The organism is Mucilaginibacter lappiensis (assembly GCF_900155965.1).
Lineage (GTDB): Bacteria > Bacteroidota > Bacteroidia > Sphingobacteriales > Sphingobacteriaceae > Mucilaginibacter > Mucilaginibacter lappiensis.
This window is the reverse complement of record NZ_FTMG01000011.1, coordinates 57672-115342: the sequence shown is the minus strand read 5'-3', so window position 1 is coordinate 115342 and position 57671 is coordinate 57672. Positions and strand designations below refer to the sequence as shown.

44 protein-coding genes and 1 tRNA gene (2 of these 45 cut by a window edge) are annotated in these 57671 nt (G+C 40.6%); 21 read left to right on the top strand and 24 right to left on the bottom strand.

The genetic code is table 11. The features are described from left to right. Nucleotides 1-2489: the 3' portion of a translocation/assembly module TamB domain-containing protein gene (locus BW976_RS19475; protein ID WP_084192277.1), read on the top strand. The gene continues 1960 nt to the left of window position 1, outside the view; only the last 2489 of its 4449 coding nucleotides appear in the window; its start codon lies beyond the left edge, outside the window; it ends in the stop codon at nt 2487-2489. On the opposite strand, the gene BW976_RS19470 is transcribed toward BW976_RS19475, so the two are convergent. The 3 genes from BW976_RS19470 to BW976_RS19460 form a co-directional block, all read right to left on the bottom strand. Further along, on the bottom strand, nt 2486-3691 hold the full coding sequence (locus tag BW976_RS19470) for a bifunctional 3,4-dihydroxy-2-butanone-4-phosphate synthase/GTP cyclohydrolase II (RefSeq protein ID WP_076375548.1): 1206 nt from the start codon (nt 3689-3691) through the stop codon (nt 2486-2488). The two genes, BW976_RS19475 and BW976_RS19470, sit on opposite strands and share 4 nt — an antisense overlap. A 171-nt stretch (nt 3692-3862) precedes the next feature. After that, complete coding sequence (locus BW976_RS19465) at nt 3863-5284, bottom strand: LptF/LptG family permease (RefSeq protein WP_076375738.1); 1422 nt, start codon at nt 5282-5284, stop codon at nt 3863-3865. Nucleotides 5285-5389: 105 nt separating this feature from the next. Further along, on the bottom strand, nt 5390-5770 hold the full coding sequence (locus tag BW976_RS19460) for an START-like domain-containing protein (protein ID WP_076375546.1): 381 nt from the start codon (nt 5768-5770) through the stop codon (nt 5390-5392). 159 nt (nt 5771-5929) lie between these two features. Here BW976_RS19460 and BW976_RS19455 point away from each other — a divergent pair. After that, nucleotides 5930-6003, top strand: a tRNA-Met gene (locus BW976_RS19455). 146 nt (nt 6004-6149) lie between these two features. Here BW976_RS19455 and BW976_RS19450 read toward each other — a convergent pair. From BW976_RS19450 to BW976_RS19425, 6 genes are all read right to left on the bottom strand, one after another. Next, nucleotides 6150-6359, bottom strand: a complete 210-nt coding sequence (locus tag BW976_RS19450) for a hypothetical protein (RefSeq protein WP_076375544.1) — start codon at nt 6357-6359, stop codon at nt 6150-6152. After that, nucleotides 6356-7831 carry a recombinase family protein gene (locus tag BW976_RS19445; protein ID WP_076375542.1) on the bottom strand — a complete coding sequence of 492 codons (1476 nt, stop codon included), beginning with the start codon at nt 7829-7831 and terminating at the stop codon, nt 6356-6358. The genes BW976_RS19450 and BW976_RS19445 overlap by 4 nt, the downstream gene beginning before the upstream one ends. Before the next feature lie 216 nt (nt 7832-8047). Next, nucleotides 8048-8848 (bottom strand): HNH endonuclease, encoded by an 801-nt coding sequence (locus BW976_RS19440; protein WP_076375540.1) that lies wholly within the window; start codon nt 8846-8848, stop codon nt 8048-8050. A gap of 15 nt (nt 8849-8863) precedes the next feature. Next, on the bottom strand, nt 8864-9790 hold the full coding sequence (locus tag BW976_RS19435; RefSeq protein WP_076375538.1) for a carbon-nitrogen hydrolase family protein: 927 nt from the start codon (nt 9788-9790) through the stop codon (nt 8864-8866). Continuing rightward, nucleotides 9787-11034 (bottom strand): hypothetical protein, encoded by a 1248-nt coding sequence (locus BW976_RS19430; protein ID WP_139332356.1) that lies wholly within the window; start codon nt 11032-11034, stop codon nt 9787-9789. The genes BW976_RS19435 and BW976_RS19430 overlap by 4 nt, the downstream gene beginning before the upstream one ends. Nucleotides 11035-11405: 371 nt before the next feature. After that, nucleotides 11406-13049 (bottom strand): RNA-directed DNA polymerase, encoded by a 1644-nt coding sequence (locus BW976_RS19425; protein WP_076375534.1) that lies wholly within the window; start codon nt 13047-13049, stop codon nt 11406-11408. A 171-nt stretch (nt 13050-13220) separates the two neighbouring features. Between BW976_RS19425 and BW976_RS19420 the strand changes: the two genes are divergently transcribed. The 5 genes from BW976_RS19420 (at nt 13221) to BW976_RS19400 (ending at nt 20828) form a co-directional block, all read left to right on the top strand. Further along, the gene (locus BW976_RS19420; RefSeq protein ID WP_076375532.1) at nt 13221-14750 is read left to right on the top strand and encodes a type I restriction-modification system subunit M; all 1530 of its coding nucleotides are present in this window, start codon (nt 13221-13223) and stop codon (nt 14748-14750) included. Further along, nucleotides 14740-15747 carry a PIN domain-containing protein gene (locus tag BW976_RS19415; RefSeq protein WP_076375530.1) on the top strand — a complete coding sequence of 336 codons (1008 nt, stop codon included), beginning with the start codon at nt 14740-14742 and terminating at the stop codon, nt 15745-15747. Before BW976_RS19420 ends, BW976_RS19415 begins: the two co-directional genes overlap by 11 nt. Next, complete coding sequence (locus tag BW976_RS19410) at nt 15744-16889, top strand: restriction endonuclease subunit S (protein WP_076375528.1); 1146 nt, start codon at nt 15744-15746, stop codon at nt 16887-16889. Before BW976_RS19415 ends, BW976_RS19410 begins: the two co-directional genes overlap by 4 nt. Then, complete coding sequence (locus BW976_RS19405) at nt 16886-20020, top strand: type I restriction endonuclease subunit R (protein WP_076375526.1); 3135 nt, start codon at nt 16886-16888, stop codon at nt 20018-20020. The genes BW976_RS19410 and BW976_RS19405 overlap by 4 nt, the downstream gene beginning before the upstream one ends. 406 nt (nt 20021-20426) lie before the next feature. After that, nucleotides 20427-20828: a hypothetical protein gene (locus BW976_RS19400; protein ID WP_076375524.1), complete on the top strand. Its 402-nt coding sequence runs from the start codon at nt 20427-20429 to the stop codon at nt 20826-20828. A gap of 134 nt (nt 20829-20962) precedes the next feature. Here BW976_RS19400 and BW976_RS29485 read toward each other — a convergent pair whose 3' ends face one another. Continuing rightward, nucleotides 20963-21148, bottom strand: a complete 186-nt coding sequence (locus BW976_RS29485) for a hypothetical protein (RefSeq protein WP_076375522.1) — start codon at nt 21146-21148, stop codon at nt 20963-20965. A gap of 63 nt (nt 21149-21211) precedes the next feature. On the opposite strand from BW976_RS29485, the gene BW976_RS19390 reads away from it, so the two are divergent. Together BW976_RS19390 and BW976_RS19385 are read left to right on the top strand one after the other, a co-directional pair. Next, nucleotides 21212-23530 (top strand): YecA family protein, encoded by a 2319-nt coding sequence (locus BW976_RS19390; RefSeq protein WP_076375520.1) that lies wholly within the window; start codon nt 21212-21214, stop codon nt 23528-23530. 188 nt (nt 23531-23718) lie between these two features. Beyond that, the gene (locus BW976_RS19385; RefSeq protein ID WP_076375518.1) at nt 23719-24249 is read left to right on the top strand and encodes a hypothetical protein; all 531 of its coding nucleotides are present in this window, start codon (nt 23719-23721) and stop codon (nt 24247-24249) included. A 980-nt stretch (nt 24250-25229) separates the two neighbouring features. Here BW976_RS19385 and BW976_RS19380 read toward each other — a convergent pair. Beyond that, entirely contained in the window at nt 25230-25991 is a 762-nt protein-coding gene (locus BW976_RS19380; RefSeq protein WP_076375516.1) for a hypothetical protein, read from the bottom strand. A gap of 129 nt (nt 25992-26120) precedes the next feature. Between BW976_RS19380 and BW976_RS19375 the strand changes: the two genes are divergently transcribed. The 3 genes from BW976_RS19375 (at nt 26121) to BW976_RS19365 (ending at nt 31026) form a co-directional block, all read left to right on the top strand. Further along, the gene (locus BW976_RS19375; RefSeq protein ID WP_217696282.1) at nt 26121-28997 is read left to right on the top strand and encodes a DEAD/DEAH box helicase; all 2877 of its coding nucleotides are present in this window, start codon (nt 26121-26123) and stop codon (nt 28995-28997) included. A 422-nt stretch (nt 28998-29419) separates the two neighbouring features. Beyond that, nucleotides 29420-29857 carry a hypothetical protein gene (locus BW976_RS19370; protein ID WP_076375514.1) on the top strand — a complete coding sequence of 146 codons (438 nt, stop codon included), beginning with the start codon at nt 29420-29422 and terminating at the stop codon, nt 29855-29857. 8 nt (nt 29858-29865) lie between these two features. Beyond that, nucleotides 29866-31026: a glutathionylspermidine synthase family protein gene (locus tag BW976_RS19365; RefSeq protein WP_076375512.1), complete on the top strand. Its 1161-nt coding sequence runs from the start codon at nt 29866-29868 to the stop codon at nt 31024-31026. 193 nt (nt 31027-31219) lie between these two features. On the opposite strand, the gene BW976_RS19360 is transcribed toward BW976_RS19365, so the two are convergent. Together BW976_RS19360 and BW976_RS19355 are read right to left on the bottom strand one after the other, a co-directional pair. Continuing rightward, complete coding sequence (locus BW976_RS19360; protein WP_076375510.1) at nt 31220-31930, bottom strand: LytR/AlgR family response regulator transcription factor; 711 nt, start codon at nt 31928-31930, stop codon at nt 31220-31222. After that, on the bottom strand, nt 31927-32940 hold the full coding sequence (locus tag BW976_RS19355; RefSeq protein WP_076375508.1) for a sensor histidine kinase: 1014 nt from the start codon (nt 32938-32940) through the stop codon (nt 31927-31929). Before BW976_RS19355 ends, BW976_RS19360 begins: the two co-directional genes overlap by 4 nt. A 221-nt stretch (nt 32941-33161) precedes the next feature. Here BW976_RS19355 and BW976_RS19350 point away from each other — a divergent pair, with 221 nt between their 5' ends. From BW976_RS19350 to BW976_RS19340, 3 genes are all read left to right on the top strand, one after another. Further along, nucleotides 33162-33677: a DUF2911 domain-containing protein gene (locus BW976_RS19350; protein WP_175614140.1), complete on the top strand. Its 516-nt coding sequence runs from the start codon at nt 33162-33164 to the stop codon at nt 33675-33677. Nucleotides 33678-33796: 119 nt separating this feature from the next. Continuing rightward, nucleotides 33797-34333: a hypothetical protein gene (locus tag BW976_RS19345; RefSeq protein ID WP_139332354.1), complete on the top strand. Its 537-nt coding sequence runs from the start codon at nt 33797-33799 to the stop codon at nt 34331-34333. Between the two features lie 69 nt (nt 34334-34402). Then, on the top strand, nt 34403-36880 hold the full coding sequence (locus BW976_RS19340) for a TonB-dependent receptor (RefSeq protein WP_076375502.1): 2478 nt from the start codon (nt 34403-34405) through the stop codon (nt 36878-36880). 134 nt (nt 36881-37014) lie between these two features. Here BW976_RS19340 and BW976_RS19335 read toward each other — a convergent pair whose 3' ends face one another. From BW976_RS19335 to BW976_RS19325, 3 genes are all read right to left on the bottom strand, one after another. Next, nucleotides 37015-39111: a tetratricopeptide repeat-containing sensor histidine kinase gene (locus BW976_RS19335; protein ID WP_076375500.1), complete on the bottom strand. Its 2097-nt coding sequence runs from the start codon at nt 39109-39111 to the stop codon at nt 37015-37017. Between the two features lie 246 nt (nt 39112-39357). Continuing rightward, complete coding sequence (locus BW976_RS19330; RefSeq protein WP_076375498.1) at nt 39358-41646, bottom strand: glycosyl hydrolase family 95 catalytic domain-containing protein; 2289 nt, start codon at nt 41644-41646, stop codon at nt 39358-39360. An 85-nt stretch (nt 41647-41731) separates the two neighbouring features. Next, complete coding sequence (locus BW976_RS19325) at nt 41732-42460, bottom strand: M17 family peptidase N-terminal domain-containing protein (protein ID WP_076375736.1); 729 nt, start codon at nt 42458-42460, stop codon at nt 41732-41734. 115 nt (nt 42461-42575) lie between these two features. Here BW976_RS19325 and BW976_RS19320 point away from each other — a divergent pair, with 115 nt between their 5' ends. Continuing rightward, the gene (locus BW976_RS19320; RefSeq protein ID WP_076375496.1) at nt 42576-43202 is read left to right on the top strand and encodes a LysE family translocator; all 627 of its coding nucleotides are present in this window, start codon (nt 42576-42578) and stop codon (nt 43200-43202) included. A 556-nt stretch (nt 43203-43758) separates the two neighbouring features. Further along, entirely contained in the window at nt 43759-45312 is a 1554-nt protein-coding gene (locus BW976_RS19315; protein ID WP_076375494.1) for an alginate lyase family protein, read from the top strand. A gap of 366 nt (nt 45313-45678) precedes the next feature. Here BW976_RS19315 and BW976_RS19310 read toward each other — a convergent pair whose 3' ends face one another. The 6 genes from BW976_RS19310 to BW976_RS19285 form a co-directional block, all read right to left on the bottom strand. Beyond that, entirely contained in the window at nt 45679-46317 is a 639-nt protein-coding gene (locus BW976_RS19310; RefSeq protein WP_076375492.1) for a DUF4291 domain-containing protein, read from the bottom strand. Continuing rightward, nucleotides 46314-46796 carry a hypothetical protein gene (locus BW976_RS19305; protein ID WP_076375490.1) on the bottom strand — a complete coding sequence of 161 codons (483 nt, stop codon included), beginning with the start codon at nt 46794-46796 and terminating at the stop codon, nt 46314-46316. The genes BW976_RS19310 and BW976_RS19305 overlap by 4 nt, the downstream gene beginning before the upstream one ends. A gap of 40 nt (nt 46797-46836) precedes the next feature. After that, nucleotides 46837-47874, bottom strand: a complete 1038-nt coding sequence (locus tag BW976_RS19300; RefSeq protein WP_076375734.1) for a DUF6807 domain-containing protein — start codon at nt 47872-47874, stop codon at nt 46837-46839. A gap of 142 nt (nt 47875-48016) precedes the next feature. Next, nucleotides 48017-49372, bottom strand: coding sequence for a Gfo/Idh/MocA family protein (locus BW976_RS19295; RefSeq protein ID WP_076375488.1), 1356 nt, complete (start codon nt 49370-49372; stop codon nt 48017-48019). A 194-nt stretch (nt 49373-49566) separates the two neighbouring features. After that, a complete protein-coding gene (locus tag BW976_RS19290) occupies nt 49567-49911 on the bottom strand; it encodes a darcynin family protein (protein ID WP_076375486.1) in 345 nt (114 codons plus the stop codon). A gap of 127 nt (nt 49912-50038) precedes the next feature. Further along, nucleotides 50039-50917 (bottom strand): OmpA/MotB family protein, encoded by an 879-nt coding sequence (locus tag BW976_RS19285; RefSeq protein WP_076375484.1) that lies wholly within the window; start codon nt 50915-50917, stop codon nt 50039-50041. A gap of 189 nt (nt 50918-51106) precedes the next feature. Between BW976_RS19285 and BW976_RS19280 the strand changes: the two genes are divergently transcribed. Continuing rightward, complete coding sequence (locus BW976_RS19280) at nt 51107-51748, top strand: DUF1349 domain-containing protein (RefSeq protein ID WP_217696281.1); 642 nt, start codon at nt 51107-51109, stop codon at nt 51746-51748. A 331-nt stretch (nt 51749-52079) separates the two neighbouring features. On the opposite strand, the gene BW976_RS19275 is transcribed toward BW976_RS19280, so the two are convergent. Both BW976_RS19275 and BW976_RS19270 read right to left on the bottom strand, forming a co-directional pair. Beyond that, nucleotides 52080-52967 (bottom strand): DUF3078 domain-containing protein, encoded by an 888-nt coding sequence (locus BW976_RS19275; RefSeq protein WP_076375482.1) that lies wholly within the window; start codon nt 52965-52967, stop codon nt 52080-52082. 808 nt (nt 52968-53775) lie between these two features. Then, nucleotides 53776-54726: an NADP-dependent oxidoreductase gene (locus BW976_RS19270; protein ID WP_076375480.1), complete on the bottom strand. Its 951-nt coding sequence runs from the start codon at nt 54724-54726 to the stop codon at nt 53776-53778. 88 nt (nt 54727-54814) lie between these two features. On the opposite strand from BW976_RS19270, the gene BW976_RS19265 reads away from it, so the two are divergent. The 3 genes from BW976_RS19265 to purD all read left to right on the top strand — a co-directional run. Continuing rightward, nucleotides 54815-55696, top strand: coding sequence for an AraC family transcriptional regulator (locus tag BW976_RS19265; RefSeq protein ID WP_076375730.1), 882 nt, complete (start codon nt 54815-54817; stop codon nt 55694-55696). A 159-nt stretch (nt 55697-55855) separates the two neighbouring features. Further along, the gene (locus BW976_RS19260) at nt 55856-56272 is read left to right on the top strand and encodes an acyl-CoA thioesterase (protein WP_076375478.1); all 417 of its coding nucleotides are present in this window, start codon (nt 55856-55858) and stop codon (nt 56270-56272) included. A gap of 306 nt (nt 56273-56578) precedes the next feature. After that, a protein-coding gene (purD, locus tag BW976_RS19255; RefSeq protein WP_076375476.1) for a phosphoribosylamine--glycine ligase crosses the window boundary here: on the top strand, nt 56579-57671 show its 5' portion. 182 nt of this gene lie beyond the right edge of the window; only the first 1093 of its 1275 coding nucleotides appear in the window; it begins with the start codon at nt 56579-56581; the stop codon falls past the right edge of the window.

Here is a 57671-nt window from a genome sequence, read left to right as displayed (position 1 = left end):
TACCTGACCAGGGTACATTAGTGGGGCAATTCGACTCGGAAAAGAAAACGGCTACCTTATCCGGTTATATTAAAACATTTAAATATGGTAAAATCGTATTTCACGATTTCATCATCGATGAAAACACTTCTGAGGATATGCTGGGCCTCAACTTATCGTTAAGGAAGGTTGATCTTACTGATAGTTTGTTTATTAAAGACATCAACATTACTAACTTTTTGAAAAACGACAGCCTCAACTTTAACGTTAAGCTGTCGGATAAAAACGCGGTAAACCAGCTTGACCTTTACGGATTGGTTGAATTTGGAAAGGATACCACAGCCAAACTGAAGCTATTGCCCTCTGATGTTATCCTCGAAAAAGAAAAATGGCATATCCAGGAGCAGGTGCGCATCCGCTTATTGGATGGAAAAACACAGGTATCGGGCTTTGAGTTATCCAATGGCCCCCAAAAGGTACGCATCAATGGATTTATATCTGATAACCCTGCTGATGAATTGAAACTCTCGTTCGAAAAGTTCAATATGCGAACGCTTAACCAGTTGACTAGAACGTCTGGCGTATACTTAAGAGGTGATCTGAATGGTGATGTTAAATTTACCTCTATTACCAAATCACCTGGTGTTGACGCGCATTTGAATATCGATTCGTTAACAATGAACAGGACGCTGATTGGCGATCTGAAACTAGTATCAACTCTGGGTAACGACCGCAAACAGGCCGATGCACAGTTAAGTATTCTAAACCGGGGGCTTAAAACCATAAACATTGGAGGTACCTATTATTTTGGCCACGAGACCGATGATAACCTGGACTTTGATATAAAAATGAACCAAACTGAGGCTATCATCTTTCAACCTTTTATTAAGGATCTGGTATCAAATGTAAAAGGTCATATCTCTACCGATTTAAAACTTACCGGTAAACCATCAAATCCACAACTAAACGGCAGCGTTACATTGGAAAATACCGGGCTTACCGTTAACTACTTAAAAACCGCCTACACAGTTAACAACAAGCTGGACGTAAATAATAGCGTTATTAACGTTAAGGATATGGTATTGAAGGATATTAAAGGTGGTACAGGTACAGCTAATGGTACCGTTGATTTGAATGATCTTTCAAACCCTGATATAGAGGTAGTATTAAAGGCTGCCAATTTGATGGCATTAAATACCACATTTAAAGACAATCACGTTTATTATGGCACCGCTTTTGGCACCGGTACATTTAGCTTTAAGGGCCCGATTGATAATATGAAAATTGATATTACAGCCCGTACAGAAGCCGGCACTGTATTCAATATACCGCTCAACACTTCATCAACAGCCAGCGACTATGACTTTATAAGATTTGTTGGCCATAAAGATACGGCGAAAGCTGTAAATAAAGCCAGGGCCTTTAATGGTGTTACCTTAAATTTTGACCTGAGCGCCGACGAAAAAACGGTTGTTAAAATAACCACTGATTATGGTTTGCTGGAGGGCAGCGGCGTTGCCAATAACCTAAAATTGAATATTAACAGCCTGGGTGATTTTGAAATGTATGGCGACTTTCTGATATCTACGGGTAAATTTGAGTTTACTGCCAAAAACTTCATCAGTAAAAACTTTACGGTAAACCAGGGCGGTACCATCCGGTGGACAGGAAACCCTTCAAACGCCGAAATAAACCTGAAGGCTCTTTATGAGGTACGTACGAGTAAGGCTCCGCTTTATGCTGCCGCGGGCTTACAAACGCCAACCTCGTCACAGCAAACCCTGGTACAGGCCCAGTTGATATTGACTAAATCATTGTTACAACCCAACATTGATTTCGATTTTAACTTCCCTACAGATCCATCGGTAAAAGACGATCTGGCCACCTATCTGGCCGATAATAACAACCGCAGCCAACAGGCTATTAACATTATTGTGCGTCGTAGTTTTTCAGCAAACAATAATAACAACAATTTAATTGCGGGCACTGCTGAACAAATGATAAGTGAGTTTGCTTTCAACAAGCTCAACAACCTGATATCACAATCACACATCAAAAACTTTGATTTTGATTTGAACATCCGTTCGCTTAATGAGGCCAATGCTTCATTAAGGTTTTTTAACAGCAGACTATCATTCAACGGGAGTTTATATAACAATACCGGCTCGAATGATTTGTTCAACAATACCTCCAGTTTGTTTAATGGTAATTTAACCAAAGACTTTGAAGCGCTGTACCAGATCAGGAAAGACGGAAACCTTACAGCACGGTATTCTTACCGGTTACTGAACAACACCACGCTCAATCCCTTAAACAACCTCGATTTTCAATATGTAAACGGATTTGGTTTAGTGTACTCACGTGATTTTGACACCTTCGGCGAGTTTATCAAATATATATTTAAACGTAACCGCAGAGACAGAGCGCCTGTCACACCAACACCAGTAGCTCCACCTGCTACTACAACAGGCGGAACACCGACTACTAAGAAGCCAGATGATGAGGATTAATGATCGCGCATAATAGCGTGATCCATCTTATCTCTTTTAGTACGTAAATATGATTCGTTATGGGGGTTTGATGCTATTTCGATAGGTACGTTCTCTACAACCTCTAAACCATAACCTATAAGGCCCGCACGTTTCTTGGGATTATTGGTCATTAAACGCATTTTGGCGATACCCAGGCTACGCAATATCTGCGCGCCGATACCATAATCGCGCTGATCCATTTTAAAACCTAACTTAATATTGGCTTCTACGGTATCCAGACCATTTTCCTGCAGGTGGTAAGCTTTAAGCTTGTTGATCAAACCAATACCCCGCCCCTCCTGATTCATGTACACCACCACGCCTTTACCTTCGTTACTGATCATCTCCATGGCCTTATGTAACTGCGGGCCGCAATCACAGCGGCAAGAGCCAAAAATATCGCCGGTAACACATGAGCTATGTACACGCACCAAAACCGGTTCATCAGGCTCCCAGGTGCCTTTAATAAGGGCCAGGTGATTTTCGCCGGTATCCAGTTGGGTATAGCCTATCATTTCAAAATCGCCCCATTCAGTTGGCATTTTTACAGATACATCTTTTCTTACCAGGGTTTCAGCATTCAAACGATAAGCTATCAGGTCTTTTATAGATACAATCTTCAGATCGAACTCCTTCGCTATCACCAACAGATCAGGCAGACGGGCCATATCGCCATCCTCTTTCATAATCTCGCATATTACGCCCGCAGGCTCAAACCCTGCCAAAACAGCCAGGTCAATAGCAGCTTCGGTATGCCCGGTTCTGCGCAATACACCACCATCTTTGGCAATCAGCGGAAAAATATGCCCGGGTCTGCCCAAATCCTCCGGTTTTGTAGCCGGATCAATTAGTGCCAGGGAAGTCTTAGACCTGTCTGAAGCAGAGATACCTGTTGTACAGCCGTGGCCTAACAAATCAACAGAAACCGTAAAATTGGTTTCATGCGAGGTGGTGTTGTGGCTTACCATAGGTTCCAGCTCCAGCTCGCGGGCGCGTTGTTGTGTAATAGGCGCGCAAACCAGTCCCCTGCCATAGCGTACCATAAAATTGATGGCTTCGGGGGTGGCATTACGTGCAGCGGTTAAAAAATCACCTTCATTTTCCCGGTCTTCGTCATCAACAACGATGATCATTTTACCGGCTTTTATATCTTCAATTGCTTCTTGTATCGTATTTAGCATTATATGAGTATTTGATAGGGCCTACATAAAAATAACCTAAGCCACAAAATATTTAAAAAGTTAAACAAATTTATGATATATAAAAATGTTTCTGGTCGGTACTGTGTAAAATCCTTTTCAGTAGCAGGGTAAGCGCGCCTACTATAAATGATTACGGAGATTGCGGGCCAATTAGTTGCTTTTACGCTTTATTAATTTATTAAAAAATCTTTTATATAGCTCTACATCAAATATCGCCGAATCGGTAGCAGCTTTGTATGAAAGAAAAAGCCCGATAGGTGTGAGTACGATGATAGCTACCCACATACCAAAAACGACAGATATACTACCCGCCCTTGCTGATTTTTCGCCAATGGTAGAGATAATATAATAGATGAGGAAAAATACAACCGAAATAACTACCGGTAAACCCAGCCCTCCCTTGCGGATGATGGCCCCTAGCGGGGCGCCAATCAGAAATAAGGCCAGGCATGCCGCCGAAAGCGTGAATTTTTTTTGTACTTCCGATGCATAACGCCGTATGTTAAGGGTGTCGTCATTATAACGGTCGGTACGGTTCTTTAATATATCCTTTATAGAACGGATCTCAGAAGATGCGCTTGAAAGGGCTACCACCTGGTCGGCCAATTTCATACTTTTCAGCACCCCTGCTTTATCGGCTGGTATATATTTAACTGCAGGCTTTGCTGGCATGTTAAAAAATTTCATATAGGGTGTAATAAGCCTATAATTCTGCACTATACTACCATCAACCTGGTGTTGTACAGAATCTACATAGAATCTCAACTGCTTCAAATTCATCATTTGCGATGCCGTCTTAAATTCACTTTCATTAGTACGGGTCAGTTTAAGGCCGTCCAGGCTAAATTTTTGTTCTGTTTCCTTAAAGCGGAACCGCGATAAACGCTGCCTATAGTTGTAAGTAGCATTATCAGGGGCCGACTCCTCGTATCTTACACCATCTTTTAACTTCAGCACCAGGAATTTATCGCCCATGGTTCGGAACATAGTACCTTCACGGGCTATAGTAACCGTTGTATTATTGTTATCAGCACTTTTTTGGTATATCATGATACCGTATAATCTTTGCCCGTCGGGATCTTTGCTTTTTACACGGATAGTGTAACCGGTAAAGCTGTTACTAAAAACCATTTGAGGCAATAAATCGGCCGATTTTTGCTTGCGGGCATCATACAGTAATGAAAAATACTTAAGATTGGCTACCGGCAGCATATAGTCTGAAAAAAAGAATGCGGCCATACTCAGAAGAGTTACTACCACTATCATAGGGTACATAGCCCGGCGCAGAGATATACCGGCCGCCTTAATGGCTACCAATTCATAATTTTCGCCGAGGGAGCCGTAGGTCATGATGGTTGACAGCAGTACTGATAAGGGCAGCGCCATTGCCACATTGGTAGCCGAATTATACAGCATCAGTTCGAGAATGGTATACCAGGCAAAACCTTTGCCTATCAAGTCATCGATGTATTTAAATAAAAACAACATCAACAACACAAACATTACGATGAAAAGCGTACTTACAAAAGGTCTTATAAACGATTTAAGGAGTAAAAGATGTATCTTTTTCATTAACGCAATTTGTACAACAGGATATAACGCACCAACTTGCCTGTTAATTTTCATTAACGCACAAATAGCGTTTCACGATACAAAATTAGCTAAAATTAAGTTTCTTTAAGCACCCAATACGCTGATGAGGTATTCGATCTGGTTATCCCATATCAGTTTGCGCTCGGCAATGGCATCTTCGGTTGCAAAATCGGTAACACTGAGCGCAACATCATTAGTTAGCTCATCCTGCAGAATTTCCATTTCAAAATAAAATTGCGGATCGTCATCTACCCATTTAAATCTAACCAGCTTGTTTTCTTTTACGGTAAGCAACTTTGCTTTCTGGGCATCGTTATCCCAGGTAAATGTATAAACCTGGTCCTTGATGTTCACATCATCAGCAAACCATTGCGCTAATCCATTGGGCTCACTCAGAAAGGAAAACAGTATACGTGGAGACGATTTTATCTCATATTCAATGGTAAATTTCTTTTTTTCGGACATTGGGGTTTATACTTGTAAGCTCTAAAAGCTGTAAATGTTAACATTTTTTCTAAAGAAAACGAATTTCTGCTATATTTGCAAACCTTTTTAAGGAAGGCCGCTGATTTATTAAGGGCCACTCTTTACAAAACCATTATAAAAGAGCAAGATACACAAAAAGGCGGGGTAGCTCAGATGGTTAGAGCGTAGGATTCATAACCCTAAGGTCGGCAGTTCGATCCTGCTCCCCGCTACATAAGGAAACACCCCATTGGGGTTGTTTCCTTTTTTTATGCCAATAAAATCCTGTGGTCCAAACTGTTACCGCCTGACCGATTCGTGTTCGACAATTACTAAAAAACTCCTTAGACTTTTATCCAAAATAGTCTAAAAAGCAGCTTTAAGGCTCTATTATGGTCGATTTTAATGAGTTCGACCTCTCCTTTGGGTTATGGGCATTTTCTACTTCCTCTTTTTTGCTATAATTCTTGGCTATCAGATAAAGAAAATCCAAGATGACACTAGCCTCGCTATCATCCACCTCAATGCCATTTTTGGCCAAAACGGAAATTGCACGTTTGACCGAAACCTTTCTTTCTATGAAGTTCATTCCTTTGACTTGCTCTTTATGTTCAATACCAATATTTTTGACAATGCATCGGTAAGACCCAACGAAATCTCGCCCGTTTGAAAGTTCACCTCATTCGGCGGAATAAGCTTGATCAGATGCCTTTTATCTGCGGTGTCCAGACTGGCATACCCCCTAAAGGGCTCTACCAAGGCTCCATGCTCTAATTGACGCTGTATATCAATATTGTTCAGCTTATCGATATTATCGCCCAGCTCTTTTTTCAGACATGCGGAAGTTGCCAGAAACTCTTTTTTGAATTCACTGTAATCATCAAACTTCAATATATCTTCCACAAATAGCTTTCGGGCCTTAGAAAGTGCCGATTGCTGCCGAGCAAGTTGCCTTAATAGCTGTCTCCTTTCACTGACGCATTCTATTCTATGCGTATTCAAGTTAGAATCATCCAAAACATGACTGAAAAGTTCGATGGCCTTATCGGAAAGCATGAGTTGTTGGAGTTTCCGCTCATAATTATAGTTCAGAAGGACTGCGCTGATTCTTGTCTTACACCTTCCACGACAATGATAATATGGATAGCTGTTTTTAGACCCTCGGGAAAAACTTCCACGTACTCTTCTACCACAAAGCGGGCAGGTTAAAAAACCTGTCATAAAAAAAGTCGCCCTTAATTCTTCCGTTCTACTCGAAACCTTTCTCTTTGTAGTTATGATGTTTTGCACCTCATAAAAAATCGACACTGAGATCAACGGTTCATGGTTCCCTTTAACCATCTGCCGTTCTTCAGAGCTCAGCGTTACCGAAATCAGGCCACAGTAGACCGGATTACGGATAAGCTTAGAAAAATTTGACGGTGAGCATAATAAACCCTTGTCAAGGGCCATTCTTCTGACCTCTGAGATTTTGTAGATATTTTTTGCGAGTTGATGAAATATCCACCTGATAATGCCCGCTTCGGGCTGCTTGAGTGCTATAATTTTTTTTCCGTCCACAGTCGTCAGATTTACAAAACCTATTGGAGCCCTGTTCGGATATCTTCCCATTTGTCTTGCTCTGCGCATTCCGTTTGCGGTATTCAATGCGCGCCTGGTATTTTCAGCCTCCGGAACCGAAAGATAAACAGCAAGCATCACCGAGCTCTCAGGAATAGTGAGATCGATTGGCTGGTCGATGGCCATGGCTGTAGTATTATGCTTTCGTAATAGGCCAATCATCTCATAGGCATACTGAATGTTGCGACTAAACCGGTCCCACTTGACAAACAGGATGTTCTTTTCTTCTTTGGGCCGCTCCTTCTTAATCGACGATACAAGTTTCTTCCACTCGGGTCGGTTAAAGTTCTTTGCCGAAAAGTCTTCCCGATAGATCCCTTTAACTTCTATATCGTTATAGTCGCAATATTTTAACAACCGATCCTCCTGCTCAGGTAAGGAATAACCTTTTCTTTTTTGTTCGTCTGTACTAACACGGACATATAAGTAAGCTGTTTTCATATCGACACTGCATGAATCTTTATTATAAGTTCGGATTTTTTCCAAAAGAAACAAAATCCGAAATGATACATCAATATCACTTATCCCTAATGAGAATGCTTTACAAGCAAAAAAGCATTTCAGTCATTAGATTCGGTTTATAGTTATAACAGTAGAAGAGTTAATACAATAGTTAACTACAGATATGTGTAAGTTTTATGTTTTCGATATAAGTGTTTAGTTAGCGTTTCTCTTTTGGATTTCAATGATTTCTCTCAATTCTTCCACTAACATAGTGGGGCGCTGACTATGCAACATCGCATGGCAGTTAGGACAAACTGGGCACAAATCCTTAACTGGATCAATAGGTTTCATTTTCTTTGAGTGAGAAAGTTCTTCTTTATGATGTATATGTATGAAGTTCTTGCCATAAACATTCTTGAAATTAAATTCACAAACCGTGCAGTTGTAACCGTGATAAGAAAGGCAATCTTCCCGGGCCTTCGGATCTCTTTCGTATCGTGTAAGGTTAATCTGATAAGGGTTCCCTTCGTAATATACAGGTAGTGTTGAAGGCTTTCCTGTTCCTTGCAACGAGGTGCCAATAAAATCTGCCCAAAGCTTCTCTAATTCTTTGAGCGCATCACTATTGATTTTTATGCCTGAATGTTCGGGCATCCACACCTGATGCCGCAAAATTTCCTTTTTAATAATATCAACAGGCAAGATTTTCTGTGTTTCAGGATCTATCAAGGTGTCAAATTCGATAATTACTCGCTCTACCATCCTTTTTTTATCTTGCCAATGAGGTGAAAGGAAAGGCCAAGAAACAATTTTGCCGGATCCGAAAACTCCTTGACGACCAAAAGTTTTACCAACCTTAACAATGAACGCCCTGTCGCCAGGTTGTACCTGCTTATAGGCAGCCACACTCCAGCGCTGCTTTGTACTTCCTGTTATACGAATTTCCTCAATATGGTCAAAACGCTCATCAAAAGGCCAGTTATCAGGATTCCATGAAAATAAATACGCTTTCATAAATTATAGCTCATTTTAGCTTGTTTTTTTCGTTGCATTTATTAACTGATTTGAGGGCGGATATTTTTGGTAGCCTGGTGGACTTGCCTTAAACAAAATGTCTTTTTTGTTTTCTTTCGCAAAATCGAAGAGCTGTGCATCTTCTAAAGAGCTTAAAGGAATATTGATTACATGTGTATTAAACATTCTCTGACCAATATATTTATATATAGTCCTTGAATTTACGTCGCTATATGGTGAAACCGCCATTGACCCGCCGTATTGACCGGTATTACAGATGACAACATTACAATACAATAATCTTGTCAGGGATTCGGCCATTGCAAAGTAGGTATTAAGGTCTTTATTAAGCGAAATAATAAACAGGTGATGTATGCGACCTTGATAAAGCATGATACGTTCTATATCAAATATATCCGAGCATATCATTACGCCGAAGTTCCCGAGTTCTGAAGATTCAAACACATACATATATTGTTCAGGGTCAGGAAAATGCTCTTCTGCTTTCTCAATCCCCTGCTTAAACATACTTCTTTCCATATAAGTAAAAAAGGTTTTGCCGAACTGTAAAGAAGTTATACGTATTGCCCTTTCACGGGTTGCTATACCATTGGGAAGACATATTGCCCCCCGATTTCTTACTCTTTTAGCATCCTTTGGGTTTCTCTGAAAGTCAATACCACAAATCACAATTATTTTATATCGTTTGCTGTACTCTTTGATAATAGCTAGCTGAGATGGCGGCAAATGAAGTTCAGGTATGAGAATCACCTCAGGGCGATTATCAAGCTTGATCATCTCTGTGAATCCGATTTGTATTTCCTGCCAGACTCGCTCTGCACTGATCGGGCTTATGTTTAAACTATAAGGAGCTCCTGTTCCCCAAGATGTATCGGGGTCAATGACAGGCTGGATGAGCCCAACTGTTACAAAGTCTTTCATATTCTTTTAAAAAATTCATCCTTTGGACCTTCTAAGTCATCCAGATTAATGTAAATTAACTGTCGGGGTTGATGATCCTTTAGGTTCATTTGCTGATCGGCAAGCGCCGATTGTATATTAACCAATCTGCTTATAAAGTCAGTCAATCCGTGAATATTCGCGTTATCAGATAATTCGATAACATCGTTATAAAATATATCGACTTTATTTTTGGAAAAAATCGCACTAAGCAATATTCTCGAGTTCGATGATAGCGATTCCGTCTCCAAGATTCTGTGCGCCTGTGAGAATAATTGGTCAATAAAAACAATTTTATTAGCCGTGGGTGGCCATTCAAAGGACCGTGAAAGTAATTTAATCAGCAACATGGAATAACCAATAACCAGGGGAAGTTCATAATTACCCATGAATAGAATTGCTCTAAAATCCCATAAGTTAGAAACTGGGAAGTATCGTTTGTCATCAAGACGCTGGAACAACGGTGACAGTTTTACCTTGTTTTTTTTCACTATAGTTCTCCACGATGCCCAATCCTTTACATCGCTGGTAAGCCAAGACTTGGGAACAAGGTAATTTGCAGGATGCAGGTACAAATGCTGTACAGGCGGTGCGGTAAACATAGCACGCAAACCCTTCTTTCGTTTTTTCAGAGCGGTTCGTGTCAGAACTAAAATCTGTCTAACAATCTCGATAAGGCTCCATTCGGAAAGTTTAACCTCTATAAAACCCTGCTTTGACGTATGATTAACAAGATGTTCGATATATTTGTCAAGACTTACGTACAGGCCTTCCTGGCGACTAAGTACATTTCTCACTTTCGGATATGAGTCTATGAACTTTTCAAACACTTTCGAATCTTTAATTTTAAGCGAGGTGAACAGTTCAAGTGTCAAAGCATTATCCCTTGCAAATATCATTTGATGCTGGGGATTTCTTTCTTTGCTACTATTTTCTGATATGATTTGTCTTATTTTGAGAAACTGTTTCCCTGATATGCTGCCGGGGTAAACCGAAAGAATGTTCCATGTGAGCGGCGATAATAGGTTCAATTCAGCTCCCATTTTTTCAATAAAATCCTGTTTATCCGGCCAGGCCATTCTCGAAATACAATACCAGACAATATCTTCAGGATTGTATTTATACTCGGCAAATGCCTCGCTGCCAGCATCATCCTGAATTGAACATATTGAACCGGTTTCCCGCCGAGCTATAAGACTGCTGAATGACTCCAGTATTGAGGGCAAACTTTTACACTGTTGATTGATAAAAAATGCGATAGATCGAAGATTATTAATAGTAGTCGTTCTAAAAGGGAAATTCAATTTATTGTCGCTTGGCTCAACGTTTAAAGCGCAAACGTTTGTGATATAGGACCAGGTGCAATGATTCTTCCAAAAAAGCCCGTTCCTGTTCTGAATGTCTGTGAAAGCCCGCTCAAGATACAACTGTATATTAAGTAAACAATAGGCATGTATATATGCCCGGCTTACATCGTGTACACTACAGTCACTAATCTCGCCAAGTAATACAGTAAGTCCGTCATAACCTGTTATAAAACAAAATTCGATGCACCGTCGCCATAATTTTACTTTATCTGGATTCTCTCTTAACGCTTTTAAAAGCAGTTTAAAGAGCCTTTCATGCCTGACTTTAACTCCCCGATTGCCCTAGGTAAATCCGAATTCACCATTTCCGTGGCAGCTGTATTTCTCAGAGTAACTAATAGTTTTGACAAGCTTTTTTCATCATCAGGCTTTATACCTGTATAATTGTCTAAAAGTGTTGCCGTCTTCTTGTCAAGTATGATCTGATTAAGGGGTGCAAAGGGATCCAGCTTGCCAAAGTCAGGTTTTATTTGTCGAGCCAAGGCGCAAATTTTTCCAGCGGCAAAAGACATTTTGGTATCTTTTCTAATTTCAGTTCCCGGCAAATCAGTCAGAAAAAGATGCTTAAGATCGGCCTCCATAGAAAGCAGTTCATCCTTCTGCAAAAGCCCCATATCTGTACGATCGATAGCGGAAACCTTTTGCAATGTATTAGTCATTAAAGGTTCAGGGTATTCGACATTAAGCTCAATTGCTTTTTCATCTTCAATAGTAAATCCGGTTTCTGCACTATAACTTAACCCGTCCTTCGGTTCTATCTTATCAGATTGGAATGTGATTGTAGGCTGTTTTTCTTTAAGCAGAAGATGATATATATCCAGGGTTTCAAGCAACGCATTTTTAGATTGTGATATTATAACTTGATCATCGACATATTTAAAAATAGCCGTATCCTTTCTCTCCCGAATTAAATTTTGAAGCTCAATATCAATATCCATTAAGGCCACATTTGCTAAAAACCCTGCTACAAGAAGCCCTGTAGGTAATCCATAATAGGATGAGGTCGTCTCGTCATAATTATAGTATGCGGAGAGATCGCTGTCCTCCCACCCAGTGGTGTCCAGTTTATTATTTAGTAATTTGGAAAGGACATTAATTATGATTTCCACATCGTCTCTGGCTTCCCCGTTATCCTTCACCAAATATTTAACCATGTTGCCAATGATTTTATTGGGGTCGATTGATGGAAAGAATGTTTTGAAATCAAGTCCAGCCCAATAAAGGATTTTTAGGTCTTGCCCATGCCAACTTTTTTGATCAAGATATCTAGAGTCTGTAAAACCATCTTCCTGTGCTTGTTCAAATAATCTTACTTCTACAGGATCATTGAGGTCATTCACAGAGAATTCGTCAGATTTAGACATTATCGTTATGGTCATCGATATATGTCGTTTATATCTCGGCCAACTTTGCTGCCAGGATCTAAAAAGATTAGCGGATGTATTCTTACAACTACCCCTCTTTAGAGTCTTTTTACCCGTATGACTATCCGTTTCATACCAAAAAGGGCGGTACAATCTGTTGCCATAACTCCAGTGCGGCATCTTCCTTTCAAGCATATCTCCAATTATATTTACCGCAGCCATAGATATAAGCTGATCATCAAGATGAACCACATAATATGGTCGAATCCGATGCTCTCCGTTCTCTTTATCTTTTTTTGGAAACGGTAATGGCTGAAGAGGGCGAGAGGTGTAACTCCCAGCTTTAATTTCGGCAATTAATAATGGAATCCTTTCCGACAGTCCCGCTTCGTACTTAATGAGACCAACAGGGTCGTACCATTCGTTAGCTTTGTTAAGAAAAGAGCTAATCTTTTTAAAAGCAATAAAAAAATTCTCTTCATCGAGAAACTGGTCGGCAAAACTTGGCATTGTATAAGGTTGTGGAGGTGAAGCTATATAATTTGATTGATAAATTATTAAAATATTTAAACCTAACTTTTAGATTCATTGATACAATTTAACTTCCTTTTTGGATTTCTCTATTTATAGCATTTTTCATAACGGATTTGTTATAATACCTTAGCACTATTAATTAGATAGATGACCAACATTTTAGAATTAGAGAAAACACTTTGGGCTGCAGCAGACAAACTTCGTAACAACATGGATGCTGCGGAGTATAAACATGTTGTGCTCGGACTGATTTTCTTGAAATATATTTCGGATGCCTTCGACGAGTTGTACCAACAACTTGACGCGGAAAAAGATCAAACCGGCGCGGATCCTGAAGACAAAGATGAATATACTGCCGAACGGGTATTTTATGTTCCACCGTCCGCCAGATGGAAGTGGCTACAGAGCAGAGCAAAGCTCCCCACCATCGGTAAAGATATAGATGATGCTATGGATGCTATCGAAAAAGATAACGTTGCATTAAAAGGTGTGCTTCCTAAAGATTATGCACGGCCAGCATTAGATAAGCAAAGACTTGGTGAGCTAATCGACTTAATTGGATCGATATCTTTAAGCAGCAACGGAAGCGGAAAAGGTAAAGATGTTTTAGGCTTTGTGTTTGAATATTTCCTTGGGCAATTCGCCGATGCGGAAGGAAAAAAGGGGGGGCAGTTTTACACCCCTCAAAGTATTGTTAAAGTACTTGTGGATGTACTTGCGCCTGCACCCGAAACACGCATTTATGACGGAGCCTGCGGTAGCGGCGGCATGTTTGTACAAAGCGAGCGGTTTATTGAAATGCACGAACATCGAAAAGGGAAGGTTTCAATTTTCGGACAGGAAAGCAACCCCACTACCTATAAACTTGCCAAAATGAATTTGGCTATCAGAGGTATTGACGCCAAAATTGAACTGGGCGACACCTTAATGAACGACAAATTCCCAGATCTTAAAGTTGATTATGTAATCGCAAACCCGCCATTTAATGTTAGCGACTATAATATTAATAAAGCCGAAACACACAAATGGAAATATGGCATACCACCAACCGGAAATGCGAACTATGCCTGGTTACAACATTTTATTAGCAAACTTGCCCCGTACGGAACAGCGGGTATTGTACTTTCAAATGGTAGTATGAGCAGCGATATTGCTACCGAAGGGCAAATAAGGCGTGAATTAATTGAAAATGACTTGGTTGATTGTATGGTGGCCTTGCCCTCGCAACTATTTTATAATACCCAAATACCGGCCTGTTTGTGGTTTTTAGCACGCAATAAAACAAATGGTAAGTTCCGCAATAGAAGCAATGAAACCTTATTTATTGATGCCCGCGAATTGGGGATTATGCTAAGCCGCAAACAAAGGGGGCTAACAGATAATGATATTGCAAAAATTGCCGATACCTATCACAACTGGCGGGGAAAAGAATACCAGGAGCAATACAAAGATGTACCGGGCTTTTGCAAATCAGCCAATGTTCAGGAGATTCGAAAAAACAATTACATTTTAACGCCTGGCAGATATATCGATTTTAAGGAGTTTGAAGATGACGGTGTATTGTTTGATGATAAAATGCAAAAGCTAACGGCAACTTTAAAAGAGCAAATGCAAATGGCGCAAACCATGGACGAAGCCATTAAAGCTAATTTAAAGAAGATAGGATATGAGCTATAAATTAAAAACACTTATTGTTTTTGACACCAACTCGCTCAGGAGTACCGAGGCGGGTGAGGTGGCTTATAGTACTTTTTATTTCGGTAGGCCTTTTCAGGCAATTGAAGAATTTATAACGGAAAATAAATTAACTGAAGATGTCCAGATTGCTATTCCAACCTGGGCAATTGAAGAATTGAAAGACCAGAAACAACGGCAATATAAAACAGACATTGAAGCTTTTCAAAAATTGAGCATACGGCTATCAGGGATTCCCGACATTCCTGAAATTAAGTTACCGGAAGGACAATTTGACTGTGCGGCTTATGTGGAGGGCAAAGCGCTGGAATATCTCGACAGCAAAAAAATTATGCTATTAGAGATAAAAGAAGAAATAGCTAATACTGTTTTGCAAAGTATGATGAAAAGGGTGATGAAAGACGAAAGCAAAAAAAAGCCTTTCTCTCACTCAGGGAAATTTAAGGATGCCGGTTTTAAAGATAACATAGTTTGGGAAAGCCTAATGCATTTTGAAGGACTAACAGATTACGATAAAGTGATTTTTTTAACTAAAGATGGTGACTATAAAAACTGTGAAATTGAATTTAAAGCTAAATGGCAAAAGCACATAACTATTTTACAGGATGAAAACAATGTGCTGGTTGATATCCAGAAAGACTATGATAATTACATAAAAGAAAGGGTTATTCATGATTTTGCACAGACAGAATACTTTACAGATTATCTTAAAGACGATTTGAAAGTAAAAACAATAATTGTTATTGAAGACGAAGAGTATAAAATTGAAAACTTTGCAATAGTCGATTCATGCAAGAATGTTGATCGCATGCTTCCAAATGAAGAGGAAGTAGAAAACATTACAATACTCTCCAAAATTGCAATACATTTTACAAACAAAGGCGAAAAAAAAATACAAATTGTGGAGGCTTCTACTACTCTTGAAGATGAAGAAACAAAAGAAATTGTTTCGACAGAATATAACTTTGAACTAAAATGAGCAAGTGGAAAACATATCTTTTAACCGATGCTGTTGATAAGTTAATTGATTATCGCGGAAAGACTCCTATCAAGACGTCTAAAGGGATCCCCCTGATTACCGCAAAGGTTATTAAGAATGGACATATATCGACTCCTAATGAATTCATAGCTGAAGATGACTATGATGGATGGATGACACGCGGTATTCCAGAATATGGAGATGTAGTATTAACGACAGAAGCCCCTTTAGGAGAGGTAGCTCAAATAGAGACATATGAGAAAATCGCTTTAGCTCAACGCGTAATAACTTTAAGAGGAAAAAAGGGAGTTATTGACAGCACATATCTGAAATATTTTCTTTTTTCACCAATTGGCCAGGGAAATCTTAAAGCAAAGGAGACAGGCTCAACAGTAACAGGGATAAAACAATCTGAATTAAGAAAATTAGAAATATACGCCCCCGATTTTAATGGTCAAGTTAAGATTGCCTCTATTCTTTCTTCGCTTGACAAAAAAATACAACTCAATATCCAAATGAACCAAACCCTTGAAGAAATGGCGCAACACCTTTTCAAGGAGTGGTTTGTGAATTTCAATTTTCCAGGATTTGATGATGAATTGGCCAATGATCTACCAATTGGATGGCATAAAGGAAAACTAGGTGAAGTGTTAGAATTGGTTTATGGAAAAGCGCTCAAAGCTGAAACACGAACACATGGGCAATATCCTGTTATTGGTTCAAATGGTATTGTAGGCTGTCATAATGAATACTTGGTTAAAGCCCCAGGAATCGTAATTGGACGAAAAGGAACAATCGGTGAAGTGCTATGGATCGATGAAAATTTCTTCCCAATTGATACTACTTTTTACGTTAAAGATTTATTAAATGTAAAAGGACTATTTTATCATTATTTTCTATTAAAAGAACAGTCATTCAAAAAAATCGGCTCTGATAGCGCAGTTCCTGGACTTAATAGAACTCAGGCCATGGATAGTGTTGTTACCATTCCACATTCTAAAATTATAAAGATGTTTAATTCCATCGTCAAACCAATATTTGAAAAAAAACAAGCAATCTTAAATGAAAGTAAAACTTTAACCGAACTCCGCGACAACCTGCTACCCAAACTAATGACCGGTAAAATTGAAATAAACGCATGAATAGTATCAGCGAAAACGAAATTGAGGAAATAGCCTTAGGTTATTTACAAACATTAGGATACCAGTATCTTAATGGCTTGGTAATGTCACCTGATGGCGAACATCCCGAAAGGCAATACAGCGATGTAGTGCTGGTTACCCGTTTGCGCGATGCTATTGATAAACTTAACCCCGATCTTAAACAGGAGGCCAAAGAAGATGCGTTAAAAAAAGTTTTACGTACTGAAAGCCCTAATCCATTAATAAATAATGAAACCTTTCACAGGTATCTCACCGAAGGTGTAGATGTGGAAATGCGAACCTCCGATGGTATCCGCGGAGAGAAGGTTTACCTCGTAGATTTTAACCAGCCAGAACGTAATGAGTTTTTGGCAGTTAATCAATTCACCATTATTGAAGGCAACCAAAATAAACGACCTGATATTATTCTGTTTATTAATGGTTTACCACTGGTAGTAATTGAATTAAAAAATGCAGTCGATGAAAACGCGACCATAAAAACAGCCTATAACCAAATACAGACTTACAAATGGGCCATACCATCATTATTTACTTATAATGAACTTGTTATCGTTTCAGATGGCTGGGACGCCTTATGCGGTACGATAACCAGCGACTATGGCCGGTTTATGAGTTGGAAAACCAAAGATGGTAATACAACTGCCGATACTTTACAGCCGCAAATGGAAGTAATGTTTACAGGTATGTTAAACAAAACAGTGCTTCTTGATTTAATCTATCATTTTATTGTATTTGAAAAAAGCAAAGACAAAACTTTGAAAAAAGTGGCCGCCTATCATCAATACTATGCAGTAAATAAAGCAGTAAGAAGCACGGTAAAAGCCAGCGGTTTTGATGGTGATAAACGCGGCGGCGTAATATGGCATACGCAGGGAAGTGGCAAAAGCTTAAGTATGGTTTTCTATTCGGGAAAACTCATTGTCGAGCCTGAAATGGAAAACCCAACGTTGGTAATTCTTACCGATAGAAATGATTTAGACGATCAACTTTTTGAAACATTTAGCAATTGCCAGCAGCTATTACGCCAGGAACCACAACAAGCCGAAAATAGAAGGCATTTACGAACGCTATTAAAAGTTGCTTCCGGAGGAATTGTGTTTACTACAATTCAAAAATTCATGCCTGGCGAGGTGGAAGTAGTCCAACCAAACATGCTCAGTGAACCTGCTGTTGAATATATTGGAGCCGATATAAAAGCACTTAGTGATAGAAAAAATATTGTAGTAATTGCTGACGAGGCACATCGTAGCCAATATGATTTTATAGATGGCTTTGCAAAGCATTTGCGCGATGCGTTACCTAACGCCTCATTTATTGGTTTTACAGGTACGCCCGTTGAAAGTACTGATCGTAATACCCAGGCCGTTTTCGGTAACTATGTTGACATTTATGATATTCAACAAGCAGTAAATGACCATGCTACCGTTCCTATTTTTTACGAGAGTCGTTTAGCGAAAGTTCATTTTGAGGAAGATGAAAAGGTAAAATTAGATGAGCAGTTTGAAGAGCTTACTGAAGGCGAGGAATTGAGTAACAGACAGCAGTTAAGAGCAAGGTGGACGAGGCTGGAGTCCATTGTAGGCAATCCAAATCGGATAAAAAAAATTGCCGAGGATTTGGTTAATCATTTTGAACAACGCAATGCCGTATTGGATGGAAAAGCGATGATTGTATGCATGAGCCGTCGAATTTGTGTGGAGATGTATCAGGAAATTATTCGTATACGCCCTAACTGGCATTCAGATGATGATAATAAAGGAACAATAAAAGTTGTAATGACAGGATCATCGACCGATGCTTTGAACATGCAACCACACATTCGAAATAAAACCCGTAGAAAAGCTATTGGCGAAAGATTGAAAAACCCTGCCGACAGTTTAAAGCTTGTTATTGTTCGGGACATGTGGCTAACAGGTTTCGATGCACCGTGCTTACACACTTTGTATGTAGATAAACCGATGCGAGGACATAGCCTAATGCAAGCTATTGCAAGGGTGAATCGTGTATTTACAGAAGGAAAAGCAGGTGGTTTAGTGGTAGATTATTTGGGCATTGCACAGGAACTGAAACATGCTTTGGCGGAGTATACTGCAAGTGGCGGAGAAGGCAAACCAACACTTGATCAGGAGTTGGCGGTTGCCAAGATGCTGGAAATTTATGAAGCAATAGAATATCAATTACGACATTTTGATTGGAAGAAGTTTTTCAGCTTAAAACCTGAAGAAAAATTAAAATTCATCCCTGTAATAGTTGATTATATATTTAGCCAGGAAAATGGAGAACAGAGTTTTGTTGAAAATACTAACAACCTCCTCAAAGCTTTTGCAATTTCCGTTCCTCACGACAAGGCAATTGCAATTAGGGACAACGTAGCTTTATTTCAAGCCATAAAAGCCCGATTGGTAAAAATATCTGATCGCAATGAAGGCGGAAAAAGCGATGAAGAAATCGATACAGCTATAAAACAAATTATCTCAGAAGCGATTACAGCAGATAAAGTGATTGATATTTTTGATGCTGCTGGTTTGAAGAAGCCAAGTATTGAAATTCTGGATGAACGCTTTTTACAGGAGCTAAAAGACTTACCACAAAAGAACTTAGCTGTTGAATTGTTAAAAAGGTTACTCAAAGATGAGATAAAAAAACGCACAAAGATCAATCTAGTAGAAAGCAAAAAGTTTTCTGAAATGCTTGAAGATGCTATAAAACGTTATCACAATGGCATGATTGACACAGTTGAGTTTTTAGAAAAGGTATTGATACCGTTCGCCGAACAGATAAAAGCAGCGGATAAAAGAGGGGAAAAATTAGGCCTGGATTATCGGGAGTATGCCTTTTATACAGCGTTGGAAATAAATAATAGTGCAGTATCTCTCCTTGGTGACGAAACACTCAAACACATAGCCCAAGAACTCTTAAAAACTGTAAGAAACAGTACTACTATTGACTGGACAATCAAGGAAAGTGTTCAATCAGCCTTAAGGCGAAACATCAGAAGAATCTTACGCTTGCACGGATACCCACCTGACCTACAAGAAAAAGCTGTAGAGACGATTATTACACAAGCGAAGATGTTGGCAGATGATTTGGATAACAATAGAATCGATTAATATATTTGATCAAAACTTCGGCTCAGAGAATCTATACCATCAAGTCACACTTAGATAGCGGATACCAGATCGGCATATACGCGAGCCATCAGTTAAAAACAGCTAGCCTTAATTGCCTAACTATTTTAAAAAGTAAATTTACAACACTACAATCCTCGATTATTCGGCTGAATTTCCACCAAATAAATCTTTTGCATCTACAATAGCCTGTATATCAGCGGAAAAGTTAGAACTTTTGCCGGTTCCCTACTTAAGGAAACACCATACATTGGTTGTTTCCTTTTTTTATGCCAATAAAAATCAGTGACCCAAATCGTTACGTCTCGTCATTTTTAGTTCGAACTTTGCTGACAAAATCCTTAGACTTTTATTCATCGTTTTCTCGGAATTAGATTTACCAGGAATTTTGGGCGATATTGACGTGCTGGCCATTGACCAGGCTGCTGCCCGCCTTTATTTGGACGAAGCGAAAAATACTACACCTTCCAAAGTGGCTAAAGAAATGGCAGAAGAAAGGGACCGCTTCCTGGTGGCTGATGGCAACGACCTCAGTTGGATGGAAAAACATTACCGACGCTTCCAGGTAATCACTGCGGATATATCAATCTTAAATATCCGCACGAATCTGGACTTAACCGGTTATAAGATTATCCCGGTTTTTATAACAACGCAGGATTTATTGATCCCTTATTTACTTCAGTCAAAGAAATTTACACCAAATTTCAATATGCCTATCTTTTCCTTTGACTACCTGAAAGAAAATGGAACGGCTTTTTTTACTGGCCTGAAATATGATTTTCAGCCATAATTTCTAAGATTTTTCAATGCTTGTTGATAAGAGAGTCCATTGCAAATGGCAATACTTCTAAGATATCATTTCTTCATATGATTATATTAGTGGTCTGGTTCTCTTTTATTTAACAGCGAGCAGCAGAGTTTACTTTATCCAAATAAATTCCTGTGATTAAACTCTGCAAGACGAAATAAACGTCCGTCCCGGTCGAAAGCTTCCAACGCTGTTATATCTTCCGAGATTTCCTGAAAGGCCGTGGCGCTAAGTTCGCGTACGTTCGCTAATTCTTGCCCGCATTGTGAGGCCAGGTAATAGGTTTTAGGGGGTGTTTTCATCAATCTATTGGTGTGTTCATCCAATGCAATTATATTTATAAAAAACTTAAGCCAAATCTGAATATGTTAAGAAATACTGCGGAAGTCCTTACAGACTTAAAAAAACTGATCTACACTCCAGGTTATATTTATTCGCTTTGCCTTATTCTTTTTGAGGATTTCCACATGGATTTGAACAAGATCCACGAAGTAGACCATATGTCCAGGCTAAGCGTCAAAGAATGTTCCTTGATTCTTGGCTTCCTGGTTCAAAAGGAAATTGATTTTACCTTCCCCGAGTCGCCGGAGCAATCATTCGGGCAGAAGGAACAAACATACACACTCATGGAAGAGCTCCATTGGTCTTTGAATGAACCGCAAATGGCCAAACTCCGGGACATGATGAAACGACAGGAAAAAGGCGAGGTATTTGAAGATGAGTGGCAGGATCGCCTGGATTTCTTCGTAAAAGACCAAGGCTTGATGGAACCGATGTTTTATGCAGGCGAAGGCGTTTACGATTTTCAGTACATGGAATATCTCGATGCGAAATATAAATATGACCGGGAATGGTTGCTGAAAAACAAGAACTTTGACATCGATACAATCCGGAAGATCGTTGATATGATTAAAGCATTTAGTTTGACAAAGGCCAAAAAAGTCTTGCCGGTTAATGTCCGGGATGTATTCCCTGAAGTAGCGGCGAAGGCACGGAAGCAAATGAAGAAAACGCATTCCAAGGAAAAGATCGATGAAATCGAAAGACAGCAACTTATCGCTTTTAGTTTTTATCGTTATAATGCGCTCTTTCCTGATCAAAATTCTTCAACTGATAGCGAAGAAGGCTGGAAAGTTTTTTATCAAAATTTACTGGAGCTATTTATTATTAGGCCATCTGACTTAACCGGCATTGATTCTGAAGCCGTTGGCCATTTCTTTAATAATTTTTCCTTTGCCCCCGTATGTAATGAAAGCTACGAGGGACCCGGTTATTACAATATCCTCAATTCCCGCCCACTGATCAACTTGGGTGAAGAACGTTATATGCTACTTATTGGCTTTTTGTTACCCGAGGCGGTTTATGAAAGCCCTTTCTACTGGATGTGGGATGATAAACAATACCGCGCTAGCCAGGCCAAACATCGCGGAGACGTCGGTGAAGAGATCGCTTATGATTTTTTGAGCCAGGTATTTGGCAAGGAAAATACTCATCGGTCTGTCTTGGTTGAAGGCAAAAAAGGCCATAGAGAAACTGATATCGATGTGCTTTGCCTGCTGGGTAACAAAGCATTATGCGTTCAGGTTAAGTCCAAAAAACTGACCCTTGGTGCCAAACGCGGAGACTTCGATCAACTATCGAAAGACTTCAAAGGTGCTATTCAGGATGCTTACGATCAGGGATTGGTATCGCGTGACGCTTTGTTAAATCGCAAGGCCAAGTTTATTAATACGGATGGGAACGAGATCGCTCTGCCGGAAAACCTCAGTGAGGTTTATATCATGGGACTGACTACCGAAAACTATCCAACTCTGGCGCATCAGGTTCATATGATGCTCAACAAAAAAGAGCAAGACCCGTTCCCTTTATTTGTTTCTGTTTTCGATTTGGAATTGCTTGCCTATTATCTGAAAGATCCTTATGATTTTCTGTATTATATGCGACAAAGGACCAGGTTGATGGATTACTTTCGCGCGGATGAAGAATTGGTATATCTCGGATATCATCTTGATCAAAAACTTTGGCCGAGAGATGGTGCCGATTTTGTCGCTTTAGAGACGGATTTTGGAAAGCTCATCGATCGAAATTTCTATCCCTATAAAACAGGTAAATTGCACTTACTTCCTGAAAAGGATGATCCGATCTCACACCGTTGGAAAGATCCACAATTTGATCTTTTAGTTAAGGCTATCAAAGCGACACGCAATCAGAAAGCAACTGATATTATTTTCCATTTGCTGGATTGGTCCGGTGACGCCCGCAAGGGAATTGTTGGGCACATGGGCAAAACAAAAAATGATGCACGACGCGAAGGGGCAAATAAAACAATGGCAACTCCGGTCGCTTCAGATTTCGGCCTGAGCTATTTCGTGATTAATAACCCCGACCCTAAAGAACTAGAAGGCCAAACCTTTGTATATGCACAGCTCCGAAAATATTTGAACAAGTCTAACGCCTGGCTCGGCCTCGGTGCCTATTCAGCAAGTCCTCACCTGATAGATGCCTTGATATATTTCGACGACCCGTGGAAACCGGACCCGGAACTGGAGGTTACTTTTCAGGACGAATTGACAAAGATGAAAACAACTCGTCCTATCCCGTTAAAACCACGAGGTAAAATAGGCAGAAATGAACCTTGTCCTTGTCAAAGCGGTAAAAAATATAAATACTGCAGTATGCAATAAATTATATCTGAAGTCCGACTTGTCAATAACTAACTAATTGCCAGTCTTTTTATATAAATGATTGGCAAAGTATTGCTGCGCAAATAGGCTGCGTAGTGCGGTTTTTCTTTTGTCCAAGTGATCTTTATAGCTTTATTATTTGATTAAAATTGAGCTATTAATCTTTAAGAACGCTAATTGCTAAGAAAATGAATGGTCTTCAAGAAATGATTTTAATAGGTGAGATTGTTCTACAATCTAAAATTGCACAAAGAGCTGCTGGGCGTCTACGCGCTACACATGAAAATTTTGATCATGTTGAAACATGGTGTTCAATACAATCTATTCTTGTATCGGTGGGAAATGTGTCAAAAATTCTTTGGCCTATTGAGAAATATAAAGGACGCGGCGTAGAGCTAAGGAAAATATTGAAAGTTGAGAAGGACAATCCTCTTTCCAATCGTAAATTTCGCAATCACTTCGAGCATTATGATGAGCGCGTCGACGAATATTTTAGTTATAATTCACAAGGGCTTTACATTGACTTGGCGATGAATCCCTCCTTAACAAGTGGAATCTTTGGCGATCTCCCTCTGAATACTCATAGAGGTTATAATTCTTTTAATAATACATTAGTATTTCGCGATGAAATGCTTGACTTAAACGAAATACTGGTAGCACTTGATGATTTACTCACCAATTGCAAACCGTATTCGTTAAGCACTTATTATAAAAAATAACCTTAAAATATTGCACGCGTCAAAAACAGCTAAGTAGTACATAATTATTACCTAATTTCGGCTATTTCTTGTCGATAATTTCACCTAAATAAACACTCGATAATAAATTAGTTATATTCAGTTGTTCCGTCTTTAAAAAGAAGACAATCTGCGAATTGCGTTCAAGAAATTTTAATTAATTTGTGTACTGAAGCTACTTAAGGAAACAACCTAATTATGGTTGCTTCCTTTTTTATGCCAATAGATATCTGTTAGCCAGAGCCTTACAGTCGGACATTATTAGTTCGAAATTTCCCAAAATAATCTTTGGACCTTTACACAATATAGTCTAAAAGATGGGCAGAAAGGTACATTTACGACGTTTTTTCAAGTACATGATTACACAAATGATCATAAAGGGTTTATTGTTTGGAAAGAATTGTTAGACGAGAAATTATATCGATCTATACCCTTGGCATCTATTACTGCCTCTATATCGGCATGAAAGTTAGAACTTTTGCCGCTTCCCTACTTAAGGAAACACCATACCATCGGTGTTTCCTTTTTTTATGCCAATAAAAACCTGTGAACCAAATCGTTAAGTCTCGTCATTTTTAGTTCGAACTTTGCTGACAAAATCCTTATACTTTTATTCAATGTGGTCTAAAAAGGGAACTGAAAGTTGCTTTTAAGCTGTCTTCTCAAGGTTCGAATTCTCCTTAAGGTTAGGCGCATTTTGATTGGCTCTATGTTTGTTGTAATTCTTTGCTATAATATACAGAAATTCTAATATAACGCTCGCCTCAGTATCATCCACTTGGATGCCATTTTTAGCTAATATCGACATAGCCTGTTTTACGGAAGTCTTAATAAATGGAGCTAAAAATAATCTTTTCGACGATGATAAGTCGATTCTGAAATATATCTATTTTAATTTTATCTTCTCCATTCCTAACATTGAAGATAAATTAAAAAAAACGTTTAATTATTAACTATACTGCTTACTTGATAGACGTTCGTCCTTTGTAATTAGAAATAAGTCCGGGTTGATAAAAATTTATGAAAGATTTGACCGCTACAACTATTGACTTCAAATTTAAATCAAGTATATCCTGATAGACATTATCGTACGATGTAAAACCATTTTTTCTTCGCTCTTTCAGGTGAGTTAACTCATCACGAAGCTTTTTTAACCTTGCTATCCTATCCATCTTTTTGGGATATTTTTGTGCAAAGTCTTTATTACATAGCCTCGGAATAATAGTGTTCATTTTATCCTCAAAGGATGTCCATCTCTGTATATGCTCCTTTTCTACAAGTTTTCCATTGTAATTGATTAGTGCATAATCTGGCAGCATCTGATTCATGAAAGCTTCCAAAGCAAAGAAGGAAAATATGATACCTACTGATGTGACTTTGAATACATAACTAAATACTACCGTTCCAGAATTTGCACCTTCATTTAAAGTGTTAGCGAATAAAGATCTTGCGTCTTCTAATTGTCGAACGGCATCAAATGCTAATGAGAAATAAAAAGTTACAGGATTAGGCTCCAACATCAAAAAACTCTTTTGCTTAAATTTCAATCTATTAATTCCAAACAGTTCCTTATCGCCTATTTGTAGGAATACAAGGCTTTTATCACGAAGAATTTTCTTTAACTGTTTTTCGGAATTCACTTTTGGAACATCATCTAACTGTACTGGGCGATCTCCGTCACTATTATACTCGCGACCCTTAAAATTTATCTTTGTGCCTTTCATCTGCTTCTCTTTTTCTAAAAGTAAGAAATAGTATAAAGCTTATCTATTTATTATTCACGCTCTTTATATACATAGATAACAATAGTTTGTTGCTTAACTTTGAAATAAGTTAAACACCTGCCGCCCGGAATGAAAGATGATCGATTGATTCTTTATAAGTCCTTATTCAAAGGTAGAGAAGATGTATTTGCATTAAGATGGGAGAAAGGTGGTAAAAGCAGCTATATTCCGGCTTACCGTTTTGATCCACACCGATATAAGTTGCATCAAATGAAAGGCGGTACTTTTCAAACTTTTTCTGATAAAACATACCAACCCTTAACAGACGACCATTTAATTAAGCACCTAAAAGGAGAGCAAGTTGTAGGCCTTTACCCATTATTGCAAGATAATACATCATGGTTCATTGCAGCAGACTTTGACGAAGCAGATTGGATTGAGGAATGCCGGACATTTATTAAAATTTGCGAGGAGTATGATATACCTGCTTATTTGGAGCGTTCTCGTTCCGGTAAAGGCGGCCATGTATGGATATTTTTTGAAGAACCTTATGAGGCATTCAGAAGCAGAAAAATAATGACGGCATTGCTACAGAAAGCAGGTTTAATTTCAGTATTCGATAAAAACTCAAGTTTTGACAGGTTATTTCCAAATCAGGATTACCATTCAAAAAAGGGCTTGGGGAATCTTATTGCTTTACCCTTAAACAAAACGAGCTTAAATGATGGCAATAGCTGTTTCATTGATCCTGAAACCTTAAAGCCCTTTGATGACCAGTGGCTATTTTTAAAAACGATCAAGACAATAACGATAAGCCAACTCAATTACATTTACAAAGAGCAAACTGACTATAACGAACTTTCAACAGGACTATTTCAAAAAGAACAACCTGTAGCTGGTAAGTTGGCAATAGTATTGAACAATGAAATTCATATTAGCCGTATAGGCTTACCTGCTCCATTTGTTGGCTTTTTAAAAGAGGAACTAAACTTTGCCAACAATGAATACCAGGTAAAGAAGAATATCAATAAAAATACATTTGGCGTAAAACGCTACTTCAAACTGTTGAATGAAACGTCTGAATCGATTTCAGTACCACGTGGATTTATTGGTAGGTTATTACGGTTTTGTAAAGAGCAGCAAATTGAATATGTGTTTGACGATCAAAGAAAGAAAGCAGACTTAATAAGTTTTAAAGGCACTACTTCATTAAGGGAGTATCAATTAACCGCGCAGCATGCAGCTACTAAAAAAGATTTTGGAATTATTGTCGCTCCGCCTGGCTCTGGTAAAACGGTATTGAGTTTGGCTATTATAAAAGACAAGCAGCAACCGGCACTCATTTTAGTTCATCGCAAGCAATTGGCAGACCAATGGATAGAACGCATAGAATTCTTCCTAGGGATTCCCAAAAAGGATATTGGACGTATTGGTCAAGGAAAGAGCAAGCCCGGTAAACACATTACTGTAGCCATGATCCAAAGCATGGAAAAAGCGCTGGCAACATCTGAAAATGCAGAGCTGATGAATGCGTTTGGCACCATTATCATTGATGAGTGCCACCATGTTCCGGCGGAAACTTATCAGCGTGTTATTGGGAAACTCAATAGCTACTATATGTACGGCCTTACCGCTACACCATTTAGAAAGTATAACGATGGCAAGTTAATATTTATTCATTTGGGAGAAATTATCCATGAGGTTAAAGCACCGGAGGTGCAAAATCAAAATGGTACGCAGATTATCATTAGGGATACCGATCTGTTCGTACCCTTTAATACCAAAACAGACAAGTTCGAAACGCTATTTAAGATCTTGATCCACGATTCAGCAAGGAATCAACTCATTTTAAATGATGTGATATCACAACTAAATGCCGGTAGAAAAGCTGTTATCATCACAGAACGGAAAGAGCATATCACTTCTCTGCAACAATATTTAAAACAAAATTACGACACCATAGCATTAAGTGGCGAAGATTCCGACTTATCTAAAAAATCTAAATGGGCTGCCATAAATAAAGGTGACTTCCAGGTGCTGATTACAACAGGCCAGTATTTTGGCGAAGGAACGGATATTCAAAATATAGAATGCTTATTTTTAGTTTACCCGTTCGCTTTTGAAGGCAAGCTCATCCAATATATCGGCAGGGTACAACGATCAGAAATATCACCAATTATATATGATTACCGTGATCACAAAATTAGCTACCTGGAAAGGCTGTTTCAAAAGAGAAATCTGTATTATAAAAAGCTTGATCAACATAACCTAACGAGTCCAGTAGATGAAAGCGAAATAGTAAGCGGTCAAATCAACGAGAAAATTGAGGTGCCAATTGAACAATTAGAATTCAGGTTTGGCAGCATTGCGTTTAAACATATCGTTGCTGACTTTAACGGTAAGGAAGTTGAATTTGAGATAGAGAATTTAAATGTCAGGCCGGAGTTTACCGTGCTTAAGCCCTACTTCATCCGGTTCCTGAAAAGTACAACGGTATTGGTAAACATACGAGCTACATTCCAACACAACAGGTTGGTATTTAAATCAGCATCCTCCAGTGATCTTGATAAAATAAACCGCGAAGTCATTGACAGTGTAAAGTTCCGGTTCTTAAATAAAGAAATTATTAAAGGTACCCCGGCAGGTAAAGAAAATCTATTGGATGCCGGGCAAGTGCAAGGCGGCAGTGAACAATTGATTTATACAAATGAGGATGATCTATTAGAAAACATACTGGCTCTTAAGCAGTATAAGCATCATCGTCATCTCCGTTACCTTTCCCAAAAACATGAACGATCTATATTAAAGCTCCGATTTGTATTAGAGCCTTTTTCATTTGTGTTCTTGCTCTCTGGCAATAATCAATATCATCTGGTTTGGGAAACATTAGATACCGAAGAGGCGACCTATATCTGGCATTTTGAAAAGTCTGTTTACGAACTCGAACGAAGTATAAAGCAGATAGATGGACTGCTTGGACAGATACGAACAAAAGGCAGACAGTAACATCTCGAAACTAATCCTGAACAACTTAGTCGCATCGTACATGATTACACAAATGATCATAAAGGGTTTATTGTTTGGAAAGACTTGTTAGAAGAGAAATTATTTTGATACAAGCCTTTTGCGTCCAGTACCGCATATATATCATTATAAAGGGTCGATCTTTTGCCACTCAATTCTACATTTCAAGTCAAAAGCCTTAAGTCGAAAGATTTGAGGTTTTTTTTATTTTTGTACTATCCGTTTATTTTACGCGAGTGTGAACACTCGCAATTGTTTTTCGGTTGAGCGTAGACGCTTAACCGGGTGGGATTAAAAGACTGGAGTGGGTAAATCAACAGTTACGTGATAGTTATTAAAGTTTATCGCTCTCAAAAACTAAAAGCATAACAATTTCTGTTATTTTAGTGCCCATAAAAACCTAAATGAAAAAACGCAACTCACTGGCCCTTATAGCATTTGCTACGATAGTTTTAAGCTCATGTGATCAGGATGAGCAGCATCAAACTGTTGGCACCTGGGACGGCACGGACTATAACACCGGAAAAGACACCATAATTAATCAGCATTCATACCATTACAGCAGCTATGGCTACTGGTATTGGTATAATAGTGGCCAGGTTACCCGTTACTACCCTCGTACGGGTTATTCCCAAACTTTGTCTGCAGATGAGCACCGCAGTGGCGCGTTTCTTTCCTCCTCAATACACACCGGGAACGGCGGCGCCGGTGAAGATCCAGCTCATTTTAGCAGCGGACACGGCGGCACGGTGGAGGGTTTTGGCAGAACAGCGCACGGGGTTTCATCAGGTGAAGGCTTTGGAGGCTCGGCCCATGCAGGCGGCGAGGGCGGTGGAGAATAAATTCCCATATGCAAAGGATCAAAATTACACCACGCCGGCAATGGCAGGAGCTGGTAGAGAAACAGGGCTTTCTTTACCATACACTGGATGACGTACCCTATTGGGACGAATCTGCATGCTATAAGTTTTCCGAAAAGGAAATACTCATGCTTGAATCAGCAACGCAGGAGCTTCACGCCATGTGTATCGAAGCAGCCCAATATGTTATTGACAATGATCTTTTTGCTTTATTTGGTATTCCTGAGGCAGTGGTACCGTTGGTTCGTCATGCCTGGAACGAAAGTGATACCGGCTTTTGGTCGCTGTACGGCAGGTTTGATCTGGCCTATGATGGTATTAATCCGCCAAAAATGCTTGAATTCAATGCTGATACGCCAACCTCTCTGTTTGAAGCAAGCATTGTACAATGGTTTTGGTTAAAGGATTATAAACCATCGGCCAACCAATTCAACTCCATCGATGAAAAGCTCAGGGCCGCCTGGGAATGGATACATGCCCAGTATCACTCATCGCTTTATCATTTTGCCTGTCTCAAAGTGGCGAAAGGCAATATTCCCACGCTTCAGCTTCGCGAAGATATTACCAACACAGCCTATATTCTCGATACTGCCTCTACAGTAAAGGATCTTAAATATCATTTTACAGATATTGGTAATATTATCTGGGACGGCGTCCGGTTTGTAGACGAGTATAAAAACCCGGTAGAAACGCTCTTTAAATTGTATCCATGGGAGTGGATGATTAACGAGGTGGACACAGCCAGTTTTGGAAAAAGCACTGTTAACTGGATCGAGCCCATTTGGAAAATGCTATGGTCAAACAAAGCGCTGCTGCCCGTTTTATGGCAGCTATATCCCAATCATCCAAACCTGCTTCCTGCATATTTTGAGCCGCAGTCAGCAACTTATATAAAAAAGCCGAAGCTTTCCCGTGAAGGCGCAAATATAGAAATGGTACAAAACGGTCAGATAGTATTGAGTACCGGTGGTGATTACGGAACAGAGGGATTTGTGTACCAGGATATAGCCAATATACCTGATATGGATGGCAACTATCCGGTCATCGGATCATGGATAATTGGCGGCGAGGCGGCAGGCATGGGTATCAGGGAGAGTAACTCCATTATAACTGACAACGTAAGCCGATTTGTGCCGCACTATTTTGAATAGCAAACATCGCCAAATAAGCGCCGCCTTTGTTGCTTAATGCTTCACTTATTATTACGATATAGTTGTTATAAAAAAATTTATTCTCCTGGCTAGAGCGTCTTGTTTTCCATTTTATTATTTCGTTGACTAAAATCAACAGCAATCATTTTACAGTATAAATAATCTAAATCAAATTCAGGCAGCTTCCAGGCAATTAAAATTTCTTTTTGTCGATAATCTCCATAAAACTACTTCTGAATTTTTCACTAACAGGAAGCCGTTTATCACCTATAAAAATATGGTTATCTTCTATTTTAACCAACTGCTCGGAATTGATAATATAGGAATTATGTATCCTGATAAATGGTTGCAATAATTGTTGCTCAATATCCTTCAATCTACGGTAAATAAGTAACTGCTCCTGTAAGGTAACCAATCTTACATAGTCTTTTTCTCCCTCAAAATACAAGATATCCTTCAATGATATTTTTCTGAATGCTTTACCAGATTTTACGAAAAAGTAATCCCTGTCCGTTTCGGCATTTACAGACCTTTCCGACTGATGTTTCAAAAAATAGGGTTCTATTTTCTGTACTGATGATAAAAAACGCTTTAAAGTGATGGGTTTCAGCAGATAGTCGATTGTTTGAAAAGTATAACTTTCTGCAGCATATTCAGAATAAGCTGTGGTAAAAACAATTTTGGTTTGAGGCGGTAACAAGGTCGCCAATTCCATACCGGTAAGCTGTGGCATATTAATATCCAGAAAAATAAAATCAACATGATTCTTCTTCAAAAAAGCCAAGGCCTCCAGCGCATCATAACATTTGGCTTTTAGCTGCCACTCTGTGCTTTGTTTTATCAGCAACTCCAGCAGGTCAACCGCGTCCGGCTCATCATCAATAATTATGCAGCTCAAATTCATACAAGTGGTATTTTTAAAAAGGCGAGGTACAGTTCCCCTTCTTTCTTGGTAGTTAACTCAAAATTTGATCCATATAACATCGATAGTCTTTTGGTTAAATTAGCTATCCCAAATCCGTTTGAATTGGTTGGCACTGTTGTGTTAAACCGGTGATTGCTTGTGCTGAAAAGCAGGTAGCCCTCTTTTTGGATTAACGAGATATCTATCTGGTTCTGCTTACTTGATTTATTGATCCCATGCTTGAAAATATTTTCTACAAAAGTCATCAGTAACATTGGCGGGACGCGTAATTCTGTTTGATATACTTTCTCAAAGTTAATAGTAACACCATACCTGATACGGATTCTTTCCAATGCCATATAGTTTTCAATAAATGCAACCTCCGTTGTCAAGGGTACTACATCTTTCGGACTTTCGTCAACAAAATAACGCATGATATCCGACAAACGCTCTATCAGGTTGGCCGAAGGAGGATCAACTTTATAAACCTTATAGTAAATATTGTTCAACGTGTTAAACAGGAAATGGGGCTGTACCTGCGATTTGAGTAAATTGAGCTCGGCCTGGCTTTTTTGCAGCATAATCTCTTCGGTTTGCTGCTTTAAAGTAAAGTAAGCAATGGATATACGAAAAATAAGACTGAGAATGTAAATCAGGATTCCGCTTGGGACATAATAAAGCAAATTCAAAAACTTGATATGAACCGGTTTTATTATGGAGAAATACTGATAAAGCATAATGGACGTATATCCACGCGACATCCCTACAACCACAAGAAGAAGTATCACCAGGATACCGTACCAAACAAACTTCTTTTTTTGATAAAACACGGGATACAGGATCAGGATGTTTCCATAAATAATAATCGCGTAGGAAAACGTGCTGATTAGAGTAGATACCACTGATTTCTTGGCGCCATCCATCGGCAATGCCGAAAAAAAAATCAACAATAATACAGCAACCCAGATTAGCAGCTGAAGCAGAGTAGTACTGGGTCTTCTTATTTTCATATTCAAAAATACCAAGCTTTTATATTTAAAGGTATTGTTTTATATCATTGAGGCATTATTCTCTGCAATTACCCCAAAAATTCAGACAATTAGCCAAAAGAATACCAAAAGCCAGGTTGTCGAATAAATAACCACTATCATTCGAAATAAACCCCGGTGGGTCGAAAAGATTCGTAAAGGCGATTTGCAAAAGGCAGCTTTGATCATCAAAAATCAAAGCCATGAAACCAATCAAAAACACTTACCTACTTTTAATCGCAGTAATTCTATCGGCCTCGGCCTATGCACAAACTCCTAAACCACGGGTAAGCCCGGCCGAATCCGTAACCGGAAAAGTAGGCGATGCTACCATCACTATTCATTACAGCAGCCCATCGGTGAAGGGCAGAAAAATCTGGGGCGGATTAGTTCCTTATGATACAGTTTGGCGTGCAGGCGCTAATGAGGCCACTACTTTTGAAACCGATAAAGATATTAAAATAGGGCATAAACAATTACCTGCAGGCAAATACGGTTTTTTCCTGGTACCGAAAGAAAAAGATAAATGGATAGCTGTTTTTAATAAAGTACCTAACCAATGGGGCGCTTTCAAATATGATGAAACCAAGGATGAACTCCGTGTTGAAGTAAAAACAAGTTCCCTGGCGGATAATCAGGAAATGCTAGCTTATAAAATCACCCCAAAAGGGTTCTTACTAAACTGGGAAAAGCAATCCGTTTTTATTCCGGTAAAATAACCCTATAAACAGGATCATAATTCAAACTTTAAAACTTCCATAAGCATACATATATGCTCGCATGCGAGCATATATGTATGAGTGTATTTATTATCAGCCAATTAAAAATCTATCAAACTATGAAAAGAATTTCGTTAATCACAGCAATATGCTTATTTGTCTTTAGCATATCTTCTTGCAGCAAAAAAAAGGATGCCGCCCCGGTTACCAATAGCGACAGCAATTGGAAATTTGGAACCTATACCTATAACAGAGGAACCTCTTCACAAGCAAATGACGGTACTTTTAATACAATGGTTGTTGGCACCACCGATAACAATGATAAAGGAGTTTATTCGGGCAGTACTTTAATTTTTATCTGGAATCCTCTGGGTGCCGGGAAATATAACATAACAACCTCCAGCCTGGTAACAACCAGTCCTGGTGTTAAATTAATAAATATCCAATGCCAAATTGGTACAGCGGTTACCACGGGTTCTACCAAGTATTCTTCAACGGCTAATACTAATGTTACTGCAGATATAAGTGTAGATGCAAACGGAAAATACCATATCAACCTAAGCCAACCGGTTGTTTTAACTAAAGATCAAATTATAGGAGGCGGCGTACAAGGCGCTGCTGATACTTATCCATTAACTGTAAACAATGCCTATTAAATCTTTCTCCATCAGCTATCAAATGCCATAGTGCTCTTTTACTTTCCATTTATTAAAAAATCCATACAGATGAAACTGTTTAAGTTAAAATTAGTAATAACCCTACTCATGCTTTCGGGCATGAGCAACAATCTATATGCTCAAAATAATGGAAAGATAACCGGTCATGTAAAAGACGCCCAAAGCCACGATGCTATATCATTTGCCACAGTGGCATTAACAAACCCTACTACTAAAGCTAATATTCAGGCAACGCAAACAGATGTCAACGGCAATTTTACGATGACAAATTTACCATCCGCTACCTTTACCCTCCAGTTAACTTATTTGGGTTATAACGCAGTTGTTAAAGAAAATATCATCATCAGATCGTCGGCTGATGTTATAAACCTGGGCGAAATTCAAATGAGCCCATCGCCCAATAAAGTATTGAATGAGGTAACCATCACGGCCAAGAAACCAACCCTGCAAAACAAAGACGGGAAAAAAGTTTTCGCAGTAAATCAGAGCCTGGTAAGCCAGGGCGGTACCGCTGCCGATTTGTTACAGAACGTGCCCACACTTCAAATTGATGTAAATGGAAATGTGAGCTTGCGGGGTTCAACCGGGGTAAAAGTATTGATCGACGGCAAACCGTCGCTCATTGCAGGCGGAGATGTTACACAAATCCTCCAGTCTATCCCTGCCAGTTCCATTGAAAATGTGGAGGTGATTGCCAATCCATCGGCTAAATATGATGCCGAAGGTCAGGGTATTATCAACATTATTTTAAAGAAGAACAGTAAAGCAGGCTTTAATGGTTCAGTGACAGCAGCCGCAGGTACTCGTAATAATTATAATGGCAGCGGAGCATTAAGTTATCAAACAGGCAAAGTAAACCTTTATGGAAATTACAGCTTGCGCGATGGGGATACCTATAGCAACGGTTTCCAGTATCTCACCTTTCTACAGCCAACCGATGCAACCATTTATTCCAATGAAACATTTCCTTCTACTACTCATAACAGAATACAAAATGTAAAAGCGGGCATTGATTATTCATTAGCGCCCAAGAGCATATTGAGTATTTCGGGCATTCTCAATTTACGTAATACCCATCGGGATGAGTTGTTAGAAATAAATAACCTGGATGCCAGCAGCTTGCCCATACAATCAAGTCAGCAAAACAATACCACTAATAGTAACGGGAAAAGCTATGAGCTGGATTTGGATTACAGCCAACACTTTAAAAAACCAAAAGAGGAGCTAACCTTCAATTTCTCTTATTCTCACGGTACTTCCCGGAATTTTCAGGTTTATCAAAACCATTCAACTACCGTGAGCGAGCGAGGACCGATACGTCCGGACCCAGATCCCTTGGAAAGCGATATATGGAACAATGGTAATAATTACAATATACAGGCCGATTATATATTACCCACGGGCAAAACCGGACAGATATCTGCTGGTTATCGCAGCCAGATCAGTTTGGGCAACAATAACCAGTATGCGTATGATTTAAACCATGGAACCCCCACCCCAATTTATACTTACACCAATCTGTTCAACAGCGATAAGCAGATCCATGCCGTTTATTTAAACTACCAAAACCAGATCAGGAACTTTAACTATGAAATAGGCCTAAGAGCCGAGGATGCTCACTTAAACGCAACCTATACAGGGTATGACACCAACAACTCATTATATCGTACACCCATAAAAGTGCCAAGCAAGGGTTTGTATCCCAGTGTATTTTTAACGCAGAAACTGAAAGACGATCAGCAGCTGCAATTTAGCTTTACCAACCGCGTAACCCGGCCTACTCCAAGAGAGCTAAATCCATCTACGGATTTTTCTGACCCCACAAATTATGAAACCGGCAACCCGAATTTGGTACCGGAAAGCATTAACTCGCTGGAGCTGGGATACAACAAAAACTGGAAAAATATTTCATTTACGTCAAGCCTTTACTATAGCCGGCTTAATAATGTCATTAAACATATTGAGAGCGCACCGGTTAACGGGACTATCATCACAACAGCTCAAAATCTAAAACACTCTAATACCACAGGATTGGAGTTGATAGGGCACTTTGATTTGATCAAAGCCTGGGATTTTACCGCCAACGCCAACATTTTTGAGCGCCAGAACGATGCTGCCCCTCAATTTGGGATAGCGGCAAACAGCGGTTTAAGCTGGAACGCGAATATTACCAATAATATAGCTATCGTAAAAAGCCTGGCCATACAGATCCGGGCAGATTACCGCGCTGCTGATTTTATTATTCAGGATAGGAACCGCCCTGCATTTGGCCTTGATGCGGGTGCCAAATATGATTTTCCGGGCAACCAGGCCTCTTTAAGTTTCAATAGCGTTGATATTTTCAATACCCGTAAATGGGCGTTCTTAAGAAGCAGCGATGCTTTACTTCTGGATTTTCAGCGCCGTACATTGGGTTCAAGAGCTACTTTAAGTTTTACTTATCATTTTGGCAAAAGCACGGGCGTTCACAAACCAGCTAAGAAAAAAGAAGATAATCCGGATAAGCGAATTGATGATGCTTCTTAGATATTAAAAAAATTATGTTTTCGGTCAATACTACAATTCTTCACTCGTTCTTTAGATCAGTTAGTAGAAATTAGGCATTATGAAGAAAATGCCTAATTTATTAGCTCATATTGCTGCACAACCCACGGGCTGCTTCAATTATTTAGCGGTAATTCTACATAAAAAAACGTCCCGTTGTTTTGTTTGCTTTCAAACCAGATATGCCCGCCATGCGCTTCTACGATCTGTTTGGAAATGGCCAGCCCCATACCAAAAGGCTGTTCTCCGGCCGTTCCGGGTCTTTTAGCTTCGGTGAACATATCAAATATTTTATCGCGCATTTCTATAGGTATACCTATGCCATGATCTTCAATAGTTATCAACACACTATCCTCCTTACCGATCATCAGTACACTGACCACAGCACCGCTGGGGCTGAACTTAATGGCATTGGCTATCAGGTTACTGATCACCCGCCACATTTTTTCCCGGTTAACGCTAATAGTAAGATGATCAGCAGTTAGTAGTATCTGTTGTCCCTTTGCTTCGGCCTTAAAATGTAATAGTTCTACACAATAATGCAGTAGCGTAAACATATCAACAGGCTCCATTTTAAGCTCCTCGAGCCGGGTATGAATCTGCAAAAGGTCATCTATCAGGTTCAACGAATTTTTCCCGGAAGTTTTGATCAGCTCCAACATGGTACGATCATCCCCGGGTCCGTGTTTGTTATCCAGCATCATCGTAGCAACGGTCATCATGGCGCCTACCGGATTACGCAGATCATGTGCCACCATTTTCATCATACGGGTATTTTCCTCCTGGCTTTGCTCCAATGCCGTAAGGGTTTTTTGCATCTGCGTATTGTATTCGCTGATCTTTTGGTTCAGTTTAGTGAGCTCATTAACGCTATTTCGATAACGTTTCAGGTTATACCATACTAGTAGTAAAATAATGATCGTCATTACCGCAAAAACAATGATAGCAACCAGATAAGTGGTTTTTAACTGATCGTTTTTGCTTAATAAGGTTAGCCTGTATTGCTGTTCAATGTTCTTAAACCCCTGATCTATATCAGCGATCTTTAGGCCCTTACTAACCTCATCAAGCGAATCGCGCATGCTATCATATTGCTGAACGTACTGGTATGCCTGTACAACCTGATGGGTTTTATCGTAATAGTTCCATTTTAATTTCTTCCATTTTAAGCGATTATCTGCATTACTCTGGCTTTTTCCGCGCCCGGCAAGCAGATCATGTTCAATTTGCCCCAATAGGGAGTCAGCTGCTATAAACCGGGAAGACTGAATGTATAGGCCGGCCAGTTTAAGCTGTGCCGTTTGCGCGTCTTCTATGGCATATCCCGGTCGGTTGTTAATATGAATGCTTTCCTGCAAGTACTTTCCCGCTTCCGTATAATTATTCATCAAAGCATAAGCGCCCCCTAAATTGCCGTACACAACGGCTCTGGCCATCTCTGCAAATTGTTTTTTTTCCGGAAAACGACCCGCATTACGGTCAATAAAGGCTAAAGCGCGTTTATAGTAATAAACAGCACTATCAGGGACACCCGCCTGTTCAAAACACAGCGCAATGGTGTTGAGATGTGATTGCGGATAAATAAATAAATTACTAAAGCCAGCATCAGCCTTACAATGGCTGTTTTCGGCAAAAGCCTGCTTAAAATATGGAATAGCTCTCAAATAGTTACCCTGTTTATACCTCACCATCCCTAATTGATAAGTGATCTGGCAATAGCTACAGCTATCCAGGTTTTTTTGAGCAAAGAGCTTACCATCATAATAACATTTAAAGGCTTCGGCGTATTTTTTTTCAACCATTAAAACATCGCCTTTGGCAAATATAGCGCCGGCATATTCCTTTTTGTATTGCGACTCCTTACCTTTCAATATCGACAACATGCTATCGGCATATAATTTTTCTTTAACCAGGTTCTTGTCGTAGTATAGGTAATAATTAGCCTTCTGGTTATATTTTTTCCACAGATCGGCAATACCCGGATTTGGGAAAACCCGGTATGCCGAATCGAGATAAATAACAGAACGTTCCTGTTGACCGGTATTGAGCAATGTGTTTACCTTGTCTATAATGGAATCGGCAAGTGCAGGATGATTACTATTTTTTGTGGATACCTGTTTACAGGCAGATAAAAACAGAACACAGGTTAACAGGAGGCATAAACAGCCCCATTTTATTGAGTTAGCTGGATATAAGCATAAAGGCAAAGGCATAAGCTAAACATTTGATAGCATTTATAAAAGGTATACGGACACGGGTTTAGTAAAGTTAAAATTTGTCTTTTATAAACAATCAAGTTACTCAATTGCTTTTGCCGAAAAAAATCAAAGTAAATTATTAGATAAAAGGGGTATCTATCTGTAACTAATTTTATAAGAAGGCCACCTCGAAGAGCAGCTTTCCTGATGTTACCTTCTATATTGTACAATGCCAAAGTACTTTATTTTCATCAGGTTTTTTTATTCATATCCATTTTTTAAAATGAGTACCGCACCGGGTTGAAAGTCAAGATCAATAAGGCCATCTTTAATGGCTCCTATTTCAACATCCTTTTGGCTTTGGGCAAACCAGGTTTTGAAAGGAAGTTTCAATTTAGTTTTACCTCCTTTTTCTGATACAATTTTCACTTCATCAATTTGCCCGCCTTCCTTTTTTATACTGACCAGGAAAGCTCCCTCAGCCCTTAAGTTTTCAAACGAGAGGTTTTTCCAGGCAGCCGGTACAGCGGGTGTTATCTCTATAAAACCAGCATAACTCTGCAACAGCATTTCCTGTAACCCCGAAGCAAACGCGAAATTACCCTCCAACGTAAAAGGGCGATATTGAAATTTGGAATAGCCCGATTTGGTTTGATCGCCGTTTAAGTGAAAACTGTTGATAGAGCAAAATGCCTTAGCAAAAATGGTTAGATCTTTAGCCGCGCCCTGACCGTCTTTTGCCCGGGCTTTCATATTGGCCAACCAGGAATAAGAATAACCACACCAATAAGCAGGACCTACGCTATCCAGCAAATGGATGGAGTTTTTGATAACCGATTGCGCCTTTTCCCCATCTTCCCACTTCAACAAGCCTAACGGATAAATGCAAAGCATATTGGAAAAATGCCTGTGCGACTGGTTGTAAGCCATAGAAGGAGCAAACATCAATTCATTGGCTGGTGTCATCGCAAAATCATCAAACTCATCATATATCTTTTGCCAGTGTGCCGCTTCAGTTTTTTGATCTAATTCTGTAGCCAACTCTGCCGCAGCTTTGAATGTAAATTTCATCAAAGCCAGGTCGTAATTGGTATTTTGATGGAACCAGGCCGTGATATCGTTATCATTGATCTCCGGGCTTGAACTAATAGGCAATTTACGATGACCTTTACTATCCAAACTTGTCAGGCTCTCAATAAATGTGGCAGTTGCTTTTATCCATGGATAGGCCCGGTTACGCAAAAAGTTTTTATCCATACTGTAGCGCCATTGCAAATAGTAATGCTGCCCCAGCCATGAAGATACCGTTGGCGAAAGTGAATACTGTACCCACCCTCCCATTTCTGTACCATTCATCGTTGTAACGCCTGGTACAGCCAAGCCGCTCTTACCAAAATACATTTTTGTATATCGCTCGTAATTAGCTTTATTGGCATCCAGGTGGTTCAGGTAGGCCATACCCTCATCCAGGTGATTGGCGCTATAACTTGGCCAATAGCTTAACTGGGTATTCAAATCGTGGTGAAAGTCGCCTTTCCAGGGTGGCAGGCGACCGTTATCTGCCGTCCATACGGCTTGCAGCGAAATGGGTGGCGCACCCTGCCTTGATGCGGAGCCAAATTTATATTGTTCCAGGTACCATTGTTTCTCCAATAGCGCATCCGGTATATGAATAGCTGATTTGCCCCAGAAATTATCCCACCAATTTTCATGCGAATCGAAATCGGCCTGAAGGCCCCGTTTCAACGCGTTCGCGGCTACTCCAGTTGCGGTAGGATTGATTTTTTTAGCAGGATACTGTGATGATATCGACCAAACCCCTTCTATAGTGCTTGCATTTACTTTATGCCAGCTTACATTGATCTGGTAAGTAAAACCACCCCAGCCCTTTTGTTTGTAGGTAATGCTATTGCCTTGCTGACTGATTGTTCCGGCTGGATAGCCCAACCGCGACAGATCATCCCCACCGACCGGATCGCCAGATATCTTTACTTCACCCTGGTATTTTGGGGCTATCAATTTAGGTTCAAAACCGGTTTTAATATTTTCAAACCTGAACCAGCCTACCGGTGCTGTAGCGTGTACAAAGGTTTTCAGTACAATACCGTTTGCCCACTTAACCGTACATAAGGCATTAGGCAGATGCAGATTGACTGACTTTACTTTGCCCCAGTCTTGAGTATCAAATTCCAATGCCCCACCGGGAATTTTGGAAGGCGCAGGTTCATGGTCATAAGGCTCATCCAGATACTTTTGCACGGGTACATAATCTTTTTTATTTACCTGGTTAATTACCCATTGATAGCTAAACTCCTTACGGTGCAGCCCCTTCATTGGGCGCTGATCCCAAAGATCGGCCCTGTCCAAAGAGAAGCGTAAATGATCCGCCCGCTGCCATATCAACGCTCCTAACATGCCGTTACCCAACGGAACAGCCTCATCCCAGCGCCTGGCCAGGGTATCAAATTGCAGATCATGATTTACTTCGTTTTGTGCAGATACGCTGTTATAAAATAAAATACAGGCGATGATCAGGATTATTTTTTTCATTGATATGATAGTTACAAACCATTTACATGGCCGTTAGGTACTAGCAATTTTGTGGTAATAGCTTTGTTTTTGGATGGCAAGGTAATTAATTACTCAGGGTTTTGATATATGCCGATACTGCCTTTGCTGTAATTGTATAAAATGCAGGACCTGCCAGCAGCGTTATTTTTGTTACCGGGGCAAGGTTACTATAATTTTTCTGTTTAAGAAAGAGTTCTGTTTGGTAGGCTTCTACAGCCCCTTTAATAACATTGGTGGCAATGAGTCCGGTTGGCGAATCTAAGCCACCATCCTTAAGATCGCTGGCGTGTGCATAGCTGCTTACACCCAAACGCAGGGCTTCTCTCATACCTGTACTGCCAACGCTGATCATCAGATCGGGTTTAAAATCGGCCTTATTACCTAACCCGATCAGCAATAGCTTTTTTGCAGGGATAGTGCCGGAAGGCGGATTTAGTAGTAAAGTTTCTAAAGCGTGCCCCTTAAATTTTCCACTTTTACGCAGTTCAGTGATCAAACCGTTTAGCTGGTGGTCTATGTGTACCAGGCCGTTTAATGCTGGCGGCAAGGCAGGCGGCGATTTATAAATATCCCCTTCTTCATATTCAAATACACACACAATTTGTAAGGGTGTTTCTTCGGCAGAAGGGCTTTGAACGGTTGCTGCTATGGTTATACCGTTAACCTGTCCTAAAGCAGCAGTTGTGCCAACAGTTGGTAAAGTATCTTTAACTAGTTTGGTCTCCTGGGCACTCAAGTGTGCGCCGAATAGCACCATGATCAACAGCGAGGTAATAAATAAGGTATTTTTCATAGGGATGCCCGTTAAAGGGGCCGACATAAAGTTAAAACTTATCTATTAAATTATTACCCCATTCGGCAGGGCTTATCACCATTTGGCTATTCTGGATAATCCCTATCTTTGAAATATGGGTATCATTAACTACGCTACTTTTATTATCGCCTCTTTTTTGTTTATTATTTCACCGGGGATAGACACGGTATTTATTTTGAACAAATCCATCGCACAGGGTCGAAAATCCGGTATATACGCCACGCTGGGCATTACCACTGGTGTATTGGTACATACCACTTTGGCCGCGTTTGGCTTATCGCTCATCCTGGCGCAATCTGCCATGGCTTTCAGTATCATCAAGTATGCTGGAGCCGCCTATCTGATCGGCATGGGTATCACCAAATTATTCACCGGTGGAAACATGATCAAACAGGATGGACAAACACCATTGGTTTCCACCCGGAAAACCTATGTTTCTGCGGTGTTTACCAATGTGCTCAACCCCAAAGTGGCTATTTTCTTCCTGGCTTTTTTTCCGCAATTCATACAACCCGCCTATATTCACAATGCCAGGCCTTTTATTTTCCTGGGAATAACCTATGCCGTTATGGGTTTGCTATGGCTCCTGGTACTAACTTTTTTCGCGGGTTCATTTTCTGTCAAACTCAAAAACAGCCCGCTGATAGGCACCTGGCTCAATAAATTTTCGGCTATAGCTTTTGTGCTGATGGGGATCAAAATTGCTTTTACCAAGAGATAATTCCATCACTATTATCTTAGGTCGACCTTCATAAACACAGCAAAAAGTGGGTTTACATGGTTTACACTTTTCGATGTAAACCATAACTCAAATAACTGTTAATCAATATGTTATATTTATTTTGACATAAAAAGTGTAAACCCACTTTTTACATCACACAGCATCGTGTTTATATACACAATAATATGCCATAACGAAAACGTTGTCGTAAATAAATACCTGAAAATAAGCTTTTTATAAAAGCTAATAAATAAATTTGAGTTAACCACTAATTAACCTATACTTTATAAACCCAATTCTTTTCGCTACGACCTTCGGGAGGCTTGTTGTTATTTCTGCACCCTTTGTAAACCAATTCATAACATAAACCAATTTTAAAATGATGAGAAACCCCGCTTTAACATCCGGCTGATCATATTGCTGTTTTGCAGCTATATCTATACAAAAGGCAAGGCATTTCGGAATGCCGTTGCTACACTTTTGATAAAGTGTTGATCATAGATATACAGATCGAAGAATTAACTAAATCAAACCTATAAACCAAATTTCTTGAGCTATGAAAAAGAAAATCTCCTATTGGCTGGCTTTTGCCTGCCTGTTTGCCTTGTGCGCGTTTTTGTGCCAGTGTAAAAAATCTGCAGTTAAGGGCAGCGCATCAGATGCTGCCTCACAAACTACTCCCCGTGCTGTAACTACTTTTATCCATCCCGGGGTAATTAACACCCAGGCCAATCTTGACCTGATTGCCTCCCAGGTAAACAGTGGCGATGCTACCCGCACAGCTGCTTATCAAAAAGTACTTGATTTTATCAGCAACAATGCTTTGCCAACCCAATTTTATGCTACGGTTTATGTTGGATCAAACGGACACACCAGTCCGTCAAAAAGCCAGATCAGGAAGGATGCCGAGCTGGCTTACGCGCTGGCCCTGCGTTTTGCCAAAACAGCCGATATTACCTACGCCAATCAATGTATCGCGATACTGAACGGCTGGTCATATACCTTCCAGAACTACGCCCCTATTGATGCCTCTGACAACCCTAATCAACCTGCCCTGGAAGCCTCCTGGACTACACCCAGCTTTGTAGCAGCAGCCGAAATTATCAGGTATTACAAACCAAACGGCGTATCTGCTAATTGGTCGACCACCGATATCAACAAGTTTAACGACTACCTGAACAATGTAAAGAACAACTATATAAACAACGTACCTGCTTATAATAATAACTGGAACGTATCTGCCGGTTATGCTAAAATGGCCATCGGGGTTTTCCTGAACAGTGCCAGTGTTTTCCAGGCAGGTGAAGACGCGATCAATGCCGTTTTACCCCAGGTAATACAAAGCGGTGGTACTATGCCCGAGCTTTGTGACCGTCAGGATTGCGTGCATTATCAATATTCGCTAACCGGCCTTACCTATGCTGCCGAAATTGCGAATATGCAGGGCGATGGTTCGCTTTACACCGCACTTTCGAGCCGCATCAGCTCCGGGTACGATTTTGAACGCAGCGCCTATAACCAAAGCACCGGCTGTAATTATTGCTCCACCTCGAGCCCTATTTTTCCAGGTGTGGAGGTGGCTTATTATCATTATGGTACCGCCAATATGCTATCACTGCGTAATCAACAGGCCCCGCTGGGTGTACCTAATGATAATACCTTTTTAGGCTTTACCTCCTATACTCACTTTAATCTGGGTGGCAGCACTACGCCACCAACGGGTTCCAATCCACCAATAGGATCGGTAATATCCCTTAAAGGTTTTAACAATGCTTATGTTAGCGGCGAAAACGGTACCCAGGCCATGACCTGCACCCGTACCACTGCCGGCGATACCGAGCACTTTACTGTGATTGATGCCGGCGGCGGTAAAATATCTTTACGCAGCAAGGCCAAATTTGTATCCTCAGAAAACGGCACCATGGCCACTACCTGTAATCGCGCCACCGCCGGCGACTGGGAAAAGTTCGACTGGATAACGACCTCTGATGGCAAAGTAACCCTGCGCGGCAACAATGGTTTATTCATCAGCAGTGAGAATGGCACCCAGGCCATGACCTGCAACCGGGCTACAGCCTCGGGATGGGAATCCTTCACAGTAGGAAACTAGTATATAAATATTAATAACAAAGCCCCTGACTCGTAAGTTGGGGCTTTGTACAAAACTTTTTAAAGTTTTATTTTAACATTTTTCTGGTCGGAAAGCAGCCAAAACCAGATCGAAAACTGTCCAAAATTCAGTCAAAACCATCGATTTAACACTTTTCAGCAAATTCCGGACACGATTTTCATGATTTAAAAAGATTGATAGGATTGATATTTAAACAAGAACATACCAAATGGTCGGTTTTTCCTTGCCTTTTTCCCTTCACAAAACAGCCAGGCTACCTTTTTACAAGGTAGCCTGGCTGTTGTTATATAAAGGTACGAAAAGCTCATAGGTAGATCAAATACTTTCCCAATCTCATCACCTACATTACTCTACCCCAACTTTTTCCCTTAGCTGCTTGCTTCCTGGATCAAAAACCGTTTCGACAGGGGTGGCTAAACGGCTGATATGGCCATTATCTAAGAGCAGTTTTTGTTCTTTCAGAAATTCGGTAACGTCTTCAATAAGCTTGATCTGTTTTTTGCCAAAATCAGCCAAAGTATCGCCTTTTAACCCGATCTGTATAGCCCGGCGTTGTAGTTTATTTCCGTATGGGTCATGATCCGGATCCCATTGCAGCCTGACATCCTTTGTGGCCAGGTCACTTTTCCATTGTTCATGGCTTTCGTGGTATAGGGGGGTAAATGATGATAAAACTGCCTGCTCAAGGATGTTTTCGAAATCAGACTTCTGTATCCAAAGTGCCAGCACCCGCTCCTGGTTTTCCTTTTCGGCCCAGCCACAACGGTACATCATCCACAGAAAACCAGGCTTTATCCACGACATTCGGTTATAGCTAAAATCGGGACCGCCCAGGAACTGGTTTTTCACCGCGAAATCGGCAATATTGTGTTTGTACGCCTGATAAACCACCACCAGGTCATCTGCCTGGTGAGCCAGTATCCTTTGCCCGGCATCAGGGAGTCTTTTCAAGCTATCCTGGTATAACTCTGTAACTATTTTCATATAAACCAGGGCTCTGTTTGGGGCGAAAAATATTCGGCCAGCCCGTCGAAGTCACCGCACGCAGAGCATCTTTTAATATATTTAAGAGCCTCCTGGGCCGGGTCGGTCGTTTGCGTCGCCAGAAAATTGATGGTTTCATTTACTCCGCCAAACATAACCAGTTGGATATCCAAACCACAGTGCGTATCAAAGTCGATGCTCTTTGCTTCCCATATCTTCAGACAGTCTTCAATCTGGCCATGTAAGCCTAAAATATAACAGGCCAGCATCAGATCTTCTGCGGGCATATTGTTACGAGGTTGTTTCCTTATGCCGATAAAGGTATCCAGCAGGTTTAGCGCAAACGCTCTATCCTGTTTCTGTCTGAAATAATTTAATAACCTTGTTCTTAAATCCTGATCGGTATTGATATGATTGACCGTTTCTTCACCAATACAATTGGTTTGATGAAAATCGTATAAAATTGTGTCTATATTCATTAACTATAATATACACAAAATTTTACGATTTTACAATACCCTACTTCTTCCCAAAGCTACCAGCCAGTTCATTCAATTTTGCCACACTGATAGTCTGCGCACCATTACTGATCACGATGCGATATCGAAAAGTTACCGATTCACCCTTTTTAAGGGTCAGGTTCTTTTCTGATTTGCCGTTGGTAAAGATCTTTTCACCCAGTGGGTTGGCAGCGAACAGTCCGTAGCCGCGCGCATGCCAGAAGGTAGGATAATTAGGATTTTGCGGATGATCAATAATGGCAATGCTTACTGAGTCGGCACCCATTTTGCCGTAAACTTTGCACCAAACGCCCCGGGTGCTCCAGGCATCGTTACCGGTTTTGCCCGCGCTGGTAAGGTAGGTTCCGTTGGCAATGTGATCCTTCCCGCCTTTTACAACCGTTACGTTTCCCTTATCGTCGGTATATTTTTGATCGGCCGTATCGGGAATTTGCAGTTCATGCGTAAAACGTAAGCCCAGCAAACCATCTTTGGCATCTTTAAAAACAGCATCTATATCAGCTTTCAGGGTGGTATACCGGTCGATAATACGCTGGTAGGCATCGCCACTAAATTCAAAGCGGGTGGTTTCTTCCAGGATCACCTCTTTTTGTTGATTGGTCCAGTTGGCGTGATAGACCAGTACGCCCGTGCTGCCACTTTTGGTTTCCAGGATGCGGTCGGTACGGATCCAGCCGTAAGCGTGTTTTTTACTTTGGGGGATAGCGTAGGAATTGTTCCAGAAATCGAGCCCATTGAGATTTTCGAAATTAAACCAGATACCGATGTGATGCGGATGATCTACCGGATCGCCGGCACGCGGCGCCAGCGGGAATCCACGGGTTACCAGAGTGCCACCTGCGGTATACAAGGGATATAACACTGGTTTCTCTAATGTATCAGGAAACAGGAAACTGGTGAAAGGTTTACCACCGATGGAAATATCTATTTTATCCTTTGCTGTTTTAACAATCTTTACCGGCTCGGCCTTTTGGGCCTGAGCTAATGATGATAACGACGTAAGGATGGCGATGCTTAAAGTTTTAAAGATTCTCATATTACTGTATATTGATGTTGCCGGCCAATGTATCGGGCTCCCCTCTTGAGAGGCGCAGGGGTGTGTTTCATCGCTTTCATAAACACACCCCTGCCAATTCACGGCCAACGCGCCCCCTCTCAAGAGGGGAATTATAAAAAAATTAATATTTAAACACTTTACCATTAGCCATTACTTCCTGCGTAGCCTCATCAAAGGTGGCTTTGTAGCCGGTATGTACGGCGGCATTGGTCATGATATTGGCTATGGAATGGCTGTAACCTGCTTCAACCGGGGCATGTGGTTCTTTACGACTGCGTACGCATTCCATCCAGTTACGAACATGGTTTGAAGTGAGCACGTCGCCGCCGGTGTTGGCAGATGCTATTACTTTTTCGGTATTGGCCAGATTGATCTCGGGCAGCAAGTTGGCTTGCATGTGCATGGCATCGGCCATTTTTTGTGTTAAACCGCCCTCGGGCGAAACTTTATTGGTGTTCAGATTGAGTTCGCCACCATTGGAGTAATAGATCTCGGCCGGGTGCTCATCGCCATTGTGCATGCGCGAGCCAAAAGTTACCTGGAAACCTGTTGATGGATCATCCAGCGGACCATAATCAAACGCGGCCAAAATGGTATCCCAGTTTCTGCGGCCGTCTTTCCATACATATATGCCGCCGTTGGCTACCACGCTGCGCGGATGTTTCAATCCGGTAAACCAGTGCACCGTATCAATCTGGTGACTCATCCATTGGCCGGCCAAACCAGAGGAGAATGGCCAGAACAAGCGAAACTCCAAATATTTACGCGGATCAAAGGCCTCATAAGGGCGGTTCATGATAAATCGTTTCCAATCGGTATCTTCTTCTTTAAGCAAACCCAGCAACTCCGGCCTGCGCCATCTGCCCGGCTGGTTCACGTTCCAGGTAAGCTCTACCATGGTAATGGGGCCAAACTTACCCGAGCGTATAAAATCATTTGCCGCATGATAATTGGCACCACTGCGGCGCTGCGAACCTATCTGTACAATTTTACCCGATTCTTTTACTGCTTTGAGCGCAGCGCGGTTATCTTCCATGGTTTCGGCAAAAGGCTTTTCTACATAGGCATCGCAACCGGCCTTTACCGCCTCGATGGTATGACGTGCATGCTGAAAGTCGGCAGTGCTGATAAATACCGCGTCGACCGTTTTGCTGTCATACATTTCCTCGTTATTGCGGTAGGCTTTTACGTCATGCTGCATCTTCTCTTTCCAAATAGCCGAACCCTCCTCACGCCGCCGTTTCCAAATGTCAGATACCCCAACCACCTCAAAATTGAGCTCCTTGTAATGGTTCATAAAGCTGGGGATGTGTGAACTGCGGTGCCGGTCTGAAAAGCCTACTACACCAACCCGCACGCGATCGTTAGCACCGATGATGCGTTTATAGCTTTTGGCGCTCCAGCTGTTTTGAGCAAGCATTACACCGGCACCCGCCAGCGCGGCCTGCCTGATAAAAGTACGGCGTGATTTTTCCATGAAGAATAGGTAAATTGGTTGTTAAATGACTAGTCCGTTCGACCAGCATAACCAAATATCGAAGAATTAGCTCGAAAAGCCAACAGTTTTAACTGTTAATGCCACAATAATATACGGAAACGATTGCGTAACAAACTTTTTATAAAAAAGCGACAGACATAGAGAGTCGTCGCTTTTCTATAACTATTAACAACCTAGTTTACACCGGTTACATCCTCAATAGCCAATGAACCTCTGAAATTATTAGCCACTCCCACAACCAACTCTTTAACTTCAAAGTACGGGATAGCAAAGGTTTTTGACTCCCGAAGGTAACCCATCAAGTAAGCATGATCTTCGAGGTTATCGGTTTCGACGATTAAGAAGTCGGAAATGTGGGCGTGCGTAAAATCAGCATCATACAGCCTGATGTTACAGGTGGTTTTAAACTTTTTAAAAATGGGCCGCAGTTCGTTTTCAACAAAAGCATCGCGCTCGGCACGGGGTAAGGTGAGCCATTGACCGGTGGCATTCACCAATATCAGAATAGTGTATTTCATGTGTTTATGTTTATTTAAAACACAAACTTAATCCTATGCTTTTTTCAAAACATTTACATTTGTTGATAAACAAAAAAGCGGCTGCCATTTTCATGACCGCCGCTTTTTACATCATTACTTATTCTTATTATTTCTGTGGTGCTACCGGCTGTTGCTCGGGCGCTTTGCCTATCAGATCCATAAACTGATCCAATTTTGGCGTGATGATAATTTGTGTACGCCTGTTTTGTGCCTTACCGGTTGGAGAGCTGTTATCAGCAATCGGGTTGTACTCGCCACGACCACCGGCTGTTAAGCGCTTAGGATCAACCTGGTAAGTATTTTGCAAGGCCTGCACCACTGATGATGCACGCAATGCGCTCAGATCCCAGTTATTGCGGATGTTTTTCTGAGAGATAGGTACATTATCGGTATTACCTTCTATCAGCACATCATAATTGCTGTAATCGGTAATAATCTTGGCAATTTTGCTCAGGGTTGTACCCGCTTTATCAGATATTTCATAGCTGCCAGATTTGTACAGCATATTATCAGAAAGCGAAATGTAAACCACACCTTTCAATACCTTCACATCAACATCCTGTGTTTCCTGCGGACTTAATGAACGGGTAAGGTTGTTGGTTAACACCATATTAAGTGAATCGCTTTTGCTTTTCGCATTCACCAATTGTTGTATGTAACGGTTTGAGCTGTTGATCTCGTCAACCAGTTTTGAAATATTTACGCTGCCCTGGTTGCTGGAATTTAAACACTTATCCAACGCATCCTGCAAAGCCTTTACGTTTGATCGTTCAGACTTCAACTGATCTTCCAGACTGCTTACCCGGCCATTGGCCACGGCGAGTGACTGTTCGCTGGTTTGGTATTTAACGCTCAGATCGCGGGTGCTGTTCTGGAGCTGGGTATAGTTGGCATCCAGCTCTTTGTATTTTTTGGTGCTTACGCAACTTTGTCCAAGCACTGCTACTACAAGCAGCGCCAGGATGGATATTCGGTATTTCATCATTTGATTTTTTTTATGCTTAAATATAGTACAATAAAGAATAACTACTCAGAAGCCATATAGTTTTGTTTACACATAAATGGCAACAGCTTGTTAACGCTGTTTCATGCAGGAAAGTACATATATCTGTTACATTGACACAAACTTATTTCCTATCTTGCCGGCACATTTATCTAATTATCTATCTAACAAATGAAAACATCTTTTAACGTCCACAACAAAAAAATTAAACTAACCGCTATGATCTGCCTGTTTGCTCTTACCGGCGCTTTTGCGCAAAGTAACCCCGACATGAAATGGTTTAACAAGCCAACAAAAGCGGCCGAAGGCAATGCCCAAAAGTTCACTTTCACCGTTGACCCGGGTACCGATTACTGGCAGGTTACCCATTATGGCTTTAAGCGCGACAATGGCCCTTTTTACTACCAGGAAATGGCCGGTAACTTTGAAGCCAGCGTAAAGATTACCGGTAGCTATCATGAATTGTTTCACCAAGCTGGCCTGATGGTACGCATCGACGAAAAAAACTGGATCAAAACCGGTATTGAGTATGTTGACGGCGTGCAGAATATAAGCGCTGTGGTAACCCGCGAAGTATCAGACTGGTCGGTAGTGCCGCGCCATGACAGCCCTAAATCGGTATGGTTAAAGTTGCTGCGCAAAGGCGATTATGTAGAGATCAAATACTCTTTTGACGGACAGAAATTTGACATGCTTCGCCTGGCTTATTTCCCGCCCGATGTAAAAGTAGAAATAGGCATGGTAGCCGCTGCTCCAGGCAAATTAAGCTTCCCTGTAACTTTCGAGAATTTTAAAGTTGAGGCTGTAAAGTAAAACCTTTTAATAAAAAAATCCCTTGATTTTTTGTCCCCTCTGAGTCTCCAGAAAGGGACCAGGAGGTTGCATTAGGCCACTTTCAATAGTTTATTCGGCTGAAGCCATTTTTCAATTTTTTCTCTCCCGCCCCATAAATGGGACGGCAATGAATTTTGATTTTATTTAGAACTGAATTTTTTATTCATTGCCGTTTGGCTTTAGCCAACGGTTGATTCAAATTATAAAAAAGGCTTTAGCCTAATTTAACTGAGCTTGGCCATTATACCACAAGAAACCCCTTAACCATCAAATTAAGGGGCTTTTTGCTATATGACGAATATCGGAACTGCTAAAATTTATAAGTTAAACCAGCCCCAAAAATCTGTTTAACCTGCAGGGCTATCTTGGAAGTTTTGTCTGGATTTGGTATTCTGGTTTTACCATCATAAATAAGCTGTGCACCGGCATTAACGGTTACAAACTTGTTTACTTTCATAAACAGGTTAACGGTATAATCGGTATAAATATCGCCGGGTTTGTGCAGGTAGTCTGAGTATAGTTTGAGGATATTTTCCAGGCTGATGTTCTGTACCAGATTAACCTTGTAATAGGCATCCAACGAAGCTCCAAACTGGAACAGGCTTTTATGATCGGGTGTAACACCAAAAGCCCCAACATGAGAAAGTGAATCATTCTGAACGATAATGATACGTGCCGCGGCAGGCGAAATATTGATCCTGAAATTATCAGAACGTTTGTAGGCAAAACCAGGGCCAAAAGTAAGATAAGCCGGAGCCAGGAAATCTGATATCAACGTTCTTGGCGTTGTACTGTAATTATAGCCTTTGGTAAACTGGCTCTGGAAGTTCATATAAAATGTATATAACCAGTATTTGGATGCCTGCCGGCCCAGTAAGCTATTCAGAATAATACGGTCGTCGTTTTTTTGCCAGCCTACATTCTGCTGTTTGCTTAATCCGTATCCCAGGATCACTTTATTATCCCAGCTCCATACATCCTTTTTATAATTAAAATCGTAGTTGAAGATCAGGTTACCGGCAAAGGCATTTACACCACCCGCCGACCAGTTTTTATAAGAACTTTGGCTGATCAGAAAAGTATTTTCGCCGTGTATCTTCCATCTTTTGGCGGTGTCGGGCGTTGGTGTGGTGGGTGTTTGCGCATAGCTGATAGCTGCCATGCATAGTGCGGCTAACAATAGGGAAAGCTTTTTCATAAGGTAAAATGTTTAATGGTTTAAAATATTCATCTGCCATTTATCCTTACGCTCCTAAATAATCCACCCTATAACTGCATTGTCGTTAATGAAATACCTGTATATGAGCTGTTATTTTATCCGTTTTAGGGCCTGATCATAATGGAACCCTGACAGATGCATGACCAAATATCGCAATTTATTATTAGTTATTATTTTTTTGTTATAGTATCAGCTTGAAAATAGCTAATGTTCAATGCCTAACCGGATAAGCAATAATTGTACATTACTCACATTCAGGCAAAAAAACTGGTGGAGATTTCCCCGGCCGGGGGGGCGTTTACTGGCTGTCATGAGTTTTCCCCTTGCTTACTTGATAAAGGAAGATGGAATAAGTAAGCAATATAAAAACCACTGGAAGAATAAGTTTGAAAGGAGTTAAATTATCACAAAAGAGGTATTCACTCCAACATATGAGCATGGTGCTTAAAGCATATACTATAAAGCTTAAAAAATATTTTCTGGACTTTGTCATATACACTATGGCTTTCTGAATCTAATATATCTTTTTTTATAATACCAACAACGTAAAATTCTTGTTGCATCCGGAGGCTATATCCGAAATACAGGGTAATTCCGTACTAACTGTTTTTTGCATGCTTCAATCGCCCACATCCAAAATAGCATATAATAATCTGTTGATTGTTTGCAGACTGAGACATGATCATTTTTGTTTATAAATTATACAGGTATTTTACACCAGGTTATCCACAAAAAACCGGCATTATAAGTCGGCTTTTGCGGATCTTTACCTTAAATACTAATAAGACTACAGCTCTATCACAATCTTACCCCTGGTTTTACCGCCATCTACTTTATCTTGCGCTTTCGGAATATCCTCAAAGCTGTAAACATCAGAAACATATGATTTTAACTCTCCGTTAGCCAGTAGTTTGGCTATCTCTTTCATATCATCCCCATTTGATTCTACGGCTATACGATAAGTAAGCAGCTCTTTAGCTTTGGCCTTTTCGGCAATTTCACTCTCAAAAAAGGCGAGCAAGCTTACCAGGCGACCACCATGTTTCACCGCATTAATTGACCGCAGGATATGATCGCCATAAATAGAATCAAGCACGATATTGGCATCCTTTACCCTATCTTCAAATTTTTCCCGGTTATAGTCAATAAATTCATCGGCGCCCTGGCTCAATATAAAATCCTTACTTGCCGCCGAACCCGTGCCTATTACATAAGCCCCAAAATGTTTGGCTATCTGGATGGCATAGTGCCCCACACCACCCGCTGCCGCGTGGATCAGCACCTTATCGCCGGGTTGTATTTTGGCATAGGTAACCAGTCCCTGCCAGGCCGTTAAAGCGGCCAGTGTAGCAGCAGCAGCCTCACGATAGGATATGTTCGACGGTTTTAGCGCCAGATGATCAGCCGGGGCCGCCACATATTCGGCATAACCTTTGGCATGACCCGGAAATTTAACCATACCAAACACCTCGTCGCCGGTTTCAAAATCAGTTACCTCTGTGCCGGTTTCTACCACCGTGCCGGCAACATCCCAGCCTAGTATCATTTCTTCGCCGGGCTGTGGCATTAGTTTCTTTTTGGTGTAAACCTCATTTTTCCGTACAAAACCATCTACTGGGTTAATGCTTAGGGCTTTTGTTTTTATGAGCACCTCATTGGGCGCAATAACGGGTTTGTTTACCTCTTTTAAAACCAGTTTATCTGTACCACCGTTTTCACTTAATATTATAGCTTTCATATCTTTACTTTTGTATACCCCAAAGATCGGGTTAGACCAAAGGCTAATTCCTGTACATTTTTGGGATAAAAAGGTAGTTTTTAAGGATATGCAGACCCAACACTTATTTACCCCTTTCGAAATCAGACTTCTCCGCTCGGATGAATGCCCGATGCGCACCCATCAGCATACGTTTTTTGAGCTGGTATATATTACGGAAGGTGAGGGAATTCACCATATTAACGGTAACGGCTTCAAATACCAACCCGGCAGCCTCTTTATGCTGGGGCCGTTGATGACACATCATTTTACGGTGGAAAAAACTACTGCTTTTGTATTTGTTTGCTTTAATAATATTTATCTGAAAGGGATAACCACCGGCAACGAAGAGCAGCATAGCGCCGACAACTGGATGCACAAACTGGAATATATTTTTCAGAGTAAACAGGATCAGGGTGAGATCATCAGGAATGAGCGCGACAAACCCCTGGTAGCGGCTATTATAGCTGGAATTGTAACCGAGTACGAGCAGGGCCCGAACATGCAAAAGGAATTGGTGCAGCAATTGATCAATACGCTGATCACAATAGTAGCGCGCAACATTACCATCAAATGTGATGCAAAAACCGGTGGCGATACCATTGCCCTGCAGATCATCAATTACGTGCATTTGAACATTTATGATGCCGAAAAACTAAAGGCCGAAAACATTGCCGAACATTTTAATATCTCCACCAATTACATCAGCGAATATTTTAAAAAACAAACCAGCGAAAACCTGCAGCAATTCATTATCAATTACAAACTGTCATTGGCCGAAACAAGGCTACGCCATAGCAATATGCGCCTGAATGAAATTGCCTATGAATTGGGTTTTAGCGACGAAAGCCATCTCACCAAAACATTTAAAAAATATAAAGGAGAATCACCGGCACAATTCCGGAAAAGTATACGAGGGAATGATCGGCCCATAAAATTTAAAGTAGCTTAAATGTATATCATATTGCAAGCTACTATAGTATTGAAAAATAGGTTTGTTCTATAAGCGCAAGCTCTATAAAGTACAATAATTAAAAAAGTCCCCGCTGTAATATAGCCGGGATTTTTTAGTTTATATATTTGCCGCATTGCCCTATTAAAATACATACTTATGGAATATTCTAAAAATTACGTTGCCAAAGAAGAACACATCGATGTTCAGGAAATTATGGATGGTTTGTATTACCCCTTTTATATGGAGTACTGCAGGCATGATTACATCCGCGAAGTGCTGGGTTTCGACTTTGAGATCGAAGCCAAAAATGGTGTGTACATGGTACTGTCAAACTATAGCATCAGCTTTTTACGTTCGCTGAAAAAGGGCGATAACTTCAGCGTTACCTGCGAGCTTTTTGCCGATAAAGGCGGCGCTCCAAAATTACATTTCAAACAGTCCATCATCCTCAATAACAAGGTGATGACCAAGGCTGTTTTTACAGGCACCTGCGTACCTGCCACCGGCGGCAGGCCTTATTTACCGGCATCTGTTTTGGAAAAAATAAAGGATGCGCCGGTTCTGGAGGTTTAAGCAACATTAGTAAAGATTTGCAAAAGTCTCTGGGTTAACTTCCAGGGGCTTTTGCATTTTACTAAGGCTACAAATAACTAATATGTCATTGCGAGGTACGAAGCAATCTCATAGCTATTCTTACCGATGAAAAACGCGAGGAGATTGCTTCGTCGTTCCTCGCAATCACATATTTTTATAATATTGGCCCTTCTTTTCGCCACAGGCGAAGAGAGGGGTGACAAGCGCAACGATGTCGGGGTGAGTCGATACAGCGTTCTATTCTTACCGTCCCAAACTTAACGCCAAATAACTATCTTTGCCGCCATGAATATCCTGATCCTCGGTTCGGGCGGAAGGGAAAGTGCCTTCGCCTGGAAAATAGCTCAAAGCCCAAAGTGTCAAAACCTTTTTATTGCGCCCGGTAATGCCGGCACCACGCAATATGGAACCAATGTTAACCTCAAGGTTACCGACTTTGAAGGTATCAGGACCTTTGTGCTGGGCAACGCCATCAGCCTGGTATTGGTTGGCCCCGAAGAACCGCTGGTAAAAGGTGTACATGATTTTTTCCTGAACGATGAGCAATTGAAAAATATCCCGGTTGTAGGTCCGCAGCAGGAAGCCGCACAGCTAGAAGGCAGTAAAGATTTTTCCAAACAGTTTATGGAAAAGCATAACATCCCTACGGCGGCCTATAAAACCTTCACCAGGGATACTTTGCAGGAAGGTTTAACTTACCTGACTACTGCAGGCTTACCCGTTGTATTGAAAGCTGATGGGCTGGCAGCCGGAAAAGGCGTATTGATATGTACCACCCTGGAAGAAGCCCAACAGGAGCTTACCGAGATGCTAGCCGAAGCCAAGTTTGGCGAAGCCAGTTCGCGCGTGGTCATAGAGCAATTTTTAACAGGTATTGAGCTTTCGGTTTTTGTAATGACCGATGGTAACAGCTATAAAATATTGCCCGAAGCCAAGGACTACAAACGTATTGGCGAAGGTGATACCGGACTGAATACCGGTGGCATGGGTTCTGTTTCACCGGTACCATTTGCCGATGCTGCCTATTTGAAAAAGGTAGAAGAGAAAGTAATTATCCCTACAGTTGAAGGTTTAAAAAAAGACGGTATCCCGTACAAAGGCTTTATTTTTATAGGTCTGATGAACAGTGATGGCGAGCCGTGGGTTATTGAATACAATTGCCGCATGGGCGACCCGGAAACGGAAAGCGTAATGCGCCGTATTGATTCGGATTTTGTTGATCTGCTGCAAGGTGTTGCCGAAGGTAGCCTGAATGAAAAAGAACTGATCATTAGTCCTAAGACTGCTGCTACCGTTGTAATGGTAGCAGGCGGATATCCTGGCGAATACCTCAAAAACAAGGTAATAACCGGAACAGAGAATATCCATGAATCTATCG

Excerpts from the sequence above, each read along its gene's own strand:
- BW976_RS19385 (WP_076375518.1), top strand. The coding sequence starts at position 23,719 with ATGAATGGTCTTCAAGAAATGATTTTAATAGGTGAGATTGTTCTACAA.
- BW976_RS19390 (WP_076375520.1), top strand. The coding sequence starts at position 21,212 with ATGTTAAGAAATACTGCGGAAGTCCTTACAGACTTAAAAAAACTGATC.
- BW976_RS19465 (WP_076375738.1), bottom strand. The coding sequence starts at position 5,284 with ATGAAAAAGATACATCTTTTACTCCTTAAATCGTTTATAAGACCTTTT.
- BW976_RS29485 (WP_076375522.1), bottom strand. The coding sequence starts at position 21,148 with ATGAAAACACCCCCTAAAACCTATTACCTGGCCTCACAATGCGGGCAA.
- BW976_RS19285 (WP_076375484.1), bottom strand. The coding sequence starts at position 50,917 with ATGATGAAATACCGAATATCCATCCTGGCGCTGCTTGTAGTAGCAGTG.
- BW976_RS19270 (WP_076375480.1), bottom strand. The coding sequence starts at position 54,726 with ATGAAAGCTATAATATTAAGTGAAAACGGTGGTACAGATAAACTGGTT.
- BW976_RS19260 (WP_076375478.1), top strand. The coding sequence starts at position 55,856 with ATGGAATATTCTAAAAATTACGTTGCCAAAGAAGAACACATCGATGTT.
- BW976_RS19305 (WP_076375490.1), bottom strand. The coding sequence starts at position 46,796 with ATGAATATAGACACAATTTTATACGATTTTCATCAAACCAATTGTATT.
- BW976_RS19350 (WP_175614140.1), top strand. The coding sequence starts at position 33,162 with ATGAAACCAATCAAAAACACTTACCTACTTTTAATCGCAGTAATTCTA.
- BW976_RS19420 (WP_076375532.1), top strand. The coding sequence starts at position 13,221 with ATGACCAACATTTTAGAATTAGAGAAAACACTTTGGGCTGCAGCAGAC.
- BW976_RS19380 (WP_076375516.1), bottom strand. The coding sequence starts at position 25,991 with ATGAAAGGCACAAAGATAAATTTTAAGGGTCGCGAGTATAATAGTGAC.
- BW976_RS19290 (WP_076375486.1), bottom strand. The coding sequence starts at position 49,911 with ATGAAATACACTATTCTGATATTGGTGAATGCCACCGGTCAATGGCTC.
- BW976_RS19330 (WP_076375498.1), bottom strand. The coding sequence starts at position 41,646 with ATGAAAAAAATAATCCTGATCATCGCCTGTATTTTATTTTATAACAGC.
- BW976_RS19295 (WP_076375488.1), bottom strand. The coding sequence starts at position 49,372 with ATGGAAAAATCACGCCGTACTTTTATCAGGCAGGCCGCGCTGGCGGGT.
- BW976_RS19445 (WP_076375542.1), bottom strand. The coding sequence starts at position 7,831 with ATGAAAACAGCTTACTTATATGTCCGTGTTAGTACAGACGAACAAAAA.
- BW976_RS19325 (WP_076375736.1), bottom strand. The coding sequence starts at position 42,460 with ATGAAAAATACCTTATTTATTACCTCGCTGTTGATCATGGTGCTATTC.
- BW976_RS19345 (WP_139332354.1), top strand. The coding sequence starts at position 33,797 with ATGAAAAGAATTTCGTTAATCACAGCAATATGCTTATTTGTCTTTAGC.
- BW976_RS19375 (WP_217696282.1), top strand. The coding sequence starts at position 26,121 with ATGAAAGATGATCGATTGATTCTTTATAAGTCCTTATTCAAAGGTAGA.
- BW976_RS19365 (WP_076375512.1), top strand. The coding sequence starts at position 29,866 with ATGCAAAGGATCAAAATTACACCACGCCGGCAATGGCAGGAGCTGGTA.
- BW976_RS19315 (WP_076375494.1), top strand. The coding sequence starts at position 43,759 with ATGAAAAAGAAAATCTCCTATTGGCTGGCTTTTGCCTGCCTGTTTGCC.
- BW976_RS19470 (WP_076375548.1), bottom strand. The coding sequence starts at position 3,691 with ATGCTAAATACGATACAAGAAGCAATTGAAGATATAAAAGCCGGTAAA.
- BW976_RS19370 (WP_076375514.1), top strand. The coding sequence starts at position 29,420 with ATGAAAAAACGCAACTCACTGGCCCTTATAGCATTTGCTACGATAGTT.
- BW976_RS19415 (WP_076375530.1), top strand. The coding sequence starts at position 14,740 with ATGAGCTATAAATTAAAAACACTTATTGTTTTTGACACCAACTCGCTC.
- BW976_RS19300 (WP_076375734.1), bottom strand. The coding sequence starts at position 47,874 with ATGAGAATCTTTAAAACTTTAAGCATCGCCATCCTTACGTCGTTATCA.
- BW976_RS19440 (WP_076375540.1), bottom strand. The coding sequence starts at position 8,848 with ATGAAAGCGTATTTATTTTCATGGAATCCTGATAACTGGCCTTTTGAT.
- BW976_RS19280 (WP_217696281.1), top strand. The coding sequence starts at position 51,107 with ATGAAAACATCTTTTAACGTCCACAACAAAAAAATTAAACTAACCGCT.
- BW976_RS19460 (WP_076375546.1), bottom strand. The coding sequence starts at position 5,770 with ATGTCCGAAAAAAAGAAATTTACCATTGAATATGAGATAAAATCGTCT.
- BW976_RS19405 (WP_076375526.1), top strand. The coding sequence starts at position 16,886 with ATGAATAGTATCAGCGAAAACGAAATTGAGGAAATAGCCTTAGGTTAT.
- BW976_RS19355 (WP_076375508.1), bottom strand. The coding sequence starts at position 32,940 with ATGAAAATAAGAAGACCCAGTACTACTCTGCTTCAGCTGCTAATCTGG.
- BW976_RS19410 (WP_076375528.1), top strand. The coding sequence starts at position 15,744 with ATGAGCAAGTGGAAAACATATCTTTTAACCGATGCTGTTGATAAGTTA.
- BW976_RS19275 (WP_076375482.1), bottom strand. The coding sequence starts at position 52,967 with ATGAAAAAGCTTTCCCTATTGTTAGCCGCACTATGCATGGCAGCTATC.
- BW976_RS19310 (WP_076375492.1), bottom strand. The coding sequence starts at position 46,317 with ATGAAAATAGTTACAGAGTTATACCAGGATAGCTTGAAAAGACTCCCT.
- BW976_RS19450 (WP_076375544.1), bottom strand. The coding sequence starts at position 6,359 with ATGAACTTCATAGAAAGAAAGGTTTCGGTCAAACGTGCAATTTCCGTT.
- BW976_RS19320 (WP_076375496.1), top strand. The coding sequence starts at position 42,576 with ATGGGTATCATTAACTACGCTACTTTTATTATCGCCTCTTTTTTGTTT.
- BW976_RS19265 (WP_076375730.1), top strand. The coding sequence starts at position 54,815 with ATGCAGACCCAACACTTATTTACCCCTTTCGAAATCAGACTTCTCCGC.
- BW976_RS19340 (WP_076375502.1), top strand. The coding sequence starts at position 34,403 with ATGAAACTGTTTAAGTTAAAATTAGTAATAACCCTACTCATGCTTTCG.
- BW976_RS19435 (WP_076375538.1), bottom strand. The coding sequence starts at position 9,790 with ATGAAAGACTTTGTAACAGTTGGGCTCATCCAGCCTGTCATTGACCCC.
- BW976_RS19360 (WP_076375510.1), bottom strand. The coding sequence starts at position 31,930 with ATGAATTTGAGCTGCATAATTATTGATGATGAGCCGGACGCGGTTGAC.
- BW976_RS19335 (WP_076375500.1), bottom strand. The coding sequence starts at position 39,111 with ATGCCTTTGCCTTTATGCTTATATCCAGCTAACTCAATAAAATGGGGC.
- BW976_RS19425 (WP_076375534.1), bottom strand. The coding sequence starts at position 13,049 with ATGCCAAGTTTTGCCGACCAGTTTCTCGATGAAGAGAATTTTTTTATT.